General features: G+C 44.1%; 59 protein-coding genes, 1 tRNA gene and 2 pseudogenes (2 of these 62 cut by a window edge). 53 read left to right on the forward strand and 9 right to left on the reverse strand.

What is annotated here, in order from left to right; translation table 11 throughout:
- The 15 genes and pseudogenes from AT864_RS13260 to AT864_RS17700 form a co-directional block, all read left to right on the forward strand.
- A protein-coding gene (locus AT864_RS13260; RefSeq protein ID WP_066149588.1) for a flagellar hook-associated protein 2 crosses the window boundary here: on the forward strand, window positions 1-445 show its end. The gene continues 1,121 nt to the left of window position 1, outside the view; only the last 445 of its 1,566 coding nucleotides appear in the window; its start codon lies off the left edge, out of view; its stop codon occupies window positions 443-445.
- Window positions 446-467: 22 nt separating this feature from the next.
- Entirely contained in the window at window positions 468-866 is a 399-nt protein-coding gene (gene fliS, locus AT864_RS13265; RefSeq protein WP_044746270.1) for a flagellar export chaperone FliS, read from the forward strand.
- Window positions 866-1,219 (forward strand): flagellar protein, encoded by a 354-nt coding sequence (locus tag AT864_RS13270; RefSeq protein ID WP_066149591.1) that lies wholly within the window; start codon window positions 866-868, stop codon window positions 1,217-1,219. The genes fliS and AT864_RS13270 overlap by 1 nt, the downstream gene beginning before the upstream one ends.
- Before the next feature lie 75 nt (window positions 1,220-1,294).
- Entirely contained in the window at window positions 1,295-1,555 is a 261-nt protein-coding gene (locus AT864_RS13275) for a hypothetical protein (protein WP_066149594.1), read from the forward strand.
- A 3-nt stretch (window positions 1,556-1,558) separates the two neighbouring features.
- Window positions 1,559-1,780 carry a hypothetical protein gene (locus AT864_RS13280; protein ID WP_066149597.1) on the forward strand — a complete coding sequence of 74 codons (222 nt, stop codon included), beginning with the start codon at window positions 1,559-1,561 and terminating at the stop codon, window positions 1,778-1,780.
- Window positions 1,781-1,913: 133 nt separating this feature from the next.
- Complete coding sequence (hpf, locus tag AT864_RS13285; RefSeq protein ID WP_044746267.1) at window positions 1,914-2,468, forward strand: ribosome hibernation-promoting factor, HPF/YfiA family; 555 nt, start codon at window positions 1,914-1,916, stop codon at window positions 2,466-2,468.
- 68 nt (window positions 2,469-2,536) lie between these two features.
- On the forward strand, window positions 2,537-2,989 hold the full coding sequence (locus AT864_RS13290) for a hypothetical protein (protein WP_066149599.1): 453 nt from the start codon (window positions 2,537-2,539) through the stop codon (window positions 2,987-2,989).
- A gap of 139 nt (window positions 2,990-3,128) precedes the next feature.
- On the forward strand, window positions 3,129-5,642 hold the full coding sequence (gene secA, locus AT864_RS13295) for a preprotein translocase subunit SecA (protein ID WP_044746265.1): 2,514 nt from the start codon (window positions 3,129-3,131) through the stop codon (window positions 5,640-5,642).
- Between the two features lie 90 nt (window positions 5,643-5,732).
- Window positions 5,733-6,837, forward strand: a protein-coding gene (gene prfB / locus AT864_RS13300) for a peptide chain release factor 2 (protein WP_369815562.1) whose coding sequence is annotated in 2 segments (ribosomal slippage) — window positions 5,733-5,807 and window positions 5,809-6,837 — 1,104 coding nt in all. Because the reading frame shifts where the segments join, the coding sequence is not laid out codon by codon here.
- A gap of 329 nt (window positions 6,838-7,166) precedes the next feature.
- On the forward strand, window positions 7,167-8,036 hold the full coding sequence (locus AT864_RS13305; RefSeq protein ID WP_066149754.1) for a YitT family protein: 870 nt from the start codon (window positions 7,167-7,169) through the stop codon (window positions 8,034-8,036).
- A 60-nt stretch (window positions 8,037-8,096) separates the two neighbouring features.
- A complete protein-coding gene (gene cccB, locus AT864_RS13310) occupies window positions 8,097-8,426 on the forward strand; it encodes a cytochrome c551 (protein WP_066149602.1) in 330 nt (109 codons plus the stop codon).
- A gap of 191 nt (window positions 8,427-8,617) precedes the next feature.
- A complete protein-coding gene (gene ftsE / locus AT864_RS13315) occupies window positions 8,618-9,304 on the forward strand; it encodes a cell division ATP-binding protein FtsE (RefSeq protein WP_066149605.1) in 687 nt (228 codons plus the stop codon).
- Complete coding sequence (ftsX, locus tag AT864_RS13320) at window positions 9,294-10,187, forward strand: permease-like cell division protein FtsX (protein WP_066149608.1); 894 nt, start codon at window positions 9,294-9,296, stop codon at window positions 10,185-10,187. The genes ftsE and ftsX overlap by 11 nt, the downstream gene beginning before the upstream one ends.
- Before the next feature lie 28 nt (window positions 10,188-10,215).
- The gene (locus AT864_RS13325) at window positions 10,216-11,508 is read left to right on the forward strand and encodes a murein hydrolase activator EnvC (protein WP_066149610.1); all 1,293 of its coding nucleotides are present in this window, start codon (window positions 10,216-10,218) and stop codon (window positions 11,506-11,508) included.
- A gap of 425 nt (window positions 11,509-11,933) precedes the next feature.
- Window positions 11,934-12,159, forward strand: a pseudogene (locus tag AT864_RS17700) (IS3 family transposase); the annotation flags it as partial.
- Between the two features lie 340 nt (window positions 12,160-12,499).
- On the opposite strand, the gene AT864_RS13330 reads toward AT864_RS17700, so the two are convergent.
- On the reverse strand, window positions 12,500-12,892 hold the full coding sequence (locus AT864_RS13330; protein ID WP_066149613.1) for a hypothetical protein: 393 nt from the start codon (window positions 12,890-12,892) through the stop codon (window positions 12,500-12,502).
- A gap of 187 nt (window positions 12,893-13,079) precedes the next feature.
- A pseudogene (locus tag AT864_RS17705) lies at window positions 13,080-13,358 on the reverse strand (IS21 family transposase); the annotation flags it as partial.
- A 1,215-nt stretch (window positions 13,359-14,573) separates the two neighbouring features.
- On the opposite strand from AT864_RS17705, the gene ahpC reads away from it, so the two are divergent.
- The 9 genes from ahpC to AT864_RS13385 all read left to right on the forward strand — a co-directional run bounded on the left by ahpC (window position 14,574) and on the right by AT864_RS13385 (window position 24,215).
- Window positions 14,574-15,137 (forward strand): alkyl hydroperoxide reductase subunit C, encoded by a 564-nt coding sequence (gene ahpC / locus AT864_RS13340; protein ID WP_066149616.1) that lies wholly within the window; start codon window positions 14,574-14,576, stop codon window positions 15,135-15,137.
- A 14-nt stretch (window positions 15,138-15,151) separates the two neighbouring features.
- Window positions 15,152-16,681: an alkyl hydroperoxide reductase subunit F gene (gene ahpF / locus AT864_RS13345; protein ID WP_044746259.1), complete on the forward strand. Its 1,530-nt coding sequence runs from the start codon at window positions 15,152-15,154 to the stop codon at window positions 16,679-16,681.
- Between the two features lie 529 nt (window positions 16,682-17,210).
- On the forward strand, window positions 17,211-17,636 hold the full coding sequence (locus tag AT864_RS13350) for a MerR family transcriptional regulator (protein WP_231734658.1): 426 nt from the start codon (window positions 17,211-17,213) through the stop codon (window positions 17,634-17,636).
- 137 nt (window positions 17,637-17,773) lie between these two features.
- Window positions 17,774-18,460 carry a zinc metallopeptidase gene (locus AT864_RS13355; RefSeq protein ID WP_066149625.1) on the forward strand — a complete coding sequence of 229 codons (687 nt, stop codon included), beginning with the start codon at window positions 17,774-17,776 and terminating at the stop codon, window positions 18,458-18,460.
- Between the two features lie 61 nt (window positions 18,461-18,521).
- Window positions 18,522-19,856 carry a hemolysin family protein gene (locus tag AT864_RS13360; protein WP_066149628.1) on the forward strand — a complete coding sequence of 445 codons (1,335 nt, stop codon included), beginning with the start codon at window positions 18,522-18,524 and terminating at the stop codon, window positions 19,854-19,856.
- Window positions 19,857-20,125: 269 nt separating this feature from the next.
- A complete protein-coding gene (locus AT864_RS13365) occupies window positions 20,126-20,848 on the forward strand; it encodes a ZIP family metal transporter (RefSeq protein WP_066149630.1) in 723 nt (240 codons plus the stop codon).
- 122 nt (window positions 20,849-20,970) lie between these two features.
- A complete protein-coding gene (locus AT864_RS13370; RefSeq protein ID WP_066149632.1) occupies window positions 20,971-21,279 on the forward strand; it encodes a metalloregulator ArsR/SmtB family transcription factor in 309 nt (102 codons plus the stop codon).
- A gap of 17 nt (window positions 21,280-21,296) precedes the next feature.
- A complete protein-coding gene (locus AT864_RS13375) occupies window positions 21,297-22,247 on the forward strand; it encodes a cation diffusion facilitator family transporter (protein ID WP_066149634.1) in 951 nt (316 codons plus the stop codon).
- A gap of 519 nt (window positions 22,248-22,766) precedes the next feature.
- Entirely contained in the window at window positions 22,767-24,215 is a 1,449-nt protein-coding gene (locus AT864_RS13385; protein ID WP_066149639.1) for a S41 family peptidase, read from the forward strand.
- Between the two features lie 37 nt (window positions 24,216-24,252).
- Here the strand turns inward: AT864_RS13385 and AT864_RS13390 are convergent, their stop codons facing one another.
- From AT864_RS13390 to AT864_RS13405, 4 genes are all read right to left on the reverse strand, one after another.
- Complete coding sequence (locus AT864_RS13390) at window positions 24,253-24,651, reverse strand: GtrA family protein (protein ID WP_066149642.1); 399 nt, start codon at window positions 24,649-24,651, stop codon at window positions 24,253-24,255.
- The gene (locus AT864_RS13395; protein ID WP_066149645.1) at window positions 24,648-25,637 is read right to left on the reverse strand and encodes a glycosyltransferase family 2 protein; all 990 of its coding nucleotides are present in this window, start codon (window positions 25,635-25,637) and stop codon (window positions 24,648-24,650) included. The genes AT864_RS13390 and AT864_RS13395 overlap by 4 nt, the downstream gene beginning before the upstream one ends.
- A 15-nt stretch (window positions 25,638-25,652) precedes the next feature.
- The gene (locus AT864_RS13400; RefSeq protein ID WP_066149648.1) at window positions 25,653-27,341 is read right to left on the reverse strand and encodes a DUF6044 family protein; all 1,689 of its coding nucleotides are present in this window, start codon (window positions 27,339-27,341) and stop codon (window positions 25,653-25,655) included.
- A 495-nt stretch (window positions 27,342-27,836) separates the two neighbouring features.
- The gene (locus tag AT864_RS13405; RefSeq protein WP_066149651.1) at window positions 27,837-28,340 is read right to left on the reverse strand and encodes a MerR family transcriptional regulator; all 504 of its coding nucleotides are present in this window, start codon (window positions 28,338-28,340) and stop codon (window positions 27,837-27,839) included.
- A gap of 239 nt (window positions 28,341-28,579) precedes the next feature.
- Here AT864_RS13405 and AT864_RS13410 point away from each other — a divergent pair, with 239 nt between their 5' ends.
- From AT864_RS13410 to hisIE, 20 genes are all read left to right on the forward strand, one after another.
- Window positions 28,580-29,773: a PDZ domain-containing protein gene (locus tag AT864_RS13410; RefSeq protein WP_066149654.1), complete on the forward strand. Its 1,194-nt coding sequence runs from the start codon at window positions 28,580-28,582 to the stop codon at window positions 29,771-29,773.
- Window positions 29,774-29,789: 16 nt separating this feature from the next.
- Window positions 29,790-30,011 (forward strand): CsbA family protein, encoded by a 222-nt coding sequence (locus AT864_RS13415; RefSeq protein WP_044741465.1) that lies wholly within the window; start codon window positions 29,790-29,792, stop codon window positions 30,009-30,011.
- Window positions 30,012-30,213: 202 nt separating this feature from the next.
- Window positions 30,214-32,193, forward strand: a complete 1,980-nt coding sequence (gene uvrB / locus AT864_RS13420) for an excinuclease ABC subunit UvrB (protein ID WP_044741464.1) — start codon at window positions 30,214-30,216, stop codon at window positions 32,191-32,193.
- Between the two features lie 16 nt (window positions 32,194-32,209).
- Window positions 32,210-35,071, forward strand: a complete 2,862-nt coding sequence (gene uvrA / locus AT864_RS13425; protein WP_369815563.1) for an excinuclease ABC subunit UvrA — start codon at window positions 32,210-32,212, stop codon at window positions 35,069-35,071.
- A gap of 334 nt (window positions 35,072-35,405) precedes the next feature.
- Window positions 35,406-35,720 carry a DUF4870 domain-containing protein gene (locus tag AT864_RS13430; protein WP_156450545.1) on the forward strand — a complete coding sequence of 105 codons (315 nt, stop codon included), beginning with the start codon at window positions 35,406-35,408 and terminating at the stop codon, window positions 35,718-35,720.
- A 14-nt stretch (window positions 35,721-35,734) separates the two neighbouring features.
- The gene (locus tag AT864_RS13435; protein WP_066149663.1) at window positions 35,735-35,935 is read left to right on the forward strand and encodes a PspC domain-containing protein; all 201 of its coding nucleotides are present in this window, start codon (window positions 35,735-35,737) and stop codon (window positions 35,933-35,935) included.
- Window positions 35,932-36,276 carry a phage holin family protein gene (locus AT864_RS13440; protein ID WP_066149665.1) on the forward strand — a complete coding sequence of 115 codons (345 nt, stop codon included), beginning with the start codon at window positions 35,932-35,934 and terminating at the stop codon, window positions 36,274-36,276. Before AT864_RS13435 ends, AT864_RS13440 begins: the two co-directional genes overlap by 4 nt.
- Window positions 36,277-36,362: 86 nt before the next feature.
- Complete coding sequence (gene hprK / locus AT864_RS13445; RefSeq protein ID WP_066149668.1) at window positions 36,363-37,298, forward strand: HPr(Ser) kinase/phosphatase; 936 nt, start codon at window positions 36,363-36,365, stop codon at window positions 37,296-37,298.
- 18 nt (window positions 37,299-37,316) lie between these two features.
- A complete protein-coding gene (gene lgt / locus AT864_RS13450; protein ID WP_066149671.1) occupies window positions 37,317-38,126 on the forward strand; it encodes a prolipoprotein diacylglyceryl transferase in 810 nt (269 codons plus the stop codon).
- 16 nt (window positions 38,127-38,142) lie between these two features.
- Window positions 38,143-39,078 carry a nucleoside recognition domain-containing protein gene (locus AT864_RS13455; protein ID WP_066149673.1) on the forward strand — a complete coding sequence of 312 codons (936 nt, stop codon included), beginning with the start codon at window positions 38,143-38,145 and terminating at the stop codon, window positions 39,076-39,078.
- Entirely contained in the window at window positions 39,078-39,719 is a 642-nt protein-coding gene (gene ppaX / locus AT864_RS13460) for a pyrophosphatase PpaX (RefSeq protein ID WP_066149675.1), read from the forward strand. The genes AT864_RS13455 and ppaX overlap by 1 nt, the downstream gene beginning before the upstream one ends.
- Before the next feature lie 3 nt (window positions 39,720-39,722).
- The gene (locus tag AT864_RS13465; protein ID WP_066149679.1) at window positions 39,723-40,217 is read left to right on the forward strand and encodes a DapH/DapD/GlmU-related protein; all 495 of its coding nucleotides are present in this window, start codon (window positions 39,723-39,725) and stop codon (window positions 40,215-40,217) included.
- Between the two features lie 489 nt (window positions 40,218-40,706).
- Window positions 40,707-41,879, forward strand: a complete 1,173-nt coding sequence (locus tag AT864_RS13470) for an ATP phosphoribosyltransferase regulatory subunit (RefSeq protein WP_066149681.1) — start codon at window positions 40,707-40,709, stop codon at window positions 41,877-41,879.
- A gap of 103 nt (window positions 41,880-41,982) precedes the next feature.
- Complete coding sequence (gene hisG / locus AT864_RS13475; protein ID WP_066149684.1) at window positions 41,983-42,606, forward strand: ATP phosphoribosyltransferase; 624 nt, start codon at window positions 41,983-41,985, stop codon at window positions 42,604-42,606.
- A 17-nt stretch (window positions 42,607-42,623) separates the two neighbouring features.
- Window positions 42,624-43,910, forward strand: coding sequence for a histidinol dehydrogenase (gene hisD / locus AT864_RS13480; RefSeq protein WP_066149687.1), 1,287 nt, complete (start codon window positions 42,624-42,626; stop codon window positions 43,908-43,910).
- Entirely contained in the window at window positions 43,904-44,491 is a 588-nt protein-coding gene (hisB, locus tag AT864_RS13485; protein ID WP_044741452.1) for an imidazoleglycerol-phosphate dehydratase HisB, read from the forward strand. Before hisD ends, hisB begins: the two co-directional genes overlap by 7 nt.
- On the forward strand, window positions 44,492-45,127 hold the full coding sequence (hisH, locus tag AT864_RS13490) for an imidazole glycerol phosphate synthase subunit HisH (protein ID WP_066149693.1): 636 nt from the start codon (window positions 44,492-44,494) through the stop codon (window positions 45,125-45,127).
- Entirely contained in the window at window positions 45,127-45,864 is a 738-nt protein-coding gene (gene hisA, locus AT864_RS13495; RefSeq protein WP_066149696.1) for a 1-(5-phosphoribosyl)-5-[(5-phosphoribosylamino)methylideneamino]imidazole-4-carboxamide isomerase, read from the forward strand. Before hisH ends, hisA begins: the two co-directional genes overlap by 1 nt.
- Window positions 45,861-46,619 (forward strand): imidazole glycerol phosphate synthase subunit HisF, encoded by a 759-nt coding sequence (gene hisF, locus AT864_RS13500; protein WP_066149699.1) that lies wholly within the window; start codon window positions 45,861-45,863, stop codon window positions 46,617-46,619. Before hisA ends, hisF begins: the two co-directional genes overlap by 4 nt.
- Window positions 46,616-47,248 (forward strand): bifunctional phosphoribosyl-AMP cyclohydrolase/phosphoribosyl-ATP diphosphatase HisIE, encoded by a 633-nt coding sequence (hisIE, locus tag AT864_RS13505; RefSeq protein ID WP_066149703.1) that lies wholly within the window; start codon window positions 46,616-46,618, stop codon window positions 47,246-47,248. Before hisF ends, hisIE begins: the two co-directional genes overlap by 4 nt.
- A gap of 234 nt (window positions 47,249-47,482) precedes the next feature.
- Here hisIE and AT864_RS18545 read toward each other — a convergent pair whose 3' ends face one another.
- A complete protein-coding gene (locus AT864_RS18545) occupies window positions 47,483-47,617 on the reverse strand; it encodes a hypothetical protein (protein WP_255357513.1) in 135 nt (44 codons plus the stop codon).
- A 316-nt stretch (window positions 47,618-47,933) separates the two neighbouring features.
- Here AT864_RS18545 and AT864_RS13510 point away from each other — a divergent pair, with 316 nt between their 5' ends.
- From AT864_RS13510 to AT864_RS13540, 7 genes are all read left to right on the forward strand, one after another.
- Entirely contained in the window at window positions 47,934-49,391 is a 1,458-nt protein-coding gene (locus AT864_RS13510) for a tetratricopeptide repeat protein (protein WP_066149706.1), read from the forward strand.
- A 92-nt stretch (window positions 49,392-49,483) separates the two neighbouring features.
- A complete protein-coding gene (trxB, locus tag AT864_RS13515) occupies window positions 49,484-50,431 on the forward strand; it encodes a thioredoxin-disulfide reductase (RefSeq protein WP_066149710.1) in 948 nt (315 codons plus the stop codon).
- Between the two features lie 312 nt (window positions 50,432-50,743).
- A complete protein-coding gene (locus AT864_RS13520) occupies window positions 50,744-51,202 on the forward strand; it encodes an 8-oxo-dGTP diphosphatase (protein ID WP_066149713.1) in 459 nt (152 codons plus the stop codon).
- A 15-nt stretch (window positions 51,203-51,217) separates the two neighbouring features.
- A complete protein-coding gene (gene rapZ / locus AT864_RS13525; protein ID WP_066149716.1) occupies window positions 51,218-52,111 on the forward strand; it encodes an RNase adapter RapZ in 894 nt (297 codons plus the stop codon).
- Window positions 52,108-53,070, forward strand: a complete 963-nt coding sequence (gene yvcK / locus AT864_RS13530) for a YvcK family protein (RefSeq protein WP_044741443.1) — start codon at window positions 52,108-52,110, stop codon at window positions 53,068-53,070. Before rapZ ends, yvcK begins: the two co-directional genes overlap by 4 nt.
- Before the next feature lie 57 nt (window positions 53,071-53,127).
- Entirely contained in the window at window positions 53,128-54,084 is a 957-nt protein-coding gene (gene whiA, locus AT864_RS13535; protein ID WP_044741442.1) for a DNA-binding protein WhiA, read from the forward strand.
- Window positions 54,085-54,109: 25 nt separating this feature from the next.
- A complete protein-coding gene (locus AT864_RS13540) occupies window positions 54,110-54,367 on the forward strand; it encodes an HPr family phosphocarrier protein (protein ID WP_044741441.1) in 258 nt (85 codons plus the stop codon).
- A gap of 220 nt (window positions 54,368-54,587) precedes the next feature.
- Here AT864_RS13540 and clpP read toward each other — a convergent pair whose 3' ends face one another.
- The gene (gene clpP / locus AT864_RS13545) at window positions 54,588-55,178 is read right to left on the reverse strand and encodes an ATP-dependent Clp endopeptidase proteolytic subunit ClpP (protein ID WP_044741440.1); all 591 of its coding nucleotides are present in this window, start codon (window positions 55,176-55,178) and stop codon (window positions 54,588-54,590) included.
- Window positions 55,179-55,902: 724 nt separating this feature from the next.
- Here clpP and AT864_RS13550 point away from each other — a divergent pair.
- A complete protein-coding gene (locus AT864_RS13550; protein ID WP_066149719.1) occupies window positions 55,903-56,751 on the forward strand; it encodes an alpha-amylase in 849 nt (282 codons plus the stop codon).
- A gap of 364 nt (window positions 56,752-57,115) precedes the next feature.
- Window positions 57,116-57,187: transfer RNA gene (locus tag AT864_RS13555), tRNA-Arg, on the forward strand.
- 380 nt (window positions 57,188-57,567) lie between these two features.
- Here the strand turns inward: AT864_RS13555 and AT864_RS13565 are convergent.
- Window positions 57,568-57,671 carry the 3' end of a DUF3189 family protein gene (locus AT864_RS13565; protein ID WP_044741439.1) on the reverse strand. Its footprint extends 403 nt past the window's final position, so the window shows 104 of its 507 coding nt (coding positions 404-507); its start codon lies beyond the right edge, outside the window — the gene reads right to left on this strand; the stop codon is at window positions 57,568-57,570.

The following is a 57,671-nucleotide window of genomic DNA, read 5'->3' on the forward strand; positions in this document are numbered from 1 at the left end:
TGACACGATTTCTGAATTGGGGATTACAACTACAAATGAAATTACAAATGGCGGTCAACTTGTTATAGATCGTGATAAACTAAGAGCAGCATTAGAAAATGATCCAGATAAAGTTGTGAAAATATTGACACAAAGTGGTCAAGTGACAAAAGATGCAAGTGGTCAAGTGGTTTCCGATACACGAGGCATTGTCCAGCGTCTTCGTGATTCTATAAAAGGAATGACGCAAAATATTGAGAAAAAAGCTGGGAAACCTACTTTGACTGAAAATCAATATTCAATAGGTGTACAATTGAAGGATGTTGAAAATCGAATTTCTGATTTTCAGCGGCGTTTAGAAGATATTGAAGCTAGATATTGGAAGCAATTTACTGCTATGGAGCAGGCTGTGCAAAAAGCAAATCAACAATCGGCGTTTTTGATGGGACAATTTGGAGGAAATTAAATAATAAAGAGGGTGCTAGTACGTGGTTAACCAACAACTCCACCAGATATATCAGCAAAATAGTGTAAGTACTGCTTCGCCAGGTGAATTAACATTGATGCTTTACAATGGTTGTTTGAAGTTTTTAAACAAAGGGAAACAAGCAATCAAAGAGAACAATATTCAGGAGAGAAATATCAATTTACAAAAGGCGCAAAGAATTATTCAGGAGCTTATGGTAACACTGGATCAGAAATATGAGGTGGCTCATCAGATGATGGCCATGTATGAATATATGAATCGTCGCTTGGTTGAAGCAAACGTTACAAATAATATTGCCATTGTGGAAGAAGTAGAAGGATTTATGACAGAATTCCGTGATGTATGGAAGGAAGTTATTCGATTAAATCGTCAAAAGCAATTTAAAGGAGATCAAGCCTAATGGATTTAGTAGAACAGCTTATGTCATGCTCTAAAAAATTGCTGGCTGTTCTTGAAAATCCAAATAGTGATCGTGACCAGCAAGTGGATAAAGTAGTGGAATTGTTAAACGAAAGAGAAGAAATCATTGTTAGATTGAAGGGACAAACTGATGCGAAGTTGAAAAAGCGTCCACAAATAATGGAAATTTTACAAATGGAACAAGATATTCAGAAAAAAATTCATCATTTATACGAACAAATAAAAAATGATTTAAAGAGATGGAATGGACAGAAGCGTTTGCAGAATGTGTATAATAGACCCTTTTCTCATGTTGAAACATATGATGGACGTTTTTACGATAAAAGAAAATAAAATTTAACTAAATTTACATTTATTGGATTATTTTGATATTTCTCTCACCATTACGAACGCACACAAGGCGACGCGGTGCTAGTCGATCTTTTTACCGCGCTTGGCCGCATTCATGATGTCAACGAGCGGCTGCTCTCCCGCTTTTTTGCGGAGAATGCCGCCATCATGGCGGAGATCCGCCGGTTTTCCGCTGTTGAGGACGAGGCATGGAAGCTGGATGGAAAGCTGCAGGATGCCAATGTGAAGCAGCAGCTTGTCGAGACGCGCTTAGCTCCTGCGTTTGAAGCGTGGAAAGCCAGCATGCTGACGCATTTGCGCCCATATGTGGAGCAATAATTGATGCTTTTGCTACGTGAAACCATCGAAGGAGCAGTGGAGAAAGCGATCAGTGCGGAAGCACCGTTCTGTAATGTCAGCATGCCTTTTGGCAAGCAGGCCGCAGAAAAGATGAATCCATCTGTACTAAACCGTTCTCTAGCTGAGTGGAGGGCGGTTTTTTATTTGCATGGAATCAGAGTTCGCTTGATTTCAAACAAGGCTGGCATAAAGGGGCGAGAATAAGAGTAAATATTACCATAATATCCATTTGATTTTTCACAAAATTTTCAAAAAATATTCGACGTTTGAAGAAGGATTTTGTAGGGGATTGTAGAACTATACACATAACCCTTTATTAAAGGAGGCTTTTGCACATATGAAGTACAACATTCGCGGTGAGAATCTGGAAGTTACGCAAGCCTTAAAAGACTACGCTGAGAAAAAGCTCGGCAAATTGGAACGCTATTTTGACGCAACGGAAGAAGTGATAGTCAATGTGAACTTAAAAGTATATAACGATAAACAAGCGAAAGTAGAGGTGACGATCCCGATGCCGCAACTGGTGCTGCGCGCAGAGGAGCGGCATGAGGATATGTATGCGGCGCTTGATTTGGTGACAGACAAATTGGAGCGGCAGATTCGGAAGCACAAGACGAAAGTGAACCGAAAATGGCGCGAAAAAGAAGCGAAGCATGTATTTGCCGGCAACGATGTTCCGGTGGCAACTGAACCAGCAGAGGAAGAGGAATGGGATTTTGAGCTCGTGCGCACCAAACGGTTTAGCTTGAAGCCGATGGACAGCGAGGAAGCGATTTTGCAAATGAATATGCTCGGCCATAGCTTTTTCGTCTTTACCAACGCGGAGACGAACCGCACCAACATTGTCTACCGCCGCAAAGACGGAAGATACGGTTTAATTGAAGCGAATTAATCTTCATCCCCTGCCTTTTGAAGGCGGGGGATGTTATAATGTATTAGGAGGAAGGAGGTGAGTAAAAGATGGAAGAGATGTTAAAGCAAATTTTGCTTAAATTGGATAAGATGGAAACGAATGCGGAACAATTTCAAGAAGAAGTTCGCCAGCGATTGGATCAAGTGGACAAGCGTTTTGCGCAAATGGATGAGCGGTTTGTCCAAATCGACGAACGCTTCGCCAATCTGGAAGCTCGTTTAGACCATCTGGAGAGTGAGATGGCAGAAGTGAAAGAGCGCCTCGGTCACCTTGAAAGCGACATGGTTGAGGTGAAACAACGGCTCGAGCAGGTCGAAGGGAAGATAGGCAAGGTAAAAGAAGCGGTGTTCCCCCAAGAACCTCAAGTCGCTGACGATGTGTATGCGCTGTTGAAAAACATCCATAAGAAAATCGAGGAAAAAGGGTTTGAAATCTATGCGCTCAACAAACGGCTGTTGCATGTCGAAGGAGCGATTGAACAAATCCAATCGCAAACGTAACGAGCGGTTCCAGCTAGAAGGCTGGCTTTTCTTTTTTCCCTCCTCTCTTCTCCATCGATCCCCGCGTTTGAGTTGTCACCTATTCCTGTAAATGATATCATGTAAATTAGTGATTCTATCTGAATAAGGGGCGTTATATATGCTAGGAGTATTAAAAAAGGTGTTTGATTCAAATAAACGCCAGATTCAACGCTTGGAAAAAATTGCAGAGCAGGTGGATGCGCTCAGTGCCGATATGGCCAAGCTTTCTGATGAAGAGCTGCGCCAAAAAACGGAGCAGTTTAAAGCGCGCTACCAGCAAGGAGAGTCGCTTGATGATTTGTTGGTCGAAGCTTTTGCGGTTGTGCGCGAGGGAGCGAAGCGCGTCCTTGGGCTTTATCCATATAAAGTGCAAATTATGGGCGGTGTTGTGCTTCATGAAGGCAATATCGCCGAGATGAAAACAGGGGAAGGGAAAACGCTGACGGCCACGATGCCGGTCTATTTGAACGCGTTGACAGGAAAAGGCGTTCATGTCGTGACGGTCAACGAATATTTGGCCAGCCGTGACGCGACGGAAATGGGCCGTCTGTATGAGTTTTTAGGCTTAACGGTCGGTTTGAATTTGACAGGCTTGTCACGCGAGGAGAAGCAGGCCGCGTACCAAGCGGATATTACGTATGGAACGAACAATGAATTCGGCTTTGATTATTTGCGCGATAACATGGTGCTCTACAAGGAGCATATGGTGCAGCGTCCGCTTCATTTTGCTGTGATTGACGAGGTCGACTCGATTTTAATCGATGAGGCGCGAACGCCGCTTATTATCTCTGGTACCGCGCAAAAGTCGACGAAGCTGTATATTCAGGCGAACGCGTTTGTTCGTACGCTCAAGCGGGATACGGACTACACGTATGATGAAAAAACAAAAAGCGTGCAGCTGACAGAAGAAGGGATTACGAAAGCGGAGCGCGCGTTTGGCATCGATAACTTATTTGACTTAAAGCATGTGACGCTGAACCATCACATTAATCAGGCGTTAAAAGCGCATGTGACGATGCAGCGCGATGTCGATTATGTCGTGGAAGAAGGAAAGGTCGTCATCGTTGATCCGTTCACAGGTCGTTTAATGAGAGGCCGGCGTTATAGCGATGGCTTGCATCAAGCGATCGAAGCGAAGGAAGGTCTGGAGATTCAAAACGAATCGATGACGTTGGCGACGATTACGTTCCAAAACTATTTCCGCATGTATGAAAAATTAGCGGGAATGACAGGAACAGCGAAGACAGAGGAAGAAGAATTCCGCAACATTTACAATATGCAGGTGGTTGTCATTCCAACCAATAAACCGGTCATTCGCGAAGATCGCCCGGATTTAATTTATAAAACGATGGAAGGCAAATTCCGCGCGGTCGTCGAGGATATTGCCGAGCGCCATGCGAAGGGGCAGCCGGTGCTTGTCGGTACGGTTGCGATCGAGACCTCTGAGCTGATTTCAAGCATGCTGAAGAAACGAGGCATTCCGCATAATGTGCTGAACGCGAAAAACCATGCAAAAGAGGCGGAGATTATTGCGCAAGCTGGACAAAAAGGCGCGGTGACGATCGCCACGAACATGGCAGGGCGCGGAACGGACATTAAGCTTGGCGAAGGGGTGACCGATCTTGGCGGATTGGCGGTCATCGGTACGGAACGGCACGAAAGCCGCCGGATTGATAACCAGCTGCGCGGACGTTCAGGACGTCAAGGAGATCCTGGAGTATCGCAATTTTACTTGTCATTGGAAGACGAGTTGATGCGCCGCTTCGGCTCGGAAAATTTAATGGCGATGATGGATCGCTTCGGCATGGACGATTCCCAGCCGATTCAAAGCAAAATGGTGACAAGAGCGGTTGAGTCGGCGCAGAAACGCGTGGAGGGCAATAACTTTGACGCGCGGAAGCAGCTGTTGCAATATGATGATGTATTGCGCGAGCAGCGGGAAATTATTTACCGCCAGCGCTTTGAGGTGCTGGATTCCGAAAATCTGCGCAGCATTGTTGAAAAGATGATCCAATCGGTCATTGAACGAGTGGTGACGACGCATGCGCCAAGTGAAGAGCTTCCGGAAGATTGGGATTTGAAAGGCATTCTGGATTACGTCCATGCCAACCTGCTTCCAGAGGGAGATGTGGCCGTCAGCGATTTGCGCGGCAAAGAACCGGAAGAAATGATCGAAGTGATTTGGCAAAAGGTCAAAGCGCGCTATGATGAAAAAGAACAGCAAATCGATCCGGAGCAAATGCGCGAATTTGAGCGCGTGATCGTGCTTCGCGCGGTCGATATGAAGTGGATGGATCATATTGATGCGATGGAGCAATTGCGACAAGGCATTCATCTGCGGGCATATGGACAAATCGATCCGCTTCGCGAATATCAAATGGAAGGCTATGCGATGTTTGACGCCATGATTGCTTCCATTGAAGAAGAAGTGGCAAAATATATCATGAAAGCGGAAATCCACAGCAACCTTGAGCGCCAAGAAGTGGCGAAGGGAGAAGCCGTTCATCCAAAAGAAGATGAAGGGGAAGTGAAGCGCAAGCCGGTTCGCAAAGCGGTGGACATTGGCCGCAATGATCCGTGCATTTGCGGCAGCGGCAAGAAATATAAAAACTGCTGCGGGAAAAACGCGTAAATCAAAGTGAGGGGGGCAGCCTCTCGCTTTGATTTTGCCCTGTAACAGATAGGAAATATAGGGAGTAAACTAGTAATGAGGTGAACAGCGATGATTGATTTAGTGGAAGTAAAGCAAGACTTGGAGAAAATGGCTAAGCGATTAGCGGATATTAGGGGGTCTCTTTGACCTTGATGTGAAGGAGGCGCGCATTCGCGAACTGGAGGAGCAAATGGCTGCGCCCAATTTCTGGGATGATCAAAAGGAAGCGCAGACAGTGATTAGCGAGGCGAATGCACTGAAGGATCTCGTCGGCGCCTTTCATCAACTAGAAGAGCGGTTTGAAAATTTAGAGCTGACCTATGAGCTTGTCAAAGAAGAGCCGGATGAAGATTTGCAGCAGGAGCTTGTTGCCGAAGCGAAAAAGCTGACAAAGGATTTTAGCGAATTTGAGCTGCAGCTGTTGCTGAATGAGCCGTATGATAAAAACAATGCCATTTTGGAGCTTCATCCGGGCGCGGGCGGAACGGAGTCGCAAGACTGGGGCTCCATGCTGCTTCGCATGTATACAAGATGGGCAGAGAAAAAAGGTTTTAAAGTAGAAACGCTGGATTATTTACCTGGCGAGGAAGCTGGAATTAAAAGCGTCACTCTGTTAATTAAAGGACATAACGCTTACGGCTATTTAAAGGCGGAAAAAGGCGTGCACCGTTTAGTGCGCATTTCCCCATTTGACGCTTCGGGCCGCCGCCACACATCGTTTGTGTCCTGCGAGGTGATGCCGGAGTTTAACGACGATATTGAAATTGAGATTCGTTCGGAAGACATTAAGGTCGACACGTACCGTTCAAGCGGCGCCGGCGGCCAGCATGTCAATACGACCGACTCGGCTGTGCGCATCACCCACATTCCGACAGGGCTTGTAGTGACGTGCCAATCCGAGCGTTCGCAAATTAAAAACCGCGAAAAAGCGATGAATATGCTCAAAGCGAAGCTATATCAAAAGAAATTAGAGGAGCAGCAGGCGGAGCTGGCGGAGATTCGCGGCGAGCAAAAAGAAATCGGCTGGGGCAGTCAAATTCGTTCTTATGTGTTCCATCCTTATTCGCTTGTGAAAGACCACCGTACGAATACAGAGGTAGGAAACGTACAAGCGGTGATGGACGGCGAAATTGATGCGTTTATTGACGCATACTTGCGTGCCAAGCTGAAATAAAAACGAGGCTTGAAGAGGAGAGACCATCCTTCTTCAAGCCTTTTTGCGCTTGGATTTGGATAGCGGACCAGATCGCGGTTGCTTACGGTTGACAACGGCGAATGACTGATCTTCAAGCTGGAGAAATGGCGAATCTTTCTTTCTGCGGCCGATTGCTTCATCTTCAAGCCGTATTTTCGATAGATTGGCTTTTATTGCGCAAACTATAAGGAAGCGATGCGAAGATTTTCCGTGATCTGAATCATTCTTTAATCCTTTATTGCGTTATTGGGCTGTCATTTACGAACGAAAATAGGCGTGCTATACTCTCATGGGGGGTTTTGAAGATGATGAAACAAGCAAAACGAATCGGTCAACCATTGCATCCTGCTGTTGCCATGATCGGTGAATATGTATACATTCTTATCGGTTCAGCGATCGTTGCGATCGCGTTTAATCTGTTTTTGCTGCCAAATCGCGTGGCTTCTGGAGGTGTCAGCGGCATTAGCACCATTTTGCATGCGACGTTTGGCTGGCATCCTGCTTATGTGCAATGGGCGTTTAATATCCCGCTATTTATTGCCGGGGTTGTGTTTTTAGGACGGCAATTTGGCGTGAAAACGCTCGTGGGAACGGTCTTTTTGCCGTTCGTTGTCTATTTGACGAAAGATGTCGAACCGGCTACTCACGATCCGTTGCTTGGCTCTTTATTCGGGGGCATTGGGGTCGGTGTCGGTTTGGGACTGGTGTTTCGTGGCAAAGCGTCGACAGGTGGAACCGATTTAGCCGCGCAAATTATTCATAAATTTACAGGTCTTTCCCTCGGTACATGCGTCATTCTGATCGACGGCTTGATTGTGTTGACAGCTGCCATTGTCTTTGATATTGAACGCGCGTTATATGCAATGATTGGTTTATTTGTTACAAGCAAAACGATTGATATCGTCCAAATCGGCTTTGGCTATTCAAAAATGGCGATGATTATCACGAATAAAGAAGAGGAAGTGCGGGCGGCTATTCTACATAAAATTAACCGCGGAGTGACGAAAATGTCCGGGTACGGCGGATATACAGAGCATGAGCGCCCTATTCTTATGTGCGTTGTTGAACAAACAGAATTCACGAAATTGAAACAATTAGTGAAAGCCATTGATCCATCAGCGTTTGTCGTCATTATGGACGCGACCGAGGTGCTTGGCGAAGGATTCAAACGTGCGTAAGCGGCTGGAAAATCGGTTATAATAAGGCTGTCTGCAATTTGTTAGAGGGGGAGTTCGTCAATGAAAAAGAAATTAACCGTCTTATTGCTGGGCATGTCGTTCATGTTAGCTGCTTGTGGCGGGGGAAACGAAGCAACAGATAACAAAGATACGAAGAACCAAGGATCCACCGCATCAGCCGCAGAGGAGATTTTTAAACAAAACTGTGCAAGCTGTCATGGCGCTAACTTAGAAGGAGCAGTGGGGCCTAATTTACAAAAAGTGGGGAGCAAATATTCTCAAGATGAAATTAAGCAAATTATCGAAAAAGGTCGAGGCGGCATGCCTGGTGGCATTATTCAAGGAGACGATGCCGACAAAGTGGCTGAATGGCTCGCATCCGAAAAATAAAAAGAAAAGCAATCCGGCAAGCTTGCCGGATTGTTTTTTGTTTTAAACGTCACGGTTTTGAAACATAAATGTAAACAAAAAAGGAAGAGGGTCGTGTTATAATAGGTTTTGTGGAATTTTGTATAAATGGCGCGAGACCGCTCGAATAGTGGCATCATGGATGATGACTTTATAAAAACAAGGTGATTGAAATGATTGAAATGAAAGATGTATATAAGACCTATCCAAACGGCGTCGTTGCGCTAAATGGAATTAATGTACGCATTAAGCAGGGGGAGTTTGTTTATGTGGTTGGTCCGAGCGGTGCTGGAAAGTCGACATTTATTAAAATGATGTACCGCGAGGAAAAGCCGACAAGCGGTTCGATTATGATTAACGGCGTCAACCTTGCTCATTTGAAGGACAACAAAGTGCCGATTTTGCGGCGGAATATTGGCGTGGTATTCCAGGACTTTAAATTGCTCCCTAAGCTAACGGTATATGAGAATGTAGCGTTTGCTTTGGAAGTAATTGAAGAATCGCCGAGACTGATTAAAAAGAAAGTAATGGAAGTGTTGGATTTGGTCGGCTTAAAGCATAAAGCGCGGTTTTATCCCGATGAGCTTTCTGGCGGCGAGCAGCAGCGCGTGTCCATTGCGCGTTCGATTGTCAATTCGCCAAAGATTGTGATTGCGGACGAGCCGACAGGAAATTTGGACCCTGACAATTCTTGGGGAATTATGGAGATTTTCGAGACGATTAATGATCGTGGCACGACGATTGTGATGGCTACGCATAACCGTGAAATTGTCAATACGATTAAAAAGCGTGTCATTGCGATTGAAAGTGGAAAAATTGTCCGCGATGAGGCGAGGGGAGAGTATGGCTATGAGGTTTAATACCCTTCGGCGTCACATGCGGGAAAGCTTTAAAAGCATCGGACGCAACGGCTGGATGACGTTTGCCTCCATTAGTGCCGTCACGGTTACGCTTTTGCTTGTTGGCGTGTTTCTTGTCATCATGTTTAACATGAACCATTTTGCCAGCAAGATTGAAAATGATGTCGAGATTCGCGTCTATATCGATTTGACGGCGACAGAGCAAGATAAGCAGGCGTTAAAAGCGCAAATTGAGGCGGTTCCAGAGGTAAAAGAGGTGGAGTATTCCTCCAAAGAGCAGGAGTTGAAAAATCTTATTAAGAGCTTTGGTGAGGAGGGCTCGTCGTTCCGTTTGTTTGAACAAGATAACCCGCTGAGCGATGTTTATGTCGTGAAGGCGAAACAACCGGAAGATACGGTGAAAGCAGCAAAGAAAATTGAAACGTTTAAGTCTGTACATAAAGTGAAGTACGGGCAAGGTCAAGTGGAGAAATTGTTTAAAACTCTTGGCATTGCAAGGAATATTGGCCTAGGCTTAATTATCGGTTTGCTCTTTACGGCGATGTTTTTAATCTCCAATACGATTAAAATTACCATTTTTGCGCGTCGCCGTGAAATTGAGATTATGAGATTAGTAGGAGCCACGAACGGATTTATTCGCTGGCCATTTTTCCTTGAAGGGCTATGGCTCGGTGTAATGGGAGCAATTATTCCGATCGTGTTGATTTCGCTTGTTTACTATAACATTTATGAGTTTGCCAATCCGAAATTAACGGTTCCGTTTTTGCAGCTCCTTCCGTTTCATCCGTTTATGTGGAAAATTAGCATCGTTTTGCTCGTTCTGGGCGGATGTATTGGCGTGTGGGGAAGCATGATGTCTGTGCGCAGATTTTTAAAAGCTTAGTAGATCATAGAGGAGAAAGGGGAACGAAATCGTGAAGCAAAAGGTGCTTTCATTAGCAGCAGCGGCCGTCATTGGCGCATCCAGTTTTTCTCCGTACTTAGTCGGTGCGGTAAGCAATCAGGAGATTCAACAAAAGCGCAATGCAATTAACAACATTCAATCAAAGCAATCGTCGATTCAAAACCAGATGAGCCAAGCCGATCAGGATATTACTCGCTTGCAATCCCAGCAGGAGAAGCTGGCGGCAGAAATCAAAAAGCTTGATATGACCGTATCAGAAACAAGCGGAAAAATTCGCGAGCTATCTGCCACGATTGAAGATACGAAACAAGATATTCAAGTTTTGCAGCGGGAAATTGCAGAGGTGAAGGAGCGTATCGAAAAGCGGAATGAGCTGTTAAAGGAACGCGTCCGTTCTTTACAGCAAAGCGGCGGATTGGTCAGCTATCTTGATGTGCTGCTAGGGGCGCAAAGCTTTGGCGATTTTATCGATCGCATTAGCGCGGTAACAACCATCTTTGAAGCGGACAAACAAATTATCGCAGAGCAGGAAGCGGATAAAAAGCTGAAGGAAGGCAAAGAAAATGAGTTGACGACTAAGCTTGCGTCGCTGCAAAGTGATTTGCAGAAACTTCAGCAGCTCAAACAACAGCTGAGCCAACAAATTAAGGAGAAAGACCAATTGATGGCACAGCTTGAGAAGCAAGAGCAAGATGTTCATGAGAAAAAATTGGCGCTAGCGGAAGAACAAGAGGTGCTGAAAAAGCAAGAAGCAGCGATGAAAGCACAGCTTCAGCAGTTGTTGATCCAACAGCAGCAACAAGCCGCAAAAGCAAAATCAACGGCGTCACAAACATCTAGTTCTTCAGGCCCGTCCTATGTTTCGGGCGGAGGAAGCGCAGGGGTGCCGGCTGTGACAAGCGGAGCGTTTATGAGACCGGCCAATGGCCCAGTTACGTCCGGTTTTGGAATGCGCGGCGGCGAGTTCCATGCTGGTGTCGATATTGGCAAGCGCGCGGCTGAAGTGCCTGTTGTGGCAGCAGCAGACGGATATGTATTTCGTTCCTATTATTCACAAAGCTACGGAAACGTTGTATTTATTACGCATGTCATTAATGGACAAGTGTATACGACCGTATACGCTCACTTAGAATCCCGTTTGGCTCATGAAGGACAAACGGTCAAAAAGGGCCAAATCATCGGGTATATGGGGAACACAGGCTGGTCAGAAGGAGCGCATCTTCATTTCGAATTGCACCGCGGTCCGTGGAATGCAGCGAAATCCAATGCTGTGAACCCGTTAAATTATATTAATTTCTAAATCTAAAATTTAAAAAAGCAGCATCAACATGCACAACTTGTCTGGATGGTTCTTTCAGCAAGTTGTGCATTTTTTATGAAGGGAGGATGGCATGGCAAGGTTTCTGTATGAATTTGATAACTATATCAAAGAAGGGGACGTGGTCAAGGAGAGTTTGAAAGCTATAAACCTTGGTTGACCGTTAGGAATACCAGCTGTTGTGATGTTTATTTCATCACGAATATTTTTGATGAGTAAAAAATTCATGAAATGAAAAATAAAAACATTCAATTATATGTATAAAATTTCATATCTATTGTCGCTTGACATGAAGCTTCTGCGGGCATGATTCTGTATCATACCCACCGCTCCATGTAAAACGAATAGGCAATAAATGATGTAATTGCCAAACATCAAAATTCTTGATCGTTACTAACATAGATGCCTTTGATATTGAGAGATCGTTGAGTGAAAAAGGAACTTCATATGACAATGACGTAGCGGAAGATATGTTTAAGATCACCAAAACAAAATTCATGTGGTAGGGTCTTTTCCAACCCGCAAGAACTTAACCTTGAACTTTTTGACTATGTGAACGGGTTTAATAATGTTCGAATACATGGGGCACTGTGCTATCTAACACTAGCAGAATACAAGTTAATGGACCTTTAAAAATTTGTTTAGTTTAGTGTTGACATACCATCGTCATCGTATCCACTTTTTGTTTCATCCAAATGCTAAGTTGAATAAAGAAATTTTACCTTTAGCCTCTTTATAGGTGATTACTTCATTACAAATAAACAACATACTCAGACAAAAACCTCCAAATTCTAGAATATGTTTTAAACTCTTTAGTAAATATTAAAAGACACCGGTTTAAATTGAACCGATGTCTTTAACTAAATCCTATAACTAATTAGTTAATGGAAAAGCCGCGTAAAATCAATATTCCAGCGGTTTTTATAACTAATTTTATTAACTAAACCTATAACTAATTTAAAACTAAGTTTAACTAATTAGTTAATACCCATTTTGGATAGCGGGAAGAACCTTGATTGACAATGGTTTTATCCTTTTTAGACATTTCTTGAAGCAAATTGCCGATGTACTTTCTTTTCTGCTTCTCATCAAGAGCATCAGATAGTTTATCTAGCAACAAATCATCAATATCTTTTCTATTTGCCACTTTATACTGACGCAAAAATAAAATAATCATTTGCTTATAATGCTCTTTGTTAAAAGCCCTGTTTTTAATATAAGTAGTCTTATCTCCTGTAAGTTCAGCAATTTTAGCGGAAACATATAGGTTTGGATATCCGCCTTCCACTAATTTTAATGCCCTTAATTTTTTTGCTTCTTCTTGTGCTTGGTTTATTTCTTCGTTTTTGCTTATAAAAAATTTCATAAACTGCTTTCACGATAATCATTAGAACCATTAAAATATAATTGCTAACAATCGCTATTTGTTGACTATTATCTGGAGTTGTTAAGACAAATTTAAAACTTTCTTGTACCTATTTCTACATTCATCTTGGTCGTAAATCCCACATATTTCATTCGAGAATATGATACGGCCGAACAAAATCTCTTCATATCATCATCCTGCCGGTGTATCCCATCGCTTGAATCTCTTCGAAGAGAACCACACCATTTGTCGTACCTTCTTGTATTCGTTGAAGAAGATAGCTTTTATAAGGATCGAGTTTGCTTTTTCTTTTTTTCTCACTGACTTTACGTTCTGGAAGCTTGTCCTCCTTTAGATACTTACGAATGGTTTTCCGATCAAATCCTGTTTCTTTGGCAATCGCTGTTTGAGTCCAACCTTTCTGATACAGCTCTCGAATCATAAAAAACTCCCCTATCTTCAGCACCGTTTCTCCACTCAAGATGTTGCTTCGAAACGATGATCTGTTATTTTGGGGAATTTTAAACCGATTTTATCACTACAGCTACATAAATCTAAAATTTAAAAAAGCAGCATCAACATGCACAACTTGTCTGGATAGCCTTTTCAGCAAGTTGTGCATTTTTTATGAAGGGAGGATGGCATGGCAAGGTTTCTGTATGAATGGTTCAATTGAATCAGTCCTTTTTTACTTATGAAACAGGATCATTGAATATCATTTGAGATTGTTTTAACATACCTATCATGAAGTCTCCTACTTCTTCATTTGCCAGGGAGATACTAGCACCACGTCATAGGGAGGGAACTTAAGATACGAAATACGAGGGGACTGGTTGATAGTGAAACGATTCTTTGCGATTAGGCAGGTGAGTTTACTTCAGAAAGGGAAAAGAGTAAAATAAAGACGGATATGGCTTTTATATGGAATATTTTAGAATTTTATAGAGATTCGGTTTTGTCTCTTGCTATAACCGGATTCCGTTTTTCAGTAGACCGCACAGCATGAAACGGCAGATCGCTGATCAGGTGCCGATGATCTCCCGATGCTTCCATCTCTGTATGATGTCACATTGGCTCAGCAGCTTTGTCTTTCCGTTTGATTTGAAAAAACACTTTGATGATCGAATCCTTCTTCGCTGAACGTTCTTTGCTTGTATGTTCTTATCATGATCAGGGCAAAATAAAAGTGTATGCTTTTGATTGGGCATATACGGTGATCGTTAAGTGAGCCGGCTCCTCAAGCAAGGAGTGTCACATATACTTGTGCAGGAAAGATCTAGCGATTGTTATCAATGGATCAAAACACGCTTGGCTTCTCCTTACAAACCTATTAAAATCAGTAGCCATACGCAGAAATGTTTGAAAAGCGCGTCTTTTCGTCAATGTGGGAGCCGATCGCGACTCATTCAGAGGAAACGGTTGCTTATTCTCATTCATCATGGATTAAATGGTCACTAAATGAGAAAAGATGATCGGCGGCGGAGCGCAGCATGGAGGAGAATGGCCGCTTTCTATCGTCTGATGTAGGGATAAAATCAAAATAAATTTGAAACATATCTATTGACAAATAGATACTACTATATGATAATAAATATCGAATTATAATTATTATAATTTACATAAATAGCTTGGGTGACAAGCTATGAATCATTCCAACACTATTTTTAGGAGGTAGATGAAGATGTCTTTAATCGGCAAAGAGGTACAATCATTCCAAGCAAAAGCGTTCCATAATGGAGAGTTTATCGATGTGACAGAGCAAAACTTTAAAGGAAAATGGAGCGTTGTTTGCTTCTATCCAGCTGACTTTACATTCGTATGCCCTACAGAGCTTGAAGACTTACAAAATAACTATGCAACTTTAAAAGAGCTTGGTGTTGAAGTATATTCTGTTTCAACAGATACACATTTCACACATAAAGCATGGCATGATACATCTGAAACCATTAACAAAATCGAATACATTATGATTGGCGACCCTTCACAAAAACTATCTCGCATGTTTGATGTATTAGATGAAGAAGCAGGTCTTGCTCAACGCGGTACGTTTATTATTGATCCAGACGGTGTGATCCAAGCGGTTGAGATTAATGCTGACGGTATCGGCCGTGATGCAAGCACATTGATTAACAAAATTAAAGCTGCGCAATATGTTCGCAATAATCCTGGTGAAGTTTGTCCAGCTAAATGGCAAGAAGGATCAGAAACACTGAAACCAAGCCTTGATCTTGTAGGTAAAATTTAAGAGGGGATATCAACATGATATTGGATGCAGAAATAAAAGCACAGCTGGCCCAATATCTGCAATTGATGGAAGGAGACGTACTTCTTAAAGTCAGCGCGGGATCCGATAGCGTATCCCGCGATATGCTGGCTCTTGTGGATGAATTGGCCACCATGTCTCCTAAAATCAAAGTAGAGAACACACAGCTAGAGAGAACGCCAAGCTTTAGTGTGAATCGCATCGGCGAAGACACAGGGATCACATTTGCCGGCGTTCCATTGGGCCATGAGTTTACTTCATTGGTGTTGGCTCTACTCCAGACAAGTGGAAGACCTCCAAAAGTCGATCAGAAAGTAATTGAACGAATTAAAAACATAAAAGGCACCTATCATTTTGAATCTTATGTGAGCTTGACATGCCATAACTGCCCTGACGTTGTACAAGCCTTGAATTTAATGAGCATCCTGAATCCTGGCATTTCGCATACGATGATTGACGGTGCAGCGTTTAAGGATGAGGCAGAAAGCAAGGGGATTATGGCCGTTCCGACTGTATTCTTAAATGGAGAGCTTTTTGGCAGCGGACGGATGTCGCTTGAAGAAATTCTTTCAAAGATAGGAAGCACTTTGGATGCCTCCGCTTTCGCTGAAAAAGAACCATTTGATGTGCTTGTTGTCGGTGGCGGTCCAGCTGGTGCAACGGCAGCGATTTATGCAGCGCGAAAAGGCATTCGCACGGGTATTGTAGCTGAACGCTTTGGGGGACAAATATTGGATACGTTGGGCATTGAGAATTTTATCAGTGTCAAATATACAGAAGGCCCTAAGCTTGCAGCGAGTCTTGAGGAGCATGTCAAACAGTATGATATCGATATCATGGATTCGCAGCGAGTGAAGCGCTTAGAAAAGAAAGATCTTATTGAAATCGAGCTTGAAAATGGCGCGGTTTTAAAAAGCAAGACAGTGGTTCTGGCAACAGGCGCTCGCTGGCGCAATCTTGGGGTGCCAGGTGAGGCTGAGTTCAAAAACAAAGGAGTGGCCTACTGCCCTCATTGCGACGGTCCGTTGTTTGAAGGAAAGCATGTGGCCGTTATTGGAGGCGGCAATTCCGGCGTAGAGGCAGCGATTGATCTTGCCGGTATTGTCAAGCATGTCACCGTCTTTGAATTTATGCCGGAATTAAAAGCTGATGCCGTTCTTCAAGAGCGCCTCTACAGTTTGCCTAATGTCACCGTTCTTAAGAACGTCCAAACAAAGGAAATTACCGGTACAGACCGAGTAAACGGCATTTCTTACATTGACCGCGAAACAGGTGAAGAGCATCACCTTGAACTACAAGGCGTATTCGTGCAGATTGGTCTTGTGCCAAATACCGATTGGTTAGAGGGAACTGTTGAGCGCAACCGCTTCGGCGAAATTATCGTCGATAAGCGAGGGGCTACGAACATCCCTGGCGTATTTGCGGCAGGCGACTGCACAGATAGCGCATATAAGCAGATCATTATTTCGATGGGATCAGGCGCGACCGCCGCTTTGGGCGCATTTGATTACCTCATTCGAAATTAATCAAATGATAATATGTGAACTCTTGGAAAGCCGCTTTCTGAATGGCAGTGGAAAGCGGCTTTCTTTTTAATTTTAACAAAGCCTGCGGATCAAGTAAATCGCCTTTAAGAATTTGACGGCCAAAAGGTCTATTCCTCGATCTCCAAGAAGCACTTTCTAGATTAGCTCCCCGCCATGCATGATGGGCGAAATCGGCTTTCCTTATGCATAAAAATAGATGAATCCTTCCCCGCCATCCATTCGTATATATTCATAAAGTGAACTTATATGTGTAAATACAACTGAAAGATCCATGATTGGAAGAATCCTGTGCACTCCCCATGATGATGGAAAACTGCTTGCAGAGCGAGAAAGCGGTTTGTTCGGTGCCATGAACGTTGAAGGTAGATGATTGGAAGAGAAAAGTTGCCGAATTATGTTGTCTTATATAAAAAAACTATACAGCATAACGTTTGACTGTATGGTTTTTATAGGTACAATATGAATTAAAAGAATGAAAATCAATGAAAGGGGTGAATGTATTGGGAAGTTGTTTAAAATTGGCGAACTTGCGGAATTAGCAGGTGTATCGAAACGGACGATCGATTATTATACACAGCTTGGCTTGCTTGAACCCCTTCGTTCTGAATCGAATTATCGTTATTATCCTGAAGAGAGTCTCGAATATTTGCGGCTAATCCATGTGTTAAAGAAACAAAATTTAACGCTGGAAGAAATCAAAGAACGCGTACAGACGATGAAGAATTTATCGTTTTCTGTAGAGGAAATTGCCGATAAGATTGAGCATCTTCAGGAGCAGATGAAGCATATTCAAGAAGAAGTGTTGGAATTAAAACCGTTGCTGCAGCATCTCAATAAACAGCAGATGAAGCTGATGACCAAACCGTTAGCACAGCAAGGATATGGGTTGTTGCACGCATTAGCGATATTGCTTGGGGAGAACCCTTTTATTTAACCAACAAAAAAGGGTTGTATCCCTGAGGCTCCAGCTTTGTCAAAGCGAGAGCATCATGCAGCAAAACTTCCTATGAAGGCGGTACGGCAGGCCGATTGAATAGATGTAAACACCATATGGCAGTAGGAGGGAAAATGATGTTATTTCATCCGATGGACATTTTTATCTTTTTAGCATTTGGATTGTCACTTTGGGCACAATTTAAAGTAAAAGGAACCTTCAACCAATGGGCGAAAGTGCCTGCGGGCTCTTCACTGACAGGAGCTGAAGTAGCAAGAAGAATTTTGGATTCTCAAGGCTTATATCATGTTCCCGTTGAGCCTGTGGCTGGCGCGTTGACAGATCATTACGATCCGTTATCCAAAACGGTTCGATTATCTGAGCCTGTTTATTATGGGCATTCGATTGCGGCTTTATCGGTGGCCGCTCATGAAGTCGGGCATGCTATTCAGCATCAGCAATCATACGGTGCGTTAATTTGGCGTCATCGCATGTTTCCGCTTGTGAATTTTTCGTCCGGGATCGCTCCTTTTCTTTTATTGCTTGGATTTTTGCTTCATCAAACATCGCTTATTGGATTTGGGATCATCCTCTTCTCCGCGGCTGTAGCATTCCAGCTAATCACGCTGCCGGTAGAGTTTAATGCAAGCTCCCGCGCCAAACAATTGCTTCTTGCGCAAGGAATGATTGTTCATCAGGAAGAGCGGGGCGTGAAAAAAGTATTAAACGCTGCAGCGCTTACTTATGTAGCGGCTGCTTTGATCTCTGTTTTAGAGTTAATGAAGTTTGTCATGATTTTCTTTCAAGGAAATAACGAGGAATAAAGCTTATGGATTCAATGGACAGGAGGTGGGTTCTCTAGCTGCCTTCAGCTGGAGAGTTTAATTGGAAATAGTGAATTTATTGATGGTTGCCGTTTTAATTGCTTTAACGGCATTCTTTGTCGCCTCGGAGTTTGCGATTGTCAAAGTGCGCAGCACACGTATTGATCAGCTTGTAGCGGAAGGAAACAGGAGCGCGATCGCCGCAAAGCGCGTTATCAGCAATTTGGATGAATACTTGTCGGCCTGCCAGCTTGGCATCACCATTACCGCGTTAGGTCTCGGCTGGCTGGGCGAACCCACCGTCATGCATTTGCTTCATCCTTTGTTTGAAGAGATGCATATAAACGAATCGGTAGCTTCTATCCTTTCTTTTGTCATCGCCTTCTCCACCATTACATTTTTGCACGTTGTGGTTGGCGAGTTAGCGCCTAAAACGCTGGCGATCCAAAAAGCCGAGACGATTACGCTGCTATGCTCCAAACCGTTAATTTTTTTCTACAAAGTGATGTACCCGTTTATTTGGGCGCTAAACGGATCCGCGCGGATGGTTACAGGGTTATTTGGCTTAAAGCCTGTGGCTGAGCATGAGGTAGCTCATTCTGAAGAGGAATTGCGGCTGATTTTATCAGAAAGCTATAAGAGCGGCGAGATTAATCCGTCTGAATATAAGTATGTCAATAACATTTTTGAGTTCGACAATCGCATTGCCAAAGAAATCATGGTGCCCCGCACAGAGATTGTTGCTTTTGATATAAACGATTCCATCATCGATCATTTTGAAATTATGAAGCAAGAAAAGTATACACGCTATCCCGTGATGGACGGCGACAAGGACCATATTGTCGGCATGGTGAACATTAAAGAAATTTTAACCGATTGCATTCACAATCCTCAAGCCGCGGAAAAGAAGATCGATGACTATATTCGTCCGATCATCCAGGTAATTGAGTCGATTCCGATTCATGATTTGCTCGTTAAAATGCAGCGTGAACGGGTTCATATGGCCATTCTCATTGATGAATATGGCGGGACAGCGGGCCTTGTTACCGTTGAAGATATACTGGAGGAAATTGTAGGGGAGATCCAAGATGAATTTGATGCCGATGAAGTCCCGAGAATTCGCAAAGTGAATGAACATACGATGATTGTGGAAGGAAAAGTGTTGATTGAAGATGTCAATGATTTGCTTGGAACACATATAGATGACACGGATGTGGATACGATTGGCGGCTGGATGCTAACAGAGAAATTTGATATTCAGCAAGGGGAGACGTTGGCATTCGATGGTCATGAGTTTAAGGTTTTACAAATGGAGGGCCACAATATTCGATTAATTGAAATCAAGAAACTTGTGAAATCTTCTGCACGAACAGAGCGGGAGACAGTGGTTGAATGACCATGAATCAAGTGAAAAAGACACGGCAGCTGGTGATCAAGCTGCCGTTTATTTTTGGATCATGGGATAGGCACATGAAGAGGAAGAGGCGCATACAGGAATATAAAGCATGATGTGAAGCGACACATAGCGGAAAAAGCGGCAGACTCAGCCTTTATTCAAAGAAAGATAAGCTTCTTCACATGGGCGGATTTTTTCTTGTCCAGCCGCATATGGTAGTAAAGAGAAAAAAGAAAGGATTCGCGGTAAGGAATAAGGAGAGATCGGGGATGGATTCATTGGGATGGTTCGGATTTTCCGCTTCCGCACTTGGAATGCTCATAGGAGGAGCGGTTGCTTGGTTGTTTTGCGGCTGGCATAAAGGAACACCTATTATTTTTTCATTGTCCAGCGGTATGATTTTTGGACTTGCGGTAGTGGAAATTTTGCCGAAAAGCATGGCGGCAGGAGGTTGGCTGCTTACTGTGATTGGATTAGCCGCAGGTTATGGGCTTTATCATCACTTAGAAAGCATGTGGCATCGAGTGGTTGTCGTGACGAATAGGAAAAACCATGATGCATGGATTCATTCGGGAGTATATCTTCTTTTTAGCATTGCTATACATAATTTTCCCACAGGGATCGCCTTAGGAGTCAATGCCCGTTCCCCGTTGGCTGAGCAGCTGGGGCTGGCCGTGATTTTTCATAATATTCCCGAAGGATTGGCGGTTTTTACCCCGTTGCTGATGGCGGGAATGGGGATGATGGGAGTGGTTCTTGGAGCGATCGCCGTGTCGATTCCGGTCGGGATTGGAGCGCTGCTTGGAAGCCGTTATGGCGCGGATATTTCCTGGCTGTCCGCCGTGATGACAACCATGGCGGTGGGGATCATGTTGACAGTGGCTGCAAAGGAAATGTTGGGAACCGCTTTAAAGGAAACAAAGATGATCGATTGTCTGCTGCTTTCTACGCTTGGTTTTTTATCCGTTTGGTGTTTCTTAATTTTTCTTTAGGATGCTGAATAAGGAAAAGAGAAAACGAAAAAGAATGAAAAAAGGATAGACGAAATCATAAAGACAGAATATAATACATATGATCATATGTTCATATGTAGTAAAAAGGAGGCTCTAACAAATTGGATAAAAAAGATCATGCTTTTTTAGCAGATGAAACGGTAGAACATGTGTCGTTAATCTTTAAAGCGCTGGCAGACCCGACACGAATGAAGCTCCTTTACTTATTGTCTCAAGAGGAATGTTCTGTTAATCATATGGCTGAAGTGCTGGAATTATCTCAATCAGCCGTCTCTCATCAGCTGAGCCTGCTCCGAAACTTGCGGCTCGTGAAATACCGGCGCGAAGGAAAAACGTTATTTTATTCTTGCGATGACGAACACGTTATTTCGCTATTAAAACAGGCGATCGACCATTCAGAGCACCATTAATGAGGAGGCGTGTAACAATGCATCACCATCATCATGATCATCACCATCATGGTCATCATCATGGCCATCATCACGGACACCACCATCATGATTTAGGAAGGGAAGGAAATAAAAAAGGGCTGATTGTGGCTCTTTCCATTACGGCTGGCATTATGATTCTCGAGTTTTTAGGAGGATTATGGACGAACAGTCTCGCCCTTTTGTCCGATTCCGGTCATATGCTGAGCGATGCCAGTTCGCTGCTTCTTAGCCTTATTGCGATCTGGTTTGCCGCCAGGCCTGCATCCCCCAATAAAACGTATGGTTTTTACCGGTTTGAAATTTTAGCGGCTTTGTTTAATGGCGTTACGTTGTTTATTATCGCTGGATTTATTATTTGGGAAGCCATTGGGCGTTTTTATCATCCGCCGACGGTTTCCAGCGGTTCTATGATGCTGATTGCTTTGATCGGTTTGATAGCGAATTTATTAAGTGCTTGGGCGTTAATGCGGAAAGGGGATGTGAAGCATAATGTGAATTTGCGCAGCGCCTACCTGCACGTGCTGGGCGATGCGCTAGGATCTGTAGGAGCGATCATGGCTGGATTGGTCATGTGGGCTTTTGGCTGGTATATAGCTGATCCAATTATTTCTGTGCTTGTTGCGCTTCTCATCTTGAAAGGGGCATGGGAAGTGATTAAGCATACGGTTCATATTCTGATGGAGGGCACGCCGATTACGATTGACCAGCACGAGGTGAAAAAAGCGCTTGAAAGCATTGAGGGAGTGGTCAATGTCCATGATCTCCATATTTGGACGATTACATCCGGGCTGGACTCTTTAAGCTGCCATATGCTGATTGAAGACTGTCAGGACAGCCAAAAGATTTTGCAGGCGGCGATTCATTTGATTGAAGAAAAATTTAAAATCCTCCATACGACCATCCAAATTGAAACCTCGCAAATTGATCACGGAGAAATGAGAGTGTAGTGATCGACTTTCCTTTCGCTGCATAGACACCATTTCTGATGGAGCAGATGATCCTTGGAAAGCCGACAGAAATCCGGATGATACCGCTCATCCATCTATGGATCTATGCGGAAGCTTGTTGTTTAGACAGCGGATGGCTGAAAAACGACAGATCATAAAATTATGGATCATCAGGCGGCTTCCTGATGAAGGCCGTCTTCTCTCCACTTTTTTAAGTACAGATGGAAGATGAAACATGATCGCCTATTCAAAAGCAGACATTTTTTCGATGGTCGTCCATCCGGCGAAATCCCCAATCGCCTGCTCTTTGGAATGTTGCCGCATCACATTTATATCGTCAAGTGGAACCAATGCCATATCAGTTGAGAAAATAACAGCAAACGTGTAAACTGAATATTGCGCAGATGTGATCATAAGCTGTACAAGCTGTTCATATAATGATGATAAAGGGCATCGCACGGCACGATTGTGTGGTGCCTTTCCTTGCATGGTGTAGTGTGGATAGAGGAGGAGAAAACGATGAAGAAGCAAACGACAGCAGTGCTTATGGCTTTATCGATGTTGGTCGGAGCTGGGGGAACCTATGCTGGTATACAGCTGACGGATCGTCATGAAAGTAGCAGCCTTTCCGTCCAATCGGAGCAAGCCACAAAGGAAACGGCGAAAAATGAGCAGGAAGAGCTTAAAAAAATCCAACAAGCTTATGAGCTCATTAAAAGCCGTTATGTGCAAAAGGTGGATGACCAAAAACTAATCGAAGGCGCGATTCAAGGGATGATCGGCACACTGAAAGATCCATATTCTGTATACATGGATGAAGAAACGGCTGAGCAATTTAATGAGTCCCTTGATTCCTCGTTTGAAGGAATTGGCGCAGAAGTAAGCATGGTGGACGGAAAAGTGACGATTGTCGCTCCATTTAAAAACTCTCCAGCCGAAAAAGCGGGGCTGAAGCCAAACGATCAGATCGTGAAGGTGAACGGGCAAAGTCTGGAAGGACTTGATTTATATGAAGCGGTCTTAAAAATTCGCGGCAAAAAGGGAACGACGGTTCATTTGGACATTCTTCGCCCAGGGATGAAGGATATGATTCGAGTCAACGTCGTACGCGATGAAATCCCAATTGAAACGGTCTACGATTCGCTCAAGACGTATAATGGCAAAAAAGTAGGATATTTAGAGATTACTTCATTCTCAGAAAATACAGCTCAAGATTTTAAAAAGAAATTAGAGAAATTAGAATCGGAAAAAATGGATGGATTGGTCATCGATGTGCGCGGTAATCCGGGAGGCTACTTGCAAAGCGTAGAGGATATTTTAAAGCAGTTTATTCCGAAGGGCAAACCATATATTCAAATTGAGGACCGCAATGGCCGCAAGCAAAAATTTTACTCTAATTTGACGGAGAAAAAGCCGTACCCGATTGTTGTGCTGATCGATAAAGGTAGCGCCTCAGCGTCGGAAATTTTAGCAGGTGCCATGAAAGAAGCCGGCGGTTATAAGCTGGTGGGGGAAACATCGTTTGGAAAAGGCACGGTGCAGCAGGCCATCCCGATGGGCGACGGCAGCAACTTAAAACTTACGCTTTATAAATGGTTGACTCCTGATGGAAATTGGATTCATAAAAAAGGAGTTAAGCCGGATGTGACTGTGGAGCAGCCGGAATACTTCCATGCCAGCCCGATTCATATTGATAAAGCCCTCCAATACAACATGAATAGTGAGCAAATTAAAAACGCCCAGCAAATGCTCAAAGGACTCGGTTTTGATCCGGGGCGTGAGGATGGATATTTCAGCGAGGAAACGGTAGAGGCCGTCAAGTCATTCCAACAAGAAAATAAAATTCCAGCTACAGGAAGCATTGACAAGCAAACAGCTGAATTGCTTGAAACGAAAGTGCTGGAAGCGGTCCGTGATGATAAAAATGACAAACAGTTAAAAGAAGCGATGAAAGTGTTATTCCAATAATACAAAGGGAACGGTTCGAAGCCGAATCGTTCCCTTTTCATTTGATGAAGACGAGACGTTTTTGTCCAAGGTAATTGAAGATGGTATAAAGCGCTGTGCCGAATAAAATGGCCATATCATCGGTATACTGGGCGGGCAGAAGGGAAACCGTGCCCATCGTCCAGTGAGCTAGTTGTTTGCCTAGACGATAAGCAAAGAAGTAGGATACCATAATCACAAGTGCAAAACGAAAAGCGCTGCTGCTGATGGGCGCATGACTGCGAAATGTAAACAAACGATTTAAGCAGTAGCTGACGATGGCGCCAATCGTGTTGCCGATCAACGTGGCCCCCCAATAGGAAACATGAGCGAGATGAAGCAGCGTATACATGACAGACAATCCGACAGCGGTATTAATCAACCCGACAAGCAAGAAGCGGAAGAACGAATGATTCATAGATGGATCCGCTCTTTCTGGTTTGTTTTCATTCGCAGAGAATATAAATTTTCTTCAATGGTAAACCGCGGTCTTCTTTTGACTTCTTGATAGATTTTTCCAATGTATTCTCCAATGAAACCGACGCTCATTAATAAAAGCCCTCCAATCAGCCAAATTGAGATCATAATGGATGTCCATCCTGATTCGGCATATCCCAACAGCTTGACGATGAAAGCATAGAGACCAGCGATGCTGCTAAGAAGAAAAGAAAGAAAGCCGACAAATGTAATGAAGCGAATCGGCACGACACTAAACGAAGTCACTCCATCCAAGGCGAAAGCCAGCATTTTTTTCAATGGATATTTCGATTCTCCAGCAAAGCGTTCTTTTCGATCATAAAGCACTTGAGTCGAACGGAACCCCAGCAGCGGAACGATGCCGCGCAGAAATAGATTGGCTTCGTCATAACGGCTGAGCTCTTGCAGCGCCCGCCGGCTCATTAAGCGGAAATCAGCATGATTATAGATCAGAGCGATGCCCATTTTTTGCATCAATCGGTAAAAGCCTTGTGCGGTTGCCCGTTTGAACCATGTATCCGTGCTGCGGCTACGGCGCACACCGTATACAATATCAAAGCCTTCCCAATATTTTATAATAAATTCACGAATGGCCTGGATATCGTCTTGCAAATCAGCATCAATGGAAATAACGCAGTCCGAATACTCCATGGCCGCTTGAAGTCCAGCTAACAGCGCGCGTTGATGTCCAAAATTGCGCGATAGCTTAATTCCGGTGATCAGCGGATTTTTTTCGCTTTCCTCCAAGATAAGCTCCCATGTTCGGTCACGGCTGCCATCGTCGACAAACAATAGCTTGCTTTCAGAGGCAATCAGCTTCTCTTTTTGCAGCTGCTGTAATACACCGGTTAACTGTTTAGCTGTTTCTAAAAATACCTCTTCTTCGTTATAGCACGGTACCACAATGGTTAACACAGGCGTTTCCATTCCGTCTCTCCTCCTTTATTCCACTTCGTATAAATAGATTTTCCAAACAGATTGGGAGTCTTCAAATACTTTAAGCAGGCGCAGATGATTTTCTTTGGCATTCATAATAGGAACGGATGAAAAGAGATAGCGTCCGCCCATTTTCTTAAATACGTCTGTATGAAGTTCTAAATGGTAAATTTTCCTATGGGATGTTTTGCGAAAGCCATAATGCTTTCCAAGCTCCGCTGAGAAAATGTAGACACGATTGCCCCAGTGATCGAAATAATCTTTCAGCTCTGGGCTCTTATCCAGCTCTTTCGCGATGATTTTGCGAAAAGAGTGTTTATACGACAATGGGTAAAAATTATTGTACGTATCCAATGTATAAAAGCCGTTATATTGCGCAATGGCCGGATGCAGGCCGATGCTGGCGACACGATAGGAGCTTGGCGGTTTTCCGATGTATTCTTTGATTTCATGAAATAAATGCTCTGCATAAAATTCTTTAAATGACGGTGTGCCGCTGATACGGTAGCGAATTTCTTCATTGAATCCCCCTAACAACAGCGTTTGCAAAAGGATGGCGGCCATAGCCACCTGCTTCCAGCTTCTATTTCGGCGCCATAGTATTTGCAAGGCTAAAGCAAAGTCTAAATAAATGACCAAAGGCCGCAAAAAATGGAAACGAGCGAAATTAAAGGTGTTCAGCAACGCAAATCGTTCTTTGAGCGGCTGCCAGCCTTTATAAAACCAAAAGGCGTACCAAACGGATAAAACAAAGTTTAGAATGAATAAAAACAAAAAACGTCTTTCGAGCTCCCCTTTCTTTGCTCTTAGGATGAAAGCAAAGGCAAGGAACAGAATGGGCTGAATGATAAAAGTATGCACGGTCATCACATGGGTATGACCAAGAAAATAGTTTTTAAATACAAGATGGATCGTATGCCAAAATCTAAGCTTTGAGGACACAAATTCGTTTCGGCTAGTCGGCTCATGGCTAAAAAGCAACGAATAGACAAGGCGGTATTCGATGGCCAAGAATAGGCTTGTCATGAACACGATACTGCCGAGAAACGGAATATTCCATTGTTTTTTGCCAACCGCATCACGAAGCCAAAGAAGCCCCATCGCCGTTAAGAAAAAGAAAAAGCCGAGCACAAAGCTTGCATAGAACGGAAGAAGGGCAAGGGTGGCCCATTCCTTCCATGACGCTTGACGGTTTCGAATGGACAGAAAAGCCCAAAGTGCCAGCGGCATGCCGAGGGTGCTAAGCATTCCCGACGGCCAAAAAGGAGTCAAAGCGAAGGTGAGCGCTGCTCCGACGCGAATAAGATAAGCTTCTTTTTCCCTAAGAAAATGCCGCTTTAATAAAAGATACATCCCCAGAAAAGCGAAGCCGCGCGTAATGGTCTGGCTGACGGCATACGCTACCATGGACGGAAGCAACGCGTGAAGCCAAACGATGCCGCTAAATTCAGTGCCATAGGCATTGCGCGGCAGTCCGTTAATGACTTGCGGAATCGTTGCGTTGATGGATCCAAATAGTTCTCCGCTTCGTACAAGCACCTTGTACCAAGCAATATTGGAATCTAAATTATCATGAACGCGAATATGTGCATTTTCTCCTAAAATATAAAGCGGAGAAAGATAAAGAATGATAAGAAAAATGGCGATCCATATGGCGATCCGTTCTCGTTTTTCCACAATCGAATGCTCTTGCATGGACCATCTCTGCTCCTTTCTTGCTGATGATTCATGTAATGGAATATCAATATTTCTCGCGCCTGATACCGACAATGACGGCTGGAAGATGCAAGAACTTCTGTTTCGTTACGCATCATGCCAAAAAAAAGCGGTCATGGCGATCCGGTTTGCCGATGGCCGAAACATAGAATCTGCCCATTACATTTTGATTTTCTTGGCAGCGGCATTCATTATAAACAAATAGAATTAAAAAAACATAAGAAATGGATAAAAATAAGGAGAAGGAAAAATAGAGTTCCATTCATTGTAATTTTCATATACATAGAGGTGACCGAGAAAAGCGGGGAATGATAAGTAGCCATTTCATTGGATTGACGAATAAAAAAATCCCAAGAATGCCATTTTATCAACATTCTTAGGATTTTAATTTGGGAACATATCACGTGAAAATAAGATGGAAGCATATTGTGATGTTATTAGATATTGAACGTTCATGTGTTAGAGATGAAAGGTTCACACAAATAAGCCGATAATTCGGCCTACGCCGCGGCGTTTTTGCTTTTTAGACAAAGAATCGTCCGCTTCGCGCTTCTCATTGGCTTCTTCCAGCAGGGAGATGCGTTGTTCAAGCTGACGGATGTAAGAATGCAGCTCTTCAATTTCGCGGCGGTGCTGCAACAGTTGAACGGATACAACTTCATCTGCTTTTTGCTCAAGCTGGCGTTCAATGCGTTGAAAACGTGAGGTGAATTCGTTTAGATGTGGTTGAAGATGAGTGGAGAAAAAGTCTTCTGGGCACAGAATGTTTTTTTCATTTTCTTCTTCTGTTTCGCACTCTTCAAGAGCCGCTCCTTGCTCAAATTTGATCTGTTCAAGCAATGCAAGTGTTTCAGAATCGAATATGTAATGTCCTGCTTCGTTTTTTTTGCATGGAATCTCGTATTTTTTAACCCAGCGCTGAATCGTTTTAGGCGATACTCCAAGCCGCTTGGCAACATTGCTCGTTTTTAGTTCCATGGTTTTTCCTCCTCTTTTCTTTCCTTGTCTATATCATTTTTTCCATCGAATGTCCAAATTCCTTTTACGATGACAAAACTAGTGCTCATTCGGCAAAGAAAGTGGGAATAGGAAAAAATTCGCCATTTGTCGAATAACATATAAAAAAATATGCAGCCAATCGTATGATTTGTAGAAGCGATTTGCTAGAATGAAAAGTAGATCAGTAGATACGTTCATGATGATCGGAGGTGAAGCCCATGCTTGGCATGTGGGGGATGGAACTTTTGAAAGGAGTCGGGCGGTTGTTGACCGAGCCCCTTTTGTATTATGGCGTGCTGCTTGCGGCTTTCGTCGGCTGGCGTCGAATGAATAAAGAGCGGAAGCATTTTCATATTCGCGTATATGGCTGGTTTCAGGAAAGTGTCTTTTTTTGGCGCAGCGGTTGGGCCGTTGGCTTGTTTCTTTCCATCGTGACGGTAGTGTCTGGAATGGCGGTACCCCACGATGTGTTGCTGCTGCTTTTTTATGTGACGGTTTTGCTGAGCTTGACAGGACAGATGCGGTTACTATCTCCTGCTTATACGGTTGGGGGATTGGTTTTGCTTGCAGCTGGTTTTATGAAATACGGAGGCGCTTGGCCGTTGGTTTCAAAATATGTGGAAAGCCTTCACGAGGCGCCTATATCCGTTTTCATATGGCTGCTTGCATTGCTGTTATTTGCCGAGGGGTTTCTCATTTTGCGAAACGGAGCAGTGGCTACTTCTCCGCAGCTTGCTAAAAGCAAGAGGGGGCTTATGATTGGAGAACATTGGGTAGATAGGATTTGGTTTGTGCCTGTGCTTCTGCCCATTCCCAATGGCCCGCTCTCTTCGCCTTTTTCATGGTGGCCATTGTTTTCGGGCGTGGATCATTCATATTCATTCGCTTTGGTGCCATTTTTGCTCGGCTTCTCGCAGCATATGCAAGGCATGCATCCACGAGCCTCTATTCAAATGGCCGGCCGTCGCGTGCTCTGGTTAGCGGCCGCTGTCTGCGCGGGAGCTTTGGCGTCTTCTTGGTTTCCTTCCTTAGGAATCGCGGTTGCAGCTGCGGCGTTGATTGCTAGAGAATGTCTGGCTTTTTGGCAGCATCGGCAAGACCGTTCCCGTCCCCCGTATTTTTCACAGCAAGAGCAGGGATTGGTTATTTTAGGAATTTTACCAGAATCGAAGGCTGAAAAAATCGGGCTGAAAATCGGCGAAGTGATTGCGAAAGTGAACGGCATACCCGTTAAAACGGAAAAAGAATTTTATGAGGCATTGCAGCATAACCGCGCTTTTTGTAAGCTAGAGGTGTTGGATCAAAATGCGGAAGTCCGTTTTGTCCAAGGAGCGTTATATGAAAATGAGCATCACGAGCTTGGATTGTTGTTTGTGCAAACGCGGGAAAAATGGACATCGGAAGCTGTATAGATAAGGGGTTTTGCTTATGTGGTTTCTCGTTGCATTAATCGTGCCGTTTTTGCTAGTGCTGCTTTTTACTCGCGTCACTTATAATCATTATGTGGGGACGCTGCTGACAGTGGCGCTGTTAGTAGCTTCTTATGTCAAAGGATATACAAACGAGCTTCATGAAGTGTTAGCGGATATTGCGTCGACAACGGCAGGCTTTTTATATGCAGAGAAAATGGTAAAAAAATTTAAAAAATAAGAAGAAAGCCACCGCAAAAGATCGATTGAACCATTCTTTTGCGGTGGCTTTTGTTATTGCAGCCAAAGAGATGGAAATAGCTGTTCGCTCTGTAAGGCTTACGAAAGTTTTGGAAACGAATATAAGTTCGTATTTTTTGTGCATCTTAAGCATTCATGTGGTACAATACAATTAGGATGAATACGAAGGGGGCTTTGCGCAGGTGAAAGACCATTTTCAATTAGTATCAGCCTATCAGCCGCAAGGCGACCAGCCAAAGGCAATTGCTAAGCTGGTGGAAGGAATTTTGAACGGTACGAAGCATCAAACGCTATTAGGAGCGACAGGAACAGGAAAGACCTTTACCATTTCTAACGTCATCCAGAAGGTGAATAAACCGACGCTGGTCATTGCTCATAATAAAACATTGGCGGGCCAGCTATATAGTGAATTGAAGGAGTTTTTTCCAAATAATGCAGTTGAGTATTTTGTGAGCTACTATGACTACTATCAGCCGGAAGCGTATGTGCCGCAGACGGATACGTATATTGAAAAGGACGCAAGCATCAACGATGAAATTGATAAGCTGCGGCATTCGGCCACATCTGCTTTATTTGAGCGGCGCGATGTCATTATTGTGGCCAGTGTATCATGCATTTACGGCTTGGGTTCTCCGGAAGAATATCGAGAGCTTGTCGTATCTTTGCGGACAGGGATGGAAATCGAAAGAAACGAATTGCTGCGCCGTTTAGTCGATGTGCAGTATACGCGCAATGACATTGATTTTCAGCGGGGAACGTTTCGCGTTCGCGGTGATGTCGTCGAAATTTTTCCGGCTTCGCGCGACGAGCATTGCATTCGTGTCGAGTTTTTTGGCGATGAGATTGAACGGATTCGCGAGGTAGATGCGCTGACGGGAGAAATTATCGGAGAGCGGGAGCATGTTGCGATTTTCCCAGCTTCCCACTTCGTCACGCGCGATGAAAAAATGCAGCTGGCGATTCAAAATATCGAGCAAGAGCTGGAAGAACGCTTGAAGGAGTTGCGGGAGCAGGGCAAGCTGTTGGAAGCGCAGCGGCTTGAGCAGCGCACGCGCTATGATCTTGAAATGATGCGGGAAATGGGCTTTTGTTCAGGAATTGAAAACTACTCACGCCATTTAACATTGCGCCCGCCAGGATCGACTCCTTATACGCTGCTCGATTATTTTCCAGACGATTTTTTAATTGTGATTGATGAATCGCACGTCACACTGCCGCAGATTCGCGGGATGTATAATGGCGACAAAGCACGCAAACAGGTGCTGGTCGATCACGGCTTCCGCCTGCCGTCAGCGCTTGACAACCGTCCGCTGACGTTTGAAGAGTTTGAGAAAAAAGTGAACCAAATTATTTATGTGTCGGCAACGCCGGGACCATACGAATTGGAGCATAGTCCGGAAATGGTCGAGCAAATTATTCGGCCGACCGGGCTTTTGGATCCGACGATTGATGTTCGTCCAATTCAAGGGCAAATAGATGACTTGATCGATGAAATTCATGAACGCGTGAAGCGGAATGAGCGAACACTAGTGACGACGCTCACGAAAAAAATGGCGGAAGATTTAACCGATTACTTGAAGGAAATAGGGATTAAGGTGGCCTATTTGCATTCGGAAATTAAAACGCTTGAACGCATTGAAATCATCCGCGACCTGCGCATCGGCAAATACGACGTGCTTGTTGGCATTAACTTGTTAAGAGAGGGATTGGATATTCCGGAGGTGTCGCTTGTCGCGATTTTAGATGCTGATAAGGAAGGATTTTTGCGTTCAGAGCGTTCGCTGATCCAGACGATTGGACGAGCGGCCCGCAATGCTAACGGTCATGTGATTATGTATGCCGATACGATCACCAAGTCGATGGAGATTGCGATCAATGAAACAAAACGGCGCCGTTCCATCCAAGAGGCCTATAACCGTGAGCATGGCATTGTACCGAAGACGATTCAAAAGGGGATTCGTGATGTCATTCGTGCGACGTATGCGGCTGAACAGCCAGAGTCGTACGAGGTGAAGCCGGATCGCCGCAAATGGACGAAAAAAGAACGGGAGCAGCTTGTGGCGAACTTAGAAAAAGAAATGAAAGAAGCGGCCAAAGCGCTTGACTTTGAACGCGCGGCCGAGCTTCGCGATTTAATTTTTGAACTCAAAGCGGAAGGATGATCAAAAGCTTATGCCAATGGATAAAATTACGATTAAAGGGGCAAGAGTTCATAATCTAAAGAATATGGACATTGAGATCCCGCGAGACCAACTTGTTGTTTTAACGGGGTTATCAGGTTCAGGAAAATCGTCGTTGGCGTTTGATACGATTTATGCGGAAGGGCAGCGGCGCTATGTCGAATCGCTTTCGGCATACGCCCGCCAATTTTTAGGACAAATGGACAAGCCGGATGTCGATACGATCGAAGGGCTATCTCCGGCCATTTCAATCGATCAGAAAACGACGAGCCGCAATCCGCGCTCCACAGTGGGAACGGTTACCGAAATTTATGATTATTTGCGCTTATTGTTTGCGCGGATTGGCCGTCCCGTTTGTCCAGAGCACGGCATTGAAATTACGTCGCAAACCATTGAACAAATGGTTGACCGCATCCTAGCTTACCCGGAACGAACGAAAATTCAAGTATTAGCGCCGATCGTATCGGGAAGAAAAGGAACGCATGTTAAAACGCTAGAAGAGATCAAAAAACAGGGATATGTACGCGTGCGCATAGACGGCGAGATGCGCGAGCTATCGGAAGACATCGAATTAGAAAAAAATAAAAAGCATTCTATTGAAGTAGTGATTGATCGCATCGTCGTGAAGGAAGGCATTGCCTTGCGCTTGGCTGATTCTCTGGAAACAGCGCTGAAGCTGGCTGACGGCAAAGTGATTATTGATGTGGTCGGAGAAGAGGAACTTCTGTTTAGCGAGCATCACGCTTGTCCGTATTGCGGTTTTTCGATTGGCGAGCTTGAGCCGCGCATGTTTTCGTTCAACAGTCCGTACGGAGCGTGTCCGGATTGTGACGGGCTGGGCGCTAAATTGGAGGTAGACCGGGACTTAGTCATTCCGAATGATGAACTGACCTTGCGCGAGCATGCGATCGCTCCATGGGAACCGCAAAGCTCCCAATATTATCCACAGCTGTTGGCGGCTGTTTGCCAGCATTATGGAATTGATATGGATGTTCCGGTAAAGGAGCTGCCGAAGGAGCAGTTAAATCGCATCCTGTATGGAAGCAATGGTGAAAAAATTTATTTTCGTTATGAAAATGATTTTGGACAGATTCGCGAACATTACATTGAATTTGAAGGGGTTATTCCCAATATTGAACGGCGTTACCGCGAAACAAGCTCTGATTATATTCGCGAGCAAATGGAAAAATACATGGCTGATCAGCCGTGTCCAACGTGTAAAGGCTATCGTTTAAAAAAAGAAAGCTTAGCCGTGCTTGTCGGCGGCAAGCATATTGGGGAAGTGGCATCGCTGTCTGTCACGGAAGCGCTCGCGTTTTTCCGGAGCTTAGAATTGAGTGAAAAAGAACAGAAAATTGCCCATATGATTTTGCGTGAGATCATAGAACGGCTTGGTTTCTTAAATAATGTGGGCTTAGATTATTTAACATTAAGCCGTTCAGCCGGCACATTATCAGGGGGGGAGGCACAGCGCATTCGTCTTGCGACCCAAATTGGCTCCCGGCTAACGGGTGTGCTTTACATTTTGGACGAGCCGTCCATCGGCCTCCATCAGCGTGACAACGATCGGCTGATTGATACGCTCAAAAACATGAGAGACATCGGCAATACACTGATTGTCGTAGAACATGACGAAGACACGATGCTGGCTGCTGATTATTTGATTGACATTGGTCCAGGCGCCGGCATTCATGGCGGCCAAGTAGTGGCGGCCGGAACGCCGGAAGAAGTCATGAACGATCCTCATTCCCTAACAGGCCAATATTTGTCGGGCAAAAAATTTATTCCGCTTCCGCCGGAACGCCGCAAGCCAGATGGCCGCTGGCTTGAAATACATGGTGCAAAAGAAAACAATTTAAGAAATGTGTCCGTGAAAATCCCGCTTGGCACGTTTGTGGCTGTGACGGGAGTATCGGGTTCGGGAAAAAGTACGCTTGTCAATGAAATTTTGCACAAAGCGCTGGCGCAAAAATTACAAGGAGCGAAAGCGAAGCCTGGAGAGTACAAAACATTGAAAGGAATCGAGCATCTGGATAAAGTCATTGACATCGACCAGTCTCCGATCGGGCGTACGCCTCGCTCCAATCCGGCCACGTATACGGGAGTATTTGATGATATTCGTGAGGTGTTTGCAGCTACGAACGAGGCGAAGGTGCGCGGCTATCAGAAAGGCCGTTTTAGCTTTAACGTGAAGGGCGGCCGCTGCGAAGCCTGCCGTGGCGATGGCATTATTAAAATTGAAATGCACTTTTTGCCGGATGTGTACGTTCCATGTGAAGTATGCCACGGCAAACGCTATAACCGTGAAACGCTGGAAGTGAAATATAAGGATAAAAACATTGCCGAAGTGCTGGAAATGACGGTGGAGGATGCGCTCGCCTTCTTTGAAAACATTCCGAAAATCAAGCGAAAGCTGCAAACGATTTATGATGTTGGATTAGGCTATATCAAGCTTGGACAGCCGGCGACAACGCTATCTGGGGGAGAGGCGCAGCGGGTAAAATTGGCGTCCGAACTGCATCGCCGTTCGACAGGGCGCACTCTCTATATTTTAGATGAGCCGACCACAGGCTTGCATATTGATGATATCGCCCGCTTGCTTAAAGTGCTTCAGCGGCTGGTGGATAACGGTGATACTGTGCTTGTTATTGAGCATAATCTTGATGTCATTAAAGCGGCTGATTATATTATTGATCTCGGTCCGGAAGGTGGCGATAAAGGCGGCCGAATCGTGGCGGTGGGAACCCCAGAGGAAATCGCCGAAGTGAAAGGATCCTATACGGGACTGTATTTAAAACGCATTTTAGAGCGCGACCGCCAGCGAATGCAAGCGATGTATGAAGAAATAAAGGTGCCCTAATCAAGGGCCCTTTTTTCACATTCACATGAACAGATAAGGTCTAGCCAAAGAGGGAAAGATAAGCACAGGAGAAATAGATGCGCTGAATAGCTAGCGGGCAAGATCATCATCATTGCGCTTCCTTCTTTTGATTGATGCAAAGAAGCTCAGATTGGAAATTCAACACCATCCACCGGGAAGTCTCCCCCTCTAAACGGAGTGAAGGTGGGAGAGTCTCATGAGATGCTTTGTTTTCAAGGATGCTAGTGAGAATCTCATCTATGTATAGCATGAGGTACTGAAACTTTTCGGTATATGCATCGTATATATTGATATAAAGAAGGGAGCGATGAAGGTGAATTCATCTAAGCTGTTATCGGCCACTTGCTATTTTAGCGTGTTTTTTGCGCCGTTTCTTTTTCCGGTGATTGTTTATTTTGTCACGAAAGAGGAGAGGGTCAAAAAACATGCGAAAAAATCGCTGTTTTCGCATCTTCTTCCGTTTTTCATTCTTGTGCTGTCCATCGGTGGTTTTATCATTGCCGCAGCGACCAACCATGATGGCTTGGCAGCGCTGCCGTTTTTGGGAATCGTAGTTGGAGGGATGATTCATTTATTGGTCATCATTTGGAATGTGATCAAAGGCATTCAAGTATTGCAAGAAGCATAGAATGGAGTGAAACCATGAACAAAAAACTGGTTCGGTCTTATCATGACCGCAAAATAGCGGGCGTTCTCGGCGGCTTGGCCGCTTATTTTCGAATCGATTCAACGCTCACTCGGTTAATTTTTGTGATTTTGCTTTTATCGACTGGAATTATGCCGTTTGTTTTATTTTACGTCATCGCCGCCTTGGTGATGCCGCAAGAGGGGATGGAACGATGAAGTGGCTTGCGCATATTATTGTCAATGCCGTGCTATTGTTGGCGCTTGCCGGCTATTTTCCGTCCATTCATTTGTCTGGGGTTGGCGCTGCGCTTTTAGCTAGCTTTCTGCTGTCGCTCTTAAACATGGTCGTCAAACCGATTTTGATTGTCCTAACGCTTCCGGTAACCGTCTTAACGTTTGGACTATTTTTATTTGTGATCAATGCTTTAACATTGCTTATGACATCATGGCTGATGGGTAACTCATTTACAATTGATGGATTCGGTGCGGCCTTGTTGGCTTCGCTTGCGATTTCTCTCTTTCATGTCATCATTGATGCGATTAGCGATAGAGACTAAAACGTTCCGCTTCGGCGCGAACGTTTTTTCTTTTTTCACATGCGTTGGGAAAAGTGTTAAAATGGAAAAGCAAAGGGGGGGTTTTGATGCCGAAAGTTCGGACGCAAGATTTGATTGAACAATTTCAGCTTGAATTAATCAGCGGGGCGGAAGGAGTACACCGTCCGATTACAACAAGCGATTTATCGCGGCCAGGAATTGAAATGGCGGGATATTTTGCCTACTATCCAGCTGAGCGGATTCAATTGCTAGGAAAAACAGAGCTTTCGTTTTTTGAACGATTGCACCCGACTGAAAAGAAGATTCGCATGGAAAAGCTTTGTACAGATATTACGCCGGGAATTATTGTATCGCGCGGGCTGGATGTTCCGCAAGAATTAATTGAAGCATCTGAGCGCCATTCGGTTCCGGTCATGCGTTCAACGATGAAAACGACACGCCTTTCGAGCCGATTGACGAATTTTTTGGAAAGCAAGCTGGCTCCGACGACCGCTGTGCACGGGGTATTGGTTGATGTATACGGTGTTGGCGTGCTGATTACCGGAAAAAGCGGTGTCGGAAAAAGTGAAACGGCGCTGGAGTTGGTAAAGCGAGGCCATCGTCTTGTGGCCGATGACTGCGTAGAAATTCGTCAAGAGGATGAAGGCCTTCTCGTCGGTAATGCTCCAGAGCTGATTGAGCATCTTCTGGAAATTCGCGGGCTTGGTATCATTAATATGATGACGTTGTTCGGTGCAGGAGCCGTGCGGACACATAAGCGCATTTCGCTCGTCGTGGATTTGGAGTTGTGGGATCCGAATAAACAATATGATCGGCTCGGTTTAGAAGAAGAAAAAGTGAGAATTATTGATACAGAAGTGACAAAATTGACGATTCCAGTAAGACCCGGCCGAAATTTAGCGGTCATTATTGAGGTAGCCGCCATGAATTTCCGTTTGAAACGAATGGGAATGAATGCTGCTGAAGAGTTTTCGGCACGCTTAACAGATGCCATTGAGGATGGAGATCATGATTACGAATAAGAGAGGAGGAAGGATAAGGTGGATCCAGCGATTCAGCCATTAGATCGTGTATTTTTACACCTTGGTCCTATCACTATTTATTGGTATGGAGTGATTATTGGAACAGGCGTGCTGCTTGGACTGTGGATTGCGACGCGAGAAGCGGTCAAGCGTGGATTGGCAAAAGAAACATTTGTGGATCTCGTTTTATTAGCTGTTCCGATTGCGATTATTTGTGCCCGTACATATTATGTGATGTTTGAATGGGATTATTACGCGAAGCATCCTGCTGAAATCCCTAAAATTTGGGAGGGAGGCTTAGCCATCCATGGAGGCTTAATTGGCGCAATCATTACGGGAGTCGTCTTTGCCAAAAGGCGGGGCATTTCGTTTTGGAAACTGGCCGATATTGCAGCGCCTAGCATTATTTTAGGCCAGGCGATCGGCCGTTGGGGCAACTTTATGAACCAAGAAGCGCACGGCGGACCAGTGACGCGCCATTTTCTTGAAAGCTTGCACCTTCCAGATTTTATTATTAACCAAATGTATATCAACGGCCAATATTATCATCCGACTTTTTTATATGAGTCGATTTGGAATTTGATGGGCTTTTTCTTGCTGATCATGTTGCGTCGGATCAATTTGCGCCGCGGTGAGTTATTTCTCAGCTATTTAATCTGGTATTCGATCGGTCGCTTTTTTATCGAGGGAATGCGGACAGATAGCTTAATGCTGACAGATCATTTGCGGATTGCCCAAGTTGTCTCCATTGCCCTGGTTGTGTTAGCGGCCGGATTGTGGATGGTACGGCGGGTAAAAGGATGGGCGAAGGAGCGTTATTTAGATTAGAAAAGGGGGAAGCGGATTGGTCGAGACGGTCAAAAAAGGGCTGGCAGTCGGCGTGAAGACGACGGGAGCGCTTGGAAAAATTATTTTTCCGGTTACTCTTATCGTATCGATTCTGCAGTATACGCCGATTTTGCCGTGGATCATTCGAGTGGTATCTCCGCTGATGAAATGGATCGGCCTGCCAGGGGAGGCTGCCATTCCTCTTGTGTTGGGGAATTTTTTAAACTTATATGCTGGAATTGGCGCGATTTTGACGCTGCATCTGACGGTAAAAGAAGTATTGATTTTAGCTGTCATGCTTTCGTTTTCCCACAATTTGCTTGTGGAAGTGACAGTTGCTGGAAGAGTGGGGGTTCATGTAGCTTTAGCTATTGGTGTTCGCGTTATGCTGGCGATTGTTTCTGCGCTCCTCATTCATCTGATTTGGCAGGGAGGAGATGAGGTGGCGCAATATGGTATGATCTCTAGCTCTTCAGCAGAGTTTTCCGGATGGGGACCTGTCGTTTGGGCAGGCGTGAAAAAAGCATTGTTCGGAATTATGCAGCTCGCCATGATTGTCATTCCGCTCATGGTCGGGATTCAAATTTTGAAGGATTTAAAATGGCTTGATGTGTTTTCACGTTGGATGTCCCCATTGACGAAAATGCTTGGAATGAAAGAAAATACGTCGATGACGCTGGCGGCGGGACTTTTATTTGGTTTGGCATATGGAGCGGGAGTCATGATTCAGGCGGTACAAGAGGATGGTGTATCGAAGAAAGATGTCACGCTTGCTTTTCTGTTTCTTTCTGCGTGCCATGCGGTGGTAGAGGATACACTATTATTTGTTCCGCTTGGCATCCCGGTATGGCCGCTTTTGCTGATTCGCTTGACAACAGCTGTTCTATTGACGATGATGGTCGGATTTGTTTGGAATGTTTATAGAAAAACAGGGAGAAGGGAAGCAGCCTAATGAACATTCGCACGATTTTATTTGATTTGGATGGCACGCTGATTGATACAAATGAACTCATTATCCAGTCATTTTTGCATACGTTGGAAACCTACTATCCCGGAAAATATAGACGGGAGGATGTCCTGCCGTTTATCGGTCCGCCGCTTTACGATACCTTTGCTGCGCTTGATGCAGCACGGGTAGAAGAGATGATTGCGACCTATCGGGCGTTCAACCATCGCCAGCACGATGCGCTCATAAAAGAATATGAAACGGTATATGAAACGATTGCCGTGCTACACCAGCACGACTTTCAATTGGGAGTCGTGACGACAAAAATGAACGCGACGGCGCTGATGGGATTAAAGCGGACAAAGCTTGATCCGTTTTTCCGCTGTGTTGTCGGGCTGGATGACGTACAAAACGCGAAACCGCATCCTGAACCGATTTTGAAGGCGCTTGAGCTTTTAGGTTCTGTTCCAGAAGAAACGCTCATGGTTGGAGATAATTATCATGACATTTTGGCGGGAAAGCAAGCGGGAACAAAGACGGCAGGAGTAGCATGGGCCATTAAAGGAAGAGAGTATCTGGAGAAGTATGGACCAGACTTTATGCTTGAGAAAATGAGTGATTTATTGGCGATTGTAGGGGTGGAATAAATTTTGAGACGAACGACAAAATATCCGGTATCTGGAGCCAATTCGTTGTGGCAAGTGTATAAAACGGTCTCGTTTTGGAAGGTGTTTAAAAATGTAGTGATCATTCAAATAGGGCGCTACACGCCATTTATGCGGCTGAAAAATTGGCTGTACCGCACATTTTTGCATATGGAAATTGGCGAGAAAACCGCACTTGCGTTTATGGTGATGCCGGATATTATGTTCCCAGAAAAAATCAAAATTGGCCGCAATTCGATTATTGGCTATAATACCACGATTTTAGCGCATGAGTATTTGATTGATGAATATCGCCTAGGCGATGTCATCATCGGCGATGAAGTCATGATCGGCGCGAATTCCACCATTCTCCCGGGAGTGGTCATTGGCGATCGCGCGATTGTGGCTGCAGGAACGGTGGTACACAAGGATGTGCCTCCAGGTGCATTTGTGGCCGGCAATCCGATGCGAATGATCCGTATGAATAAGCCGCTTTCATAAGATGAGAGGCGGCTTTTCTTTTTTCTATAGCGTAGTGTACAAATATAGGCTGATAGAAAACATCATCGCCATTGGTTAAGAGGAGTTCATCATTTGTATCTTTCAAGAGAATTCGTTTGGTACAGTTAAATGAGCTTTTTGACGGTTGAAGGCAAGTCCATCAGCCTTTGATAGCGGTTCGCCGAACGAATGGAAAATATGTGTGTTCGTATCCATAGGTGTTGTCGATTCACTTTTTATGCGATGGATGGGATATAGACGGCAGGCGCTTGTCCATAAACAGCGATTTCTTATGCTTAGGCAGGAGAAATGTTGTTGATGGACCATTTTTATTATGGAAAGCATGAATTCATTAAGCTTCTTGTAGTGATTAGTGCTATTTTGAATCATCTTAACCTTGACGTAAGCCCCGACAAGGAGTAAACTACAAATAACTTCATCTCTCTACCATATTAGCAAACTAAAGTATTTCGGTAAAGGCGGGTTACTATGTCTAGAAAGCTGTTTATGTTTGAAAAACCGTTGGGGATGCGCGATACATTACCTTTTTTATATAAAGCGAAGCAGCACGTCCGCCGAACAATGGCGAATGAAATTGAACAATGGGGATACGAGTTTATTGAAACTCCGACGTTAGAATATTACGAAACGGTTGGTACTGCTTCAGCGATTGATGACCATCAATTGTTTAAGCTTCTTGATCAGCAGGGTCATACGCTTGTTTTGCGTCCTGATATGACGGCGCCGATTGCCCGCTTGGCTGCGTCAAAGCTTTACGAAAGCGGAAATCCGCTCCGGTTGGCTTATCATGCGAATGTGTTTCGCGCCCAGCAGCGAGAGGGAGGGCGCCCGGCCGAATTTGAACAAATTGGAGTGGAATGCATCGGCGATGGCACCATTGCCGCAGATGCAGAAGTGATTAGCTTAATGATTGCCGCCTTAAAACAGATAGGGCTTGACCGATTTACAGTCACAATTGGACATATTGGCTATGTTCATGCGCTATTTTTAGATATTTTAGGAAATGAAGAGCGTTCCAATACGTTGCGCCGCTTTTTGTATGAAAAAAATTACGTTGGTTACCGTGAACATGTCAAATCATTGCCGCTTTCCTCGATCGATAAGCAGCGGCTTTTAAATCTGCTTGAATTGCGCGGTGGAGCCGAAAGTATTGAGAGGGCGCTCGAGCTGGTGGATAGAGAGAACGGAATCGACACGATTGCCGAGCTGGAGCAGCTGTATGAACATCTCAAACTGTATCAAGTGACGGAACATATTAAGTTTGATTTCAATCTTGTGAGCCATATGAGCTATTACACGGGAATTTTATTTGAAGTATATGCAGAAAAAGTCGGCTTTCCGCTTGGAAACGGCGGGCGTTACGATGAATTGTTGGAAAAGTTTGAACGAAAGGCTCCCGCTACCGGATTTGGGATTCGGGTCGACCGGTTGATTGAAGCGCTAGGCGAACCGGAGGAGAGCCGGGATATCCATTGCATTATTTTTAGTCAAGAAAGGCTTTCAGAAGCGATTCAATTGGCGAATCAGCGGCGAAAAAACGGTGAAAAAGTCGTTATGCAGCACATATCGGGAATCGAAAATATTGATGCTTGCGCAAAACAATATCACCACATTACTTACTTAATTGGTCAAAATTCATGATCACGAAATGCTTGTGATCCATGATGGAAGGCGGGTTCCCGCCGTTGCCGCTTTTGTGATTGGATGAATATGTGCCGGTTCATGGTCAAAGGAGGAATAGCGTATGTTAACCGTTGCGATGCCAAAAGGCCGCATTTTTGAAGAAGCGGTGGAGCTGCTGCGTCGAGCCGGCTACCGGCTTCCGCCTGAATTGGATGAATCTCGTAAGCTGATTATCGATGTTCCCGAAGAGAAGATGCGTTTTATTTTGGCGAAACCAATGGATGTCAGCACATATGTTGAGCATGGTGTCGCTGATGTAGGGATTGCCGGAAAAGATGTCATGCTAGAAGAGGAACGGGATGTGTATGAGATTTTGGATTTAAAAATCAGCCCATGTCATTTAGCCGTTGCCGGGTTGCCTGATGGAAAAATGAATCGGATTGCGCCAAGAGTGGCGACGAAATATCCGAATATTGCCTCCAGCTATTTTCGCGAAAAGGGAGAGCAAGTTGAAATTATTCACTTAAACGGCTCTATTGAACTTGCGCCGCTCGTCGGATTGGCGGACCGAATTGTCGATATTGTTTCGACCGGAAGAACATTAAAAGAGAATGGGCTGGTGGAGCTAGAGAAAATTGTGGAGGTAACCTCTCGCTTAATTGTCAATCCAGTGAGTTATCGCATGAAGGCAGCGCCTATTCATGAGTTTGTCGAGCGGTTATCAGTCATCATTGGCGAGGAATGAAAGGGGTGGAGTGTTACATGAAGATTGAGCGACTGACGCGCGCCTTATCATTGAAGCGATCGATCGAAACGGGGACCGAACAGCAAAGACAGACGGTCCGAACTATTATTGAAGAGGTGCGGCGCAAAGGAGATGAGGCCTTAAAGGAATATACGGAAAGATTTGACGGCGTCTTACTTGAATCGTTGCAGGTATCAAAGCAGGAAATGGACCAAGCTTATGAGCAACTGGATTCCTCCTTGATTGCCATCATTCGCGAAGCGGCGGAAAATATTCGTGAGTATCATGAACGCCAAAAGCGGGAGTCTTGGATGATGATGAAGGAGGACGGAACGATCCTCGGTCAGAAGATCACACCGCTTGATGCGGTGGGGCTTTATGTGCCGGGCGGTACAGCGGCTTACCCCTCTTCTGTTTTAATGAATGTCATTCCCGCACAAGTAGCAGGAGTCAAGCGGATTGTGATCGTATCTCCTCCCGATGCCCAAGGCAGCTTGCCGGCAGGAGTGCTTGTCGCGGCTTGCGAGCTTGGAATTCAAGAGATTTATAAAATCGGGGGTGCCCAAGCGATCGCCGCCCTTGCTTATGGGACAGAAACCATTCAGCCGGTTGATAAAATTTTTGGTCCAGGCAACATTTATGTGGCGCTGGCGAAGCGGGAAGTGTTCGGGCAAGTGGCGATCGATATGATTGCTGGACCGAGTGAAATCGTGGTGCTAGCTGATGAAACAGCAAAAGCGAATGAAATTGCCGCTGATCTTTTATCACAGGCTGAGCATGATGAGCGCGCTTCCAGTATCCTTGTCACTCCTTCCATGAAATTGGCGCTGGAAGTCGCGAGCGAGGTAGAAGCACAGCTGGAAACGCTGCCGCGCAAGGAGATCGCCGCTGCCGCTATCGAACAATATGGAGCGATTTATGTGACCGAGACGATGGAGGAAGCGATCGCCGCCGTTAATGAGCTGGCTCCGGAGCATTTGGAAATGATCACGAATGATCCGATGAGCCTCGTTGGACAAATTCGTCACGCTGGCGCGATTTTTTTAGGGCGGTTTAGCTCTGAGCCCGTAGGCGATTATTTTGCCGGCACGAACCATGTGCTGCCTACGAACGGAACGGCTCGTTTTTCAAGCGGATTGAGCGTCGATGAATTTGTTAAAAAATCGAGCCTTATTTTATACAGCGAACAGGCGCTAGCGGCTAACGCCGCAAAAATTGCTGCGCTGGCGCGGCTAGAAGGGCTGGAAGCACATGCGCGGGCTGTAGAAGAACGTTTGAAAAATCAAGGGGGAGAAACATCATGAGAAAGGCTATGATTTCACGAACGACCAATGAAACAGATATTCAATTGGAACTGACGCTGGAGGGCGAGGGAAAAGCGGAGCTTGAAACAGGAGTGCCGTTTTTAACCCATATGCTGGATCTTTTTGCGAAGCATGGGCAGTTTGATTTACAGGTAAAGGCTGTCGGCGATATTGAAATCGACGACCATCATACAACGGAAGATATCGGAATCTGCTTAGGGCAGGCGCTTCGAGAAGCTTTAGGTGATAAAAAAGGAATTAGACGCTATGGCAACGCGTTTGTGCCAATGGACGAGGCGCTTGCACAAGTCGTGATTGATTTAAGCAACCGACCGCACTTTGAGTTTCGTGGCGAATTCCCAAGCCCAAAAGTTGGGACGTTTGATGTGGAGCTTGTGCATGAATTTTTATGGAAGCTGGCCTTGGAGGCGCGCATGAATTTGCATGTGATTGTTCATTATGGCCGCAATACCCACCATATGATTGAAGCGGTGTTTAAAGCGCTGGGGAGAGCATTGGCTGAAGCGACGATGATTGACCCGCGTGTAAAGGGAGTTCCATCGACGAAAGGAATGTTATAAATGATTGGCATTATTGATTATGGAATGGGCAACTTATACAGCGTCAGCAAAGCGCTAGAGCGCTTGAACTATGAATCTATCGTTTCAGGGAACGTGGATCAGCTCAAGAAAACGAAAGGCCTTATTTTGCCGGGGGTCGGATCTTTTAAAGATGCCATGCACATCTTGAATGAAACAGGGCTGTCTGATTTTATTCGTGAAGCGGTGGAAAACGGAACGCCGCTGCTTGGAATTTGTCTTGGGATGCAGCTTTTGTTCGATGAGAGCGAGGAGAATGGCAGGACGGAAGGGCTTCGGCTATTAAAAGGCCGCGTTGTCCGTTTTCCGGGAACGACCTCAAGTGGTGAAGCGTATAAAGTACCGCATATGGGATGGAATCGTCTGCACATTCGTTATCCGTCTCCGCTTTTTAAAAATGTCGAAGAAGGATATGTCTATTTTGTTCACTCATACTATGTCGATTCAACCGATCAAGAGGTTGTGCTGGCAAGCAGCACATATGATGTGGAAGTTCCGGCTGTCGTGGGTCAAAACTATTTATTTGGAACACAATTTCATCCGGAAAAAAGCAGCAGCATCGGAATGAACATATTAAAAAATTATGCGGATCTTGTAGCAAGAAAGGAGAACGAATGATGACGGCGTTTACCATTTATCCGGCGATCGACATGCGCGGCGGCAAGTGTGTTCGGCTATTACAGGGCGATTATAATAAGGAAACGGTATATGGCGACTCGCCGTTTGAGATGGCGCGTCTATTTGCCAAGCAGGGAGCGCAATGGATTCATATGGTCGATCTCGATGGCGCAAAGGAGGGACGCCGTATCCATGATCGCTTTGTCATTGAGGTTGTCCGGCAGTTAAAGGTGAATGTGCAAGTGGGCGGGGGCATCCGTACGGAAGAGGATGTCGCTTACTACTTGGATAACGGGGTGGCTCGCGTGATTTTAGGCAGCGCTGCTATTTCCAATCCTTCTTTTGTCAAAAAAATGCTGACCACATACGGCGAGCGCATTGCGATTGGCATTGATGCTAAAAACGGCTATGTGGCAACAGAAGGATGGTTGAATACATCGAATGTCAAGGCGGAAGAGCTGGGAAAAGAACTGGCGGAGGCTGGAGCGCAGACGTTTATTTTTACCGATATTGCGACGGATGGCATGCTGTCTGGGCCGAATATTGAAGCGGTTGCCGATATGGCGCGGGCAACCGGACGGAATGTGATCGCTTCAGGAGGAGTCCGTTCTCTCCATGATTTGCGAACATTGAAGCCGTTTGTCCATGAAGGAGTAACAGGAGCCATTATTGGAAAGGCATTGTATACAAATCAGTTTACTGTTGCTGAGGCGTTAAAGGTGGTGCAGGGCGAATGATTACAAAGCGCATTATTCCTTGTCTTGATGTGAAGGATGGCCGCGTGGTAAAAGGGGTTCAATTTGTGCAGTTGCGCGATGCGGGAGATCCAGTTGAATTGGCGGAATTTTACGACGAACAAGGGGCCGATGAGCTGGTGTTTTTAGATATTTCCGCTTCCCATGAGGGACGAAAAACCATGATCGAAGTCGTTGAGAATGTCGCGGCACAGCTTGCCATTCCGTTTACAGTCGGCGGCGGAATCCATTCGTTAGAAGATATGAAGCGCATTCTTCGCGCTGGTGCGGATAAGGTGTCTTTAAATACGGCGGCAGTCATCCGTCCCTCGCTTATTAGTGAGGGAGCTGATTTTTTTGGTTCACAATGCATAGTCGTAGCGATCGATGCCAAATACGATGAAGAGCTCGGTTCTTGGCGCGTCTATACACATGGAGGGCGCAAGCCGACGAATTGGGAAGTGGTCGAATGGGCCAAGCAAGCGGTAGAGCACGGCGCAGGTGAAATTTTATTAACAAGCATGGACTGTGATGGAGGAAAAAACGGTTTTGACCTTGAGCTTACAAAAAAAGTGAGCGAAGCTGTTTCCGTTCCAGTCATTGCTTCGGGAGGCGCGGGCCATGCAGAGCATTTTGTTTCGGCGTTTCTTAAAGGAAAAGCAGACGCTGCTTTAGCTGCCTCGATTTTTCATTATAAAGAAACGTCTGTTAAAGAAGTAAAAGCCTATTTGCGCGAGAGAGGAGTGCACGTCCGATGAATATTTCTAATATTCGTTTTGATGAAAGAGGGCTCGTTCCCGCTATTGTGCAAGATGCGCAAAGCAAGGAAGTGTTGACACTTGCTTATATGAATGAAGAGGCGCTGCAAAAATCGCTTGAAACAGGGGAAACATGGTTTTATAGCCGCTCCCGCCAAGAGTTGTGGCATAAAGGAGAAACCTCCGGGAATACGCAACGCATTCTTGAGATGCGTTATGATTGCGATCAAGATGCTCTCCTTATGCTGGTAGAACCGCAAGGGCCTGCCTGCCATACCGGAAGCTATTCTTGTTTTTCCGAAACGATCCACGGCGAAGCAGCTGGCGCATACACTGACCGCTTCTCCATTGTTAATCAGCTTGAACAAATTATCGCCAAACGTGAAGCGGAGCGTCCGGAAGGGGCGTATACAACTTATTTATTTGAAAAAGGAATTGATAAGATTTTAAAAAAGCTAGGCGAAGAAGCAACCGAAGTCGTTATTGCAGCCAAAAACCGCAATCCAGAAGAACTAAAATGGGAAGTTGCCGATTTATTGTATCATTTGCTTGTCCTGTTGCGTGAACAAAAATTGCCGCTTGATGCCGTGCTTGCTGTATTAAAGGAGCGCCATGCAGCAAAAGAGTAATTTTTGAGCTGGTTCATAATCGTTCGTATTGCGATTGGAGCCAGCTTCTGTTATGTTTAAGTGACATATCCGTTGCCTAAAGGTGCTGCCTGTCCCCTTTTTCCTCAGATTAAAGGTGTTGAAGCGTTAGTCCCTCGCTAGCTGTCAATAGATGGCTTTTCACACTTCCTTAGTTCAGAGCCCCGCAGTTGAAAAGATCGGACTCTCTCGAGGAGATGAATGATGATTGGCTAATCACCGGCTGCATTCTGAAGAAAAAATAAACAACCCCAAGTGTGTTGCTTGTCCAATAAAAAACAATTGACCTTGCTTGATTCCTAGCTTTTCTGCCATAATCGGCAAGCCATCGCTTGCCGACTGGGCATGCATCTGGCGGGAAAAGCCTCTTTCTAGCTAGCTCGATCATTCCATGTTTTTAGTAAAATAATGGATCATCAACATTTGTGATCTATATCATTTGATGTGAGGGTTGTTTTTTGAATTGTTGAGTGTTTCTCCTATATTCGCATGATAAGGCAACTCCGGATCCTGAAAAAATGAGGCTCTTCTCTTTTGGAGCAGCTTTATTGTGTCAATTCTTCAGGAATGGATAATAAAACAAAAATTCAGCTTATATCGCTTATACAGTTTTAAGAGAATATGTTATACTTCTTTTCGGTGAATTCAGCGGAACATGGAGGACTAGATGGGAAAACAATTAAAACGAAAACGATCAGCAGCGAAGGTCATTCCGTTTGTGCAAAGCGGAGAGTACTACTTTAAAAAAGGGTTAATTGCTTATAAACGTGGCGATTTGGCGCGAGCGAAAAAATATTTGGAGCGGGCTGTGCAATTGAATGGTCAAGAAGCGATGTTTGCTTTTCAGCTTGCGGTTGTATTGACGGAGTTAGGTGAATATCAAGCATCTAATCAGCTGTTTCTGACCGTTGTTCATGAGCTTGATCCCGAAATGAGTGAATGCTTTTATTTTTTAGCTCATAATTATGCTCATCTTGGTCTATTTCGCGAGGCGATGAATCATGCGCAAACCTATTTAGAGCGTGAACCGGATGGTGAATTTTTGGAAGAGATTGAAGATTTAATAGAGCTTTTAAGCATCGAATATGAAGATGATGAGTTTATCAGTCAAGAGGATTTGATCGTAAAACAAGAAAAAGCGCGCTCGTTACTGGAAAAAGGGGATTTTCCGGCAGCAATTGAAGTGTTGGAAGCGATGATTGCTGAATACCCGGAATTTTGGTCCGCATACAATAATTTGGCATTAGCTTATTTTTATATGGGAAATGCTGAAAAAGCACAGAGCGTTATTAATGAAGTGCTTGAAAAAAATCCTGGCAACCTGCATGCACTTTGCAATCGGCTTGTGTTTTTTCATTACTTGCAGGATGAAGCAGAGGTCGCCCGCTTGACAGAGGAATTAGCCTGTGTGCATCCGTTTCTCATTGATCAGCGCTATAAGCTTGGCGCTACATTCGCGCTTGTCGGACGTTTTGACCTTGCTTTTAAATGGCTTCACCATTTGTATAAAATGCGGTTTCATGGTGATTTTTTATTTTATTATTGGCTCGCCTATTCTGCTTATTATACCGGTCATGCCCGTTTAGCCAAAACAGCGTGGGAAAAAGTAATCGATCTGAGCCCTGATAAGAAAGGGCAAGAGCCGTGGGGAGTGTTTGAAGAAAAAATTAAGCGGTGGATGAACGGAGCGAATATTGCTGAAGTGCTTTATGGATTATATGTCATCAGCAAATCATTGAATGCGGATGAAGTGAAAGCGTATATCCATGTAAGAGAGACAATGGAACAGCATTGGCTTGTCCGGGAGTTTATTGATTATATTTTGCTCCCAGCGCAAGCAGTGGCCCCATTGTATATCGTAGACGCCTACGCCGTAATGGATGAATTATGGGAAAAAAATGTGTTAGCAGATGAAAAAATGTATATCGCTTGGTTTCATGTGTTCGCCAATGCGGTGGATGTGCTGCGAAACTTCTCCAATTATCAAGCATGGGCGGCAGCGATTGAATATGTATGGAGGCGAAATCAGGGCGAATCCGTGACACAAAAAGGAATCGGAGAAAAGTACAGTATTTCGTTATCAACTGTTCAAAAATATGTAAAACAAGTTCGAAAATGGTTATAATGAGCAAATTAATAGACGTTTATTCAGGACTTATATACGATAAAAGTAAGGAAATAATAAGCAGGTAAGTAGCGCGTAAAGGAGTGGACGCTGTGTCAGAAGAAAAAATTTATGATGTCATTATTATTGGGGCGGGACCGGCCGGAATGACAGCCGCTGTCTACACATCTAGAGCGAACATGTCGACGCTGATGATTGAGCGCGGAGTTCCAGGCGGCCAAATGGCCAATACGGAGGATGTAGAAAACTATCCAGGTTATGAACATATCTTGGGACCAGAATTAGCAACGAAGATGTTTGAACATGCCAAAAAATTTGGAGCAGAGTATGCTTACGGTGACGTAAAAGAAGTGATTGATGGCCAAGAGCACAAAACCATTGTGGTCGGAAATAAACAATATAAAGCGCATGCGGTGATTATTGCGACAGGAGCGGAGTATAAAAAGCTAGGTGTTCCTGGGGAGGCAGAGCTGAGCGGCCGCGGCGTTTCTTATTGCGCCGTATGTGATGGCGCCTTTTTCCGCGGAAAAGAGCTTGTTGTTGTGGGCGGAGGCGATTCCGCAGTGGAAGAGGGCGTATATTTAACTCGTTTTGCTAGCAAGGTTACGATCGTGCATCGCCGCGATCAGCTGCGGGCGCAAAAAATCTTACAAGACCGTGCATTTGCTAATGAAAAAATCGATTTTATCTGGAATCATACAGTTAAGCAAATTCATGAAAAAGACGGAAAAGTGGGCGGAGTCACGCTTGTCCATACACAAACAGGAGAAGAGCGGGAGTTTTCATGTGATGGCGTGTTTGTTTATATCGGTATGCTGCCGCTTTCGAAGCCATTTGTCAGCCTTGGCATTACAAACGAAAATGGCTATATTGAAACAAACGAACATATGGAAACAAAAATAGCCGGAATTTTTGCGGCGGGCGATGTCCGTGAAAAATCGCTGCGGCAAATTGTAACGGCGACAGGGGACGGAAGCATTGCGGCGCAAAGTGCACAGCATTACGTAGAGGAGCTAAAAGAGTCGCTAAAAGTGAAATAATCACTTAACGAAACCGTAATGGATGTTTAACCGCACTGTAACACAAATGAAATAATTTTCCTGTATGCTAAAGGTAAAGTAATTGACCCCCTTTTATATAAATTTCCGTGTATGGCATGGGTACTTCCCGTGCCTCTTTTTTTGCTGTCGCAAGATACAAAGGGTATGAAGCAAAAACAGTCGGAGCCGTCTGATCTCACAGATTCATCATCGCGCTCCTATTGCGATATACGGCCGATATGCAACTAGCACCATATCGCCAGAAATAGTATAATAAAGTAAACTGTATTGAGTAATGTTGAGGTGAACGTGTTGCAACGCGTAACAAATTGTGTTTTGGTTAATGATGGGAAAATTTTGTTGCTGCAAAAACCGCGCCGAGGCTGGTGGGTTGCTCCTGGAGGAAAGATGGAGCAAGGTGAAACGATTCGCGAAGCATGTATTCGAGAATATCGGGAAGAGACGGGCATTTATTTGAAAAGCCCCGAATTAAAAGGGGTATTTACCATTGTGATCAAGGATCAGGAGCGAATTGTTTCGGAGTGGATGATGTTTACGTTTTTTGCGGATCAGTTTGATGGCGAACATGTGCCTTACTGTGAGGAAGGGAAGCTTGAATGGCACCCTGTGGAAACGATTCACCAACTCCCGATGGCACCGGGAGATCGTCATATTTTAGATTATATGTTAAAGGGCTCTGGCATGATCTATGGTTCGTTTATTTATACAGAAGATTTCCAACTGCTTTCGTATCGATTAGACCCAAGCTAAGGGGAGAGGATGAAGATGAGTACAGGTTCAACCAACGACATACAAATGGTTATTATCACTGGAATGTCGGGAGCGGGAAAAACGGTGGCCATTCAAAGCTTTGAAGATTTGGGGTTTTTTTGTGTCGATAACTTGCCACCAACCTTGCTGCCAAAATTTTTAGAGCTAATGAAGGAATCGGGGAATAAAATTAATAAAATTGCGTTAGTGATGGATCTGCGCAGCCGCGATTTTTTTGATAAATTATTGGCGGCACTTGATGATTTATCGGAGTGGTCATGGGTGACACCACAAATTTTATTTCTCGATGCGAGAGATTCTACACTAGTTGCTCGGTATAAAGAAACGCGGCGCACTCATCCGCTTGCGTCCAATGGCTTGCCGCTTGAGGGCATACGGTTGGAAAGAGAAATACTGGAGGAGCTAAAGGGACGAGCGCAAATCATCTATGATACCTCTGATTTAAAACCAAGGGAGCTGCGCGAAAAGATCTTAAAGCAATTTTCTTCACACACACATCAAACCTTTACGGTTCATATTGTGTCATTTGGCTTTAAATACGGCTTGCCTATTGATGCCGATTTAGTCTTTGATGTCCGGTTTTTGCCGAATCCGCATTACATTGAACATATGCGACCTAAGACAGGGAAGGACGAGGAAGTGTCCTCATATGTACTGAAATGGAACGAAACGCAAAAGTTTCTTGAGAAAACGATTGACCTATTGACGTTTATGCTGCCGCACTATAAGCGGGAGGGAAAGAGCCAGCTCGTCATTGCAATCGGCTGCACAGGAGGCCAGCACCGTTCAGTAGCGCTTGCTGAATATCTTGCTCAACATTTTTCGGCTGATTATAAGACGCATGTGTCTCATCGAGATATGGAAAGACGAAAGGAAAAGCATCTATGAGTAAAAAGATTGATCCGAAGATCGTTATTATTGGTGGCGGAACCGGTTTGCCTGTGCTGTTGAGAGGGCTGAAGCAATATGATGTCGATATTACTGCGATTGTGACTGTAGCAGATGATGGAGGAAGTTCAGGCCGTTTGCGGGATGAACTTGATATTCCGCCGCCAGGTGATATTCGCAATGTTCTAGCTGCACTTTCAGATGTCGAGCCGCTCGTCGTTGAATTGTTTCAGCATCGCTTCCAAAACGGAAACGGATTGTCGGGCCATTCAGTAGGCAACTTAATTTTAGCTGCGATGACCTCCATTACTGGAGATTTTGTTAAAGCCATTCGTGAAATGAGCAAAGTGTTGAATGTGCGAGGCAAGGTATTGCCGGCAGCGAATAAAAGCGTAGTTCTTCATGCGGAAATGGAAGACGGGACCATCGTTTCTGGAGAATCGAAAATCCCGTACTCTGGAAAAAAAATCAAAAGAGTTTTTTTAACTCCAGAACAGATTGAACCGCTTGAAGAAGCACTGCATGAAATTCGTCAGGCTGATTTGATTGTGCTCGGCCCTGGAAGCTTATATACAAGTATTTTGCCTAATTTGTTAGTGCCGAAAATCGGTCAAGAGGTATGCGAGGCAAAAGCTAAAAAAGTTTATGTATGCAATGTCATGACCCAAGCCGGCGAAACATTGCATTATACAGCAAGCGACCATGTGAAAGCGCTGTATGATCATATGGAGTGTGCTTTTTTGGATATGATTCTTGTCAATAGCGGAGAAATTCCTAAGGATATTCAGCAGCGTTATGCGGAAGAGCTGTCCGAACCTGTCAAGGAAGATTTAGAAAAGCTAACGGAGCTGGGAATAACCATTATCCGCGATCATATTGTAAAGTATGAAGATCGCGTGATACGCCATGATACAAAAAAGGTGGCAGCGCTGCTCGTTTCACTTTTAGAAACGTGCTAGAGTCGCACGCACCTCCTTTATCCTTTGAAAAAATCATGAAGCATGGAGGTGAGTAGGTTGTCGTTTGCGTCAGAGACGAAAAAAGAGCTAACGAATTTAGATGTCAAAGACTGTTGCTTAAAAGCAGAATTATCAGCCCTTTTGCGCATGAATGGCTCGCTGTCTTTTTCCAATCGCAAGCTTACCATTGATGTCCAAACGGAAAACGCGGCCATCGCCCGGCGCATTTATACGCTAATGAAAAAAGGATACACCGTTACCGTTGAACTGCTTGTCCGGAAAAAAATGCGCTTAAAGAAAAACAATGTTTACATCGTTCGAATTGTCGAAGGAGCGCGCGAATTACTTGAGGATTTAAAAATCTTGGAGGAATCTTTTTCGTTTGTTCGGGTCATCTCTCCAGAATTGATCAAGAAAAAATGCTGCAAGCGTTCTTATTTGCGAGGCGCTTTTCTTGCTGGCGGATCGGTTAATAATCCCGAAACCTCTTCCTACCATTTAGAGATTTTTTCACTGGACAAAGATCATAACAACTCGTTATGTGAATTAATGAACAGCCATTTTGGGCTGCATGCGAAAACGTTGGAACGCAAAAAGGGGTTTATTACGTATTTAAAAGAGGCAGAAAAAATTTCAGAGTTTCTTAATATTATTGGCGCTCATCAGGCTTTGCTGCGCTTTGAGGATGTTCGGATTGTCCGCGATATGCGAAACTCGGTCAACCGCCTTGTCAATTGTGAAACGGCTAATTTAAATAAAACGATTGGCGCCGCGATTCGTCAAGTAGAAAACATTCGCTACATTGATGAAACCATTGGTTTAAGCGCACTTCCAGATAAGCTTCGAGAAATTGCAGAATTACGAGTAACATATCAAGATGTTACATTAAAAGAATTAGGTGAAATGGTTTCAGGGGGGAAAATTAGCAAGTCGGGCATTAACCATCGCTTGCGGAAAATCGATGAGATTGCTGAAAAGCTGCGGGCAGGACAGCCTGTAGACTTCCATAAATAAAATCAGGAAAAGGGGAGGAAGGAATATGGTGGAAAAACAGGTGGAAGTGTTGTTGAAAACTGGATTGCAAGCGCGTCCAGCTGCACTTTTTGTTCAGGAAGCGAACCGCTTCTCATCGGATCTTTTTATTAAAAAAGATGGAAAAAAAGTCAATGCCAAAAGCATCATGGGTCTGATGAGCCTAGCGATCAGCTCCAGGTCTGTCATTACATTAATCGCTGATGGACCGGATGAACAAGAAGCGATTGAAGCATTGACAAAATATGTGCAAAAAGAAGGATAGTAAGAGGCTGCAGGAATGGCTGGGAGAGAGCGACTCGTTCAGGATGCTCAAACCGCACTTTGTCCGAGATTCATTCGATGCATAAAGGAAAAGGCTGTTCTTTACGGAAAAGAACAGCCTTCATATTTTCAGATTGGCTGTCCGCATTTTTCAGCCAAACGTTTTTAAAATAGTAGTAGACAAAGTCTGTTTTGACTTTGTCTACTACTGGCTGTCCGGATTATTTTTCGTCAACGCGTGCCAACACGCGGTCGATTAAACCATATTCTTTTGCTTTTTCCGCCGTCATAAAGTTATCGCGGTCTGTATCGCGCTCGATGATCTCGATTGGCTGGCCTGTATTTTCTGCCAAAATGCGATTCAGCTTATCGCGTAAGAACAAGATGCGTTTAGCGGCAATCTCGATATCAGTAGCTTGACCTTGCGCTCCTCCCAAAGGCTGATGGATCATGATTTCACTGTTTGGAAGAGCAAAGCGCTTTCCTTTTGCGCCAGCAGAAAGCAGGAACGCCCCCATTGATGCTGCCATTCCAATGCAAATGGTCGAAACATCTGGCTTAATAAACTGCATCGTGTCATAAATGGCCATTCCGGCTGTAATCGAACCGCCAGGGCTGTTAATATAAAGGGAAATATCTTTTTCCGGATCTTCCGCTGCTAAGAATAAAAGCTGGGAAACAATGGAGTTCGCGACATGGTCATCGATGGCACTACCTAAAATAATGATGCGGTCTTTAAGCAAGCGGGAGTAAATGTCATATGCGCGTTCACCGCGGCTTGTTTGCTCAATCACTGTAGGAATTAAATTCATGAGTTTTCCTCCTTTACCAGTCAATTAAAATCATATGTATTTCTATGATACATAATTGGTCAATGAAGGTCAAACAAAAAGCGTTTTGCCTTCTCCTCATAATTTTATTTATTCGCTATTCTGTTTCGATATCCCTTTTTTCAGCATATCCGCTTTTTTGTTTTTTAAACATTCCTACTTTGGCATTGGGAAATAGGAGTTTTATATGGTATAGATGATGAACGGAATGGTTTATCTCATAATTGATAAGACTGTTTACTTTTTAATTCTTTCTTTGATTTTAACGGCATCCTTTAATGAGAAGAGTCAATTTTCTCGTATTCGAATAAGGGAGAAATGATGAGGTTATCATCCTCCTTCAACGTATAGGTGGGGGAGGATGATAATCAGATATACACCTATTGTATCATTTATCTGCTGTAAGATCAGAGTTATTCCGGAAAAATAGTTGTCGCAATAATCAAGTTAGATAGAGTGTTTTGTAGATTTTATAATGGGTTAGCTTAATCTCAAACTTTTTATATGTTTACTAAAAATTTAATTAGTGAATATAAATCGTATTAAAAGGTGATTAAGTGATTAATTTAAATATGCCTCTAGTATTAAGAGTGGTTTGTTAAATTCACAATGGAAATCGGTTAAGGAACAAAATTTATTTTATGTAAAATAGAGGGATTTATTGCTTGAATGTTGAATAATGTTTTTATAGAGAGGGGGAAGCAAAGTGAACAAAATTATAACTTTTCAGGTTGCAACTTTGTTTATCGGGTTGTTTTTGACGTTTATGACTACTTTATTTGCTCAAAATGCTTTTGCTGCTGGAGATGATAGTTACATGCCTGATCCGAAGAAAATCCTACATTATATTTATTATGAAGGAAAGGCAGTTAAGGAATTTAGTCATATGCAAAATCATAAGTATATATGGCAAGAAGTTTACTCTTATGGAGAAAAAGACTATGTATCAACGGAGTCTTATCAAGAGAATCAGCAGGGACTTGTTATCGATGAGGGGAAATATTCCTTGCGTCTTGTTTATCCACTGAAAATAGGGAAACAATGGTCTTATGTGAATTTTGCAGGAAAAAAAATTACTTGTACGATCACATCATTAAATAAGACTGTGAAAACAAAAGCCGGAACTTTCAAAAATGTAGTAGAAGTTAAAGAAAGTGATGGGAGATATCGATATTATGCTAAAAATTTAGGATTAATAAAATCAGAAAATCCATCTTTGATTCATGGTGATCCAGAATCTTTAGAATTAATTTCTGTTAAAACAAAAGTAGCTATTATGTGGGGAAATGAGCAATTAAAAAGAGGGCAAATCGGAAGAATTACAATCATTAAACCAATCAATTTATGGAAGCGCGATGAACAAAATAAATTGCATTTTGTTAGAGTGTTAAAACCGGGTGAGCGTTATCGGGTATATAGCTATGATCAGCTTTATGGAGGACAGTATAGTGTAGGGAGCGGCTACTATATCACCAAGATGCCAGCTTATATCAAATATGAAACACCATCAAAGCAACTATTAAACAAAATGAAAGAATTATACTCAGCTCAATAAATATTTGTTGACGATAACAATTAGTCAATCATTAGATTGAGCATTTCTAACTGGGCATGTAGGGTTTATTATATGATGATAATGGAATAAATAATGTTTATATTTGAAATTACTAAAAATAAGTTAATGAAAGCACTTTGAGCATATTCTGATGCGACTGTGACTTGTATACAAGTCACAGTTTTTTCAGTGCAATAATTAATAAATGAATCGGATTTGGGGCTGTTCGATTTCTTAATCTATATAATAATGAATAATCAAATAAATGGAAAATTAAGGGTAAAATATACTTAATTAAAATTTATTTTCCCCTTGCAAAAAAAAACGTTCTTCATTATAATGGAACATGCGGCTAACCAATCATGCCCTCGTAGTGTAGTGGATAGCACGAGAGATTCCGGTTCTCTTAGCGTGGGTTCGAATCCTGCCGAGGGCGTTCCAACTATCCTACTGGTTCGGATTAAATTTCCACAACTCCTTGATACGACTGCATTTGCGGTCGTTTTTTATTTTTTTAAATCCGAAAGAGTCCTTTTGTTTTTGGAAAAATTTTTCACAAGACAGTTCCAGCGTTGTTAAATCCATTGGTAGGGGCTCTTTTCGTCGATGACATACGAATCAATCTCTTTGCGGGCAAGGCGCCATGGCGATGCTGGACCCTTTTTATTGGGAAAAATCAAAGAACATGTTGAGGGGGGGATTCAAATAAAGAAGCAGCGGAGAAACGGACGGGTTGCTTCTTCTCTGTTTGTCAGGAAGAAAAAAGGATGGTTATTTTCGAGCATTTTTGGCACGAAAATAACCAAGAGATAGATGTTATTTGAAATTTTGATTTTCTAATACAACGACTTTTTTTTCTGTCGATTGACCGATTTGCTTTGTAAATTCAACGAGACGAAGAATATCATGACAACATTGTT

This window comes from Anoxybacillus sp. P3H1B (assembly GCF_001560855.1).
GTDB lineage: Bacteria > Bacillota > Bacilli > Bacillales > Anoxybacillaceae > Anoxybacteroides > Anoxybacteroides rupiense.

Excerpts from the sequence above, each read along its gene's own strand:
- AT864_RS13270 (WP_066149591.1), top strand. The coding sequence starts at position 866 with ATGGATTTAGTAGAACAGCTTATGTCATGCTCTAAAAAATTGCTGGCT.
- AT864_RS13280 (WP_066149597.1), top strand. The coding sequence starts at position 1,559 with ATGCTTTTGCTACGTGAAACCATCGAAGGAGCAGTGGAGAAAGCGATC.
- hpf (WP_044746267.1), top strand. The coding sequence starts at position 1,914 with ATGAAGTACAACATTCGCGGTGAGAATCTGGAAGTTACGCAAGCCTTA.
- AT864_RS13290 (WP_066149599.1), top strand. The coding sequence starts at position 2,537 with ATGGAAGAGATGTTAAAGCAAATTTTGCTTAAATTGGATAAGATGGAA.
- secA (WP_044746265.1), top strand. The coding sequence starts at position 3,129 with ATGCTAGGAGTATTAAAAAAGGTGTTTGATTCAAATAAACGCCAGATT.
- AT864_RS13305 (WP_066149754.1), top strand. The coding sequence starts at position 7,167 with ATGAAACAAGCAAAACGAATCGGTCAACCATTGCATCCTGCTGTTGCC.
- cccB (WP_066149602.1), top strand. The coding sequence starts at position 8,097 with ATGAAAAAGAAATTAACCGTCTTATTGCTGGGCATGTCGTTCATGTTA.
- ftsE (WP_066149605.1), top strand. The coding sequence starts at position 8,618 with ATGATTGAAATGAAAGATGTATATAAGACCTATCCAAACGGCGTCGTT.
- ftsX (WP_066149608.1), top strand. The coding sequence starts at position 9,294 with ATGAGGTTTAATACCCTTCGGCGTCACATGCGGGAAAGCTTTAAAAGC.
- AT864_RS13330 (WP_066149613.1), bottom strand. The coding sequence starts at position 12,892 with ATGAAATTTTTTATAAGCAAAAACGAAGAAATAAACCAAGCACAAGAA.
- ahpC (WP_066149616.1), top strand. The coding sequence starts at position 14,574 with ATGTCTTTAATCGGCAAAGAGGTACAATCATTCCAAGCAAAAGCGTTC.
- ahpF (WP_044746259.1), top strand. The coding sequence starts at position 15,152 with ATGATATTGGATGCAGAAATAAAAGCACAGCTGGCCCAATATCTGCAA.
- AT864_RS13355 (WP_066149625.1), top strand. The coding sequence starts at position 17,774 with ATGTTATTTCATCCGATGGACATTTTTATCTTTTTAGCATTTGGATTG.
- AT864_RS13365 (WP_066149630.1), top strand. The coding sequence starts at position 20,126 with ATGGATTCATTGGGATGGTTCGGATTTTCCGCTTCCGCACTTGGAATG.
- AT864_RS13375 (WP_066149634.1), top strand. The coding sequence starts at position 21,297 with ATGCATCACCATCATCATGATCATCACCATCATGGTCATCATCATGGC.
- AT864_RS13385 (WP_066149639.1), top strand. The coding sequence starts at position 22,767 with ATGAAGAAGCAAACGACAGCAGTGCTTATGGCTTTATCGATGTTGGTC.
- AT864_RS13390 (WP_066149642.1), bottom strand. The coding sequence starts at position 24,651 with ATGAATCATTCGTTCTTCCGCTTCTTGCTTGTCGGGTTGATTAATACC.
- AT864_RS13395 (WP_066149645.1), bottom strand. The coding sequence starts at position 25,637 with ATGGAAACGCCTGTGTTAACCATTGTGGTACCGTGCTATAACGAAGAA.
- AT864_RS13400 (WP_066149648.1), bottom strand. The coding sequence starts at position 27,341 with ATGCAAGAGCATTCGATTGTGGAAAAACGAGAACGGATCGCCATATGG.
- AT864_RS13405 (WP_066149651.1), bottom strand. The coding sequence starts at position 28,340 with ATGGAACTAAAAACGAGCAATGTTGCCAAGCGGCTTGGAGTATCGCCT.
- AT864_RS13410 (WP_066149654.1), top strand. The coding sequence starts at position 28,580 with ATGCTTGGCATGTGGGGGATGGAACTTTTGAAAGGAGTCGGGCGGTTG.
- AT864_RS13415 (WP_044741465.1), top strand. The coding sequence starts at position 29,790 with ATGTGGTTTCTCGTTGCATTAATCGTGCCGTTTTTGCTAGTGCTGCTT.
- uvrA (WP_369815563.1), top strand. The coding sequence starts at position 32,210 with ATGGATAAAATTACGATTAAAGGGGCAAGAGTTCATAATCTAAAGAAT.
- AT864_RS13435 (WP_066149663.1), top strand. The coding sequence starts at position 35,735 with ATGAACAAAAAACTGGTTCGGTCTTATCATGACCGCAAAATAGCGGGC.
- AT864_RS13440 (WP_066149665.1), top strand. The coding sequence starts at position 35,932 with ATGAAGTGGCTTGCGCATATTATTGTCAATGCCGTGCTATTGTTGGCG.
- hprK (WP_066149668.1), top strand. The coding sequence starts at position 36,363 with ATGCCGAAAGTTCGGACGCAAGATTTGATTGAACAATTTCAGCTTGAA.
- ppaX (WP_066149675.1), top strand. The coding sequence starts at position 39,078 with ATGAACATTCGCACGATTTTATTTGATTTGGATGGCACGCTGATTGAT.
- AT864_RS13470 (WP_066149681.1), top strand. The coding sequence starts at position 40,707 with ATGTCTAGAAAGCTGTTTATGTTTGAAAAACCGTTGGGGATGCGCGAT.
- hisG (WP_066149684.1), top strand. The coding sequence starts at position 41,983 with ATGTTAACCGTTGCGATGCCAAAAGGCCGCATTTTTGAAGAAGCGGTG.
- hisD (WP_066149687.1), top strand. The coding sequence starts at position 42,624 with ATGAAGATTGAGCGACTGACGCGCGCCTTATCATTGAAGCGATCGATC.
- hisH (WP_066149693.1), top strand. The coding sequence starts at position 44,492 with ATGATTGGCATTATTGATTATGGAATGGGCAACTTATACAGCGTCAGC.
- hisA (WP_066149696.1), top strand. The coding sequence starts at position 45,127 with ATGACGGCGTTTACCATTTATCCGGCGATCGACATGCGCGGCGGCAAG.
- hisF (WP_066149699.1), top strand. The coding sequence starts at position 45,861 with ATGATTACAAAGCGCATTATTCCTTGTCTTGATGTGAAGGATGGCCGC.
- hisIE (WP_066149703.1), top strand. The coding sequence starts at position 46,616 with ATGAATATTTCTAATATTCGTTTTGATGAAAGAGGGCTCGTTCCCGCT.
- AT864_RS18545 (WP_255357513.1), bottom strand. The coding sequence starts at position 47,617 with ATGCATGCCCAGTCGGCAAGCGATGGCTTGCCGATTATGGCAGAAAAG.
- AT864_RS13510 (WP_066149706.1), top strand. The coding sequence starts at position 47,934 with ATGGGAAAACAATTAAAACGAAAACGATCAGCAGCGAAGGTCATTCCG.
- rapZ (WP_066149716.1), top strand. The coding sequence starts at position 51,218 with ATGAGTACAGGTTCAACCAACGACATACAAATGGTTATTATCACTGGA.
- yvcK (WP_044741443.1), top strand. The coding sequence starts at position 52,108 with ATGAGTAAAAAGATTGATCCGAAGATCGTTATTATTGGTGGCGGAACC.
- AT864_RS13540 (WP_044741441.1), top strand. The coding sequence starts at position 54,110 with ATGGTGGAAAAACAGGTGGAAGTGTTGTTGAAAACTGGATTGCAAGCG.
- clpP (WP_044741440.1), bottom strand. The coding sequence starts at position 55,178 with ATGAATTTAATTCCTACAGTGATTGAGCAAACAAGCCGCGGTGAACGC.